We start from the raw sequence: 57,671 nt of genomic DNA, 5'->3' as shown, positions 1-57,671 counted from the left end.
CGATTCGATCAATGCCTACCGCAGCCAGGCCCAGCCCTGTGGTGGCGAGGCATCGCTGGAACTGCCGCCGCTCAACAGCGACACCCGCCTGGACCTGTCGCCGGAAGGTACCCGCGACCTGCAACAGGCCATGACCCGCGCCGCCTACCCGATGGTCAATGTCCAGGCCATCAGCCTGTCCGGCCCCCGCGATGCCCGCGCCGCCATGCATGCCATCGAAGAGAGCTTCTGCCAGGTGGTGCTCGACCCGCAGTTCGTCGATATCGGTGTCAGCCAGGAGGGCCGCGACTGGCGCATCGTCCTCGCCCGCCCGCTGCTCAGCGGGCGCCTGGGCGACTGGCAGGCCGAGGGGCAGAAGCTGCTGCAGGCGATCAACGTTGCGCGCAAGGCGCCGCGCCAATGCGGCGGCCAGCCGTTCGCCGCAGCGCCGGCGCTGAGCTGGAACACCACCCTGGCTGGCGTGGCGGCGACCCATACGCGGGCGATGGCCAACCAGAACTTCTTCGACCATATCGACCGTGACGGGCGCACCCCGGGCGACCGTGCGGAGCTGGCAGGCTACCTGTACCAGCAGATTGGCGAGAACATCGCCGCCGGGCGTGACACCGCGCAGAAGGTGGTGGATGGCTGGCTGGCCAGCCCCGGGCATTGCGCGACGCTGATGAACCCGGACTACCGCGAGCTCGGCGCCGCCTATGCCGTGGACCCGAAAAGCGACGCCGGCATCTATTGGACGGGGCTGTTCGGCACCCCGCAGTGAACAGGCTGTGCTTTATGCTGCGCAAGTGCCTTGATTGTGGGAGCGGGCTTGCCCCGCGAACACGGGCGCAGCCCGTGCCAAGCAACGCAGGTGTATGGGCGTGCCTCTTCGCGGGGCAAGCCCGCTCCCACGAATACCCCACAAGCTCTAGCCTCTGTGCCCTCAAGCGCCCCTGCGCAACGCCAGCGCCGTGCAACCAAAACGCTGGCGCACGCAGCGCCCCAGGTAGCTGGCATCGCCCAGCCCTACCTCGTCGGCAATCTGCCCCAGGCTATGGCTGGAGTTGAGCAACCGCCAGCGCGCCTGCTGCAGGCGCATCTCCTGCCACCAGGCCTTGGCGCTCATGCCATGGCTGGCCTGGAACTGGCGGTCCAGCTGGCGTCGGCTGATGCCCAGATCCAGCGCCAGCTGCTCGATGGAGAAGCGCGCCGCCAGGTGATGACGCATCAGTGCCAGGGCGCGCTGCACCTGGCGCCCCTGGCCTGGGCCGGCCTCCAGCGAGCGCAAGGCATGGCGGCTGTCCCTGGACTCGTCCACCAGCATGTCGGCCAACCCCTTGAGCGCACGCGCGCGCCCACAGCTGCGTGACAACAGCTCGACCGCCAGGTCGATGGCCGCAGTGCCTCCCGCGCAGGTGATGCGCGCCCCGTCGATGCAGTACAACTGCTCGGGCAGCAGCTCCAGGTGGGGGAAGCTGGCGCGAAACTCGGCCTCGTGACGCCAGTGCACCACCACCTTGTGCCCGTCCAGCAAGCCGCAGGCCGCCAGCAGGAACGCCGCATTGTCGATGCCGACCAGCTTCACGCCGGCCCGGGCTGCGCGCTTGAGCAGGCCTTTGTACTGCCCCGCCAACCGCGCCGTTGCCTCGGCATTGCGACCGCCAAACAGCACCAGGTAGTCGTAGTCGGCCAGGCGCTGCTCGACAATGGCCTCGACCTGCAGCACCGCCCCGCTGCTCGACACCACCGGTTCGCCGGCCAAGCCGCCGAGTGTCCAGGCGCAATAGCGCTGTCGGCTGTAGTCCTCATCGTCTGCACTGAAACGCAGCTTGTCGAGAAAGGCGCCAAAGGGCAGCAGGGCAAAGTCCGGCAACGGCAGAACCAGCAAGCGGATATCGGGGGTCATGACCGGCGTGTCCAGATAACACCATGGAATGTCCAGATAATACCTTCGGCATCGCGCGCCGTCCCTTAAACTGGCGGCCATCTCGAACTCAAGGCATTTTCCATGGCACTGGATACCTGGCTCCTCTACCTGCTGGCGAGCATCGGCCTGTCGCTCACCCCCGGCCCCAACAGCTTGCTGGCCCTGACCCACGGTGCGCTGTATGGCGCCCGGCGCACCTTGTTCACCATTGTCGGCGGGGTGTTCGGCTTCAGTGCCCTGATTGCCTTGGCCATGTTCGGTTTGAGCGCCCTGCTGCAAGCCTCGGCTTCGGTGCTGACCGTGCTCAAATGGGTGGGCGGGGCCTATCTGCTGTGGCTCGGCATCCAGCTCTGGCGCAGCCCGGCCTTGCAGCTGGAGGCCAGCCAGCGCACGGCCAGCCTGGGCAATGCAGACCTGTTCCGCCAGGGCCTGCTGTCGGCAGTGGCCAACCCCAAGGTGCTGTTGTTCTATGGCGCATTCCTGCCGCAGTTTCTCGACCCGCAACGCGGGTTGCTGCTGCAGTTCGTGATCATGGCGGCGACTTTCGCCAGCGTGGAGTTCGTGGTCGAGTACCTGCTGGCACGGATGGCATTTCGCGTGCGCCCCTGGCTGGCCAAGGGCGGCAAGGGCTTCAACCGCTGCTGCGGCAGCCTGTTCGCGCTGATTGGCGTGGCCTTGCCGCTCAGCCGATAACGCGCAGGATCGGCAGAAGCTTGTCCATATGTATCCTTTTGCCTAGCGCCTCAGAAAAGTCCTACACGCTGAGTAGGTGCCCATGAGGCGCGCCGATTTTCGATGAAGTCCATAGTGAATGAACTCCTGTAGAGCGAGATTCCCTATGACACCCTCCAACCTCCTGACCCCTCTCCCTTCCTGCAACCCCGCCGCGCCGGAGTGGGTCGACGACCTGCTCAAGCGCCCTGGGTTGCGTATCGAACGCATCGTTTCCAGCGGCCAGTGCAGCCCACCCGGCTTCTGGTACGACCAGCCCGAAAACGAATGGATCCTGCTGCTGAGCGGCAGTGCCGGCCTGCGCCTGGAGCATGAAGCCCACACCCGGCTGCTGGCACCCGGCGATTGCCTGGACATCCCGGCCCACTGCCGGCACCGCGTGGAGTGGACCGCCCAGGGCAGCCATACCGTTTGGCTAGCCGTGTTCTACGGCACCGCAACGCCCTGGCCTGCCAGCTGACCTGATCGCCCCGACTTCTTTTCCTTGAACCCCTGCGCGGCCCTTGGCCATGGCGCAGTGCCCCCGCTCGCCTGTGAAAACCACTCACAGCCCGGCTTCACTCACCCACGCTGGACATTCACGCATGCACCACCTTACAACCGATCGCACCCTTCGCAGCGCGCTGCGCAGTTCCGCCCTTGGCCTGGGCGCCGCCTCCCTGTGTGGCAATGCCCTCGCCGTGCAACCCTTGATCGAGCTTGAAGAGACGCAGGTCAACGCGCCCGCCTCGACCAGCCCCCGTACCGAACGCTCCGCGTCGATCAAGCAACTGGCCCCCTTGCTCGACACCCCGCAGACCATCACCGTGGTCCCGGCCCCGGTGCTTGCCCAGCAGCAGGCGCTGGGCCTGCGCCAGGTGCTGTCGAATGTTTCCGGCATCACCTTCAACGCCGGTGAAGGCGGTGGCGGCTCTGGCGACAACATCAACATCCGCGGCTTTTCGGCGAGCAACAGCATCCAGGTCGACGGCTTGCGCGACAGCGCCCAGACCACGCGCTCCGACACCTTCAACCTCGAACAGGTAGAGGTGATCAAAGGCCCCAGCTCAGTGTTCGGCGGGGCCGGCGCCACCGGCGGCAACATCAACCTCATCAGCAAGCAGCCCGACCACCAGGCCTTCACCCGCCTGGGCGGCAGCCTCGGCAGCGCCGGCTATCAACGCCTGACCCTGGACAGCAACCAGCCGCTGGCCGCTGTCGGCCAAGGCAGCGCGGCACGCCTCAACCTGATGGCGCACCGCAACGAAGTGCCCGGCCGCCCCGGCATCGACCAGCAGCGCTGGGGCATAGCCCCGGCATCGACCAGCAGCGCTGGGGCATAGCCCCGGCCCTGCAACTGGGCCTGAGTGACGCCACCTGGCTGACCCTGAGCGCCTTGCACCAGGTCGACGACAACCTGCCCGACTACGGCGTGCCGGCGCTGGACGGCAAGCGCCTGGCGGGTGTCGAGCGCGACCAGTACTTCGGCTGGAAGAACCTCGACAAGGAGCACATCGAGCAGAACCAGCTGACGCTCGATCTGCAACATGACTTCAACGAACAACTGCAGCTGCAGCAGTTGGCCCGCTACAGCCAGCTCAGGCGTGACACTGTGGTCTCCGCCTCCCACGTCAGCACCCGCGGTTTGCCCCCTGGGCGTTACCTGCCTGCCGGCCCGCAGGGCTACGGCCGCGACGCCACCACGCAGATGTGGATCAGCCAGACCAGCCTGCGTGGCCACCACCGGCTGCTGGGCCTGGAACATGACTGGGTGATGGGCGTGGAGCTGTCACGCGAAACGCTGGCGCTGAAAACCTACAACCATGGCCTGGGCACCCCGCGCTACCCCGCCAACGGCTACGCGCTGGAGAACCCGCCCGGTTACTGGAGCGGCCCCGTGCAAAAGGCAGTTTCGGGCTACACCGAAACCGCGCTGGACAACCAGGCCCTCTACCTGTTCGACAGCATCGCCTTGAACGAGCGCTGGGACCTGCACCTGGGCCTGCGCCACGACCGCTTCGCCGGCAGCGCCAAGGGGTACTCCCCGGCCCACGAGCGCACCTCGGCCTTCGACAGCCTCGACCATACCGTCAGCAGCCGGGCCGGGCTGGTCTACAAACCCACCGAACACGGGCGCGTCTACCTTGCCTGGGGCAACTCCTTCAACCCTTCGGCCGAGTCACTGGCCAGTAACGCGCGGGGCCTGAGCGCAACTACCGAAGGGCTCGCGCCGGAAAGGAATCAGACCTGGGAACTGGGCAGCAAATGGCTGATGCTCGACCAGCGACTGGAGCTGGACGCCGCGCTGTTTCATATCGTCAAGAGCAACGCCCGCGAAACGCTGGCGGACGGTTCCACCGTGCTGTCCGGCAAACAACGCGTACAGGGCCTGGAACTGGGGCTCACGGGCCACCTGAGCGAACGCTGGACGGTATTCGCCAACTACACCTTCCTCGACAGCGAGACCCTCAAGGCGGCCGCAGGTAGCAACGGCTTCGCCAGCAAGGGCCAGGCGCTGGGCAATACCCCGCCGCGTTCGCTGAACCTGTGGACCACCTACCAGCTCACCCCCACGTGGACCTTCGGCTATGGCGCCCGCTATGTCAGCGAACGCAACGTCACCTCCAGCACCAACGCCAAGCTCGATGCCTACTGGCTGCACAACGCCATGGTCGGGTACCGGGTCAACCGCCAGCTCGACCTGCAGTTGAACGTCAACAACCTGTTCGACAAAGCCTACGTGGAGCGCGTGCGTCAACAGAACGGCAACGCCGCACGTTCGTCGGCCGTCGAGTATGGCGCCAGCCGGGCGGCCATCCTCACCGGCACCTATCAGTTCTAGGCAAGAAAAGGGGGCCTGCTTGCGGCAGGCCCTTTGGTGCCTAATACAAAAGTCTGAGCAGCGCTCGGAACACTAACAAACATCTGCTTTTAAAGCATTGTTCACTGCCTGATCTAAACTTTTCGCGACAAACCCGCAAGTTCAAGCCTGCGACAATCAGCCTCACAAGATTATGTACTAACTTGTTAATTAGCTTGCTAAGGGCTTAAACTGCGCGCATTCCACCTGCTGAGATCCCTGGCATGAACGAAACACCGCGCGCCGCTGGCGCCACAAAAATCCTCCTGATCGGCCTGGGCGTGGTCATCGCCCTGCTCGGCCTGCTCCTCGCCGCTGGCGGCGTCAAGCTGGCCGGCCTGGGCGGTTCCTGGTACTTCCTGATCGGCGGCCTGGCGATGGCCATCGCCGGTGTGCTCATCGCCCGCCGCAAGAAGGCCGGCGCCTGGCTGTACGCAGCCTTCCTGCTCGGTACCGCGATCTGGGCAGTGGTCGACACCGGCCTGGTGTTCTGGCCGCTGTTCTCGCGCCTGTTCATGTTCGGCGCGATCGGCATGGTGGTGGCGCTGGTCTACCCGCTGCTGGCACGCGCCAGCGGCGCCAGCGCCGGCCGCGGTGCCTACGGCATCGCCGGCGTGCTGGCCGTGGTGCTGGTGATCGCCGCCGGCAACATGTTCGTTGCCCACCCAAGCGTCGCCCCCAACGGCAAGGGCCCGGGCATGACCCCGGTCGAAGCCGGCAAGGCGCAGAAAGACTGGGCGCACTACGGCAACACCGAAGGTGGCAGCCGCTTCGCCGCGCTCGACCAGATCAACCGCGACAACGTCGACAAGCTCAAGGTGGCCTGGACCTACCACACCGGTGACGTGGCCATCAGCGACGGCAACGGTGCCGAAGACCAGCTGACCCCGCTGCAGATCGGCAACAAGGTGTTCATCTGCACCCCGCACAACAACCTGATCGCGCTGGACGCCGACACCGGCAAGGAGCTGTGGAAGAACGCCATCAACGCCCAGTCCAAGGTCTGGCAGCGTTGCCGCGGCATGGCCTATTTCGACGCCACCGCCGCCATCGCCCAGCCGACCCAGCCGAACAGCTCGCCGATCACCGGTGGCAGCGTGCCGGCCGGCGCCAACTGCCAGCGTCGCCTGCTGACCAATACCATCGACGGCCGCCTGATCGCCGTCGACGCCGACAACGGCGAGTTCTGCCAGGGCTTTGGCAACAACGGCCAGGTCAACCTCAAGGCAGGCTTGGGTGACGTGCCGGACTCCTACTACCAGCTGTCGTCGGCGCCGCTGATGGCCGGTACCACCGTGGTGGTGGGCGGCCGTGTTGCCGACAACGTCCAGACCGACATGCCAGGTGGCGTGATCCGTGGTTTCGACGTGATCACCGGGCAAATGCGCTGGGCCTTCGACCCGGGCAACCCCGAGGATCGCCAGGCACCGCAGGGCGACAGCACCTACGTGCGCAGCACCCCGAACAGCTGGGCGCCGATGTCCTACGACCCGGCGATGAACACCCTGTTCCTGCCGATGGGCTCCTCGTCCACCGACATCTACGGCGTTGAACGCAACACCCTGGACCACACCTACGGCGCTTCGGTGCTGGCCCTGGACGCCACCACCGGCAACCAGAAGTGGGTGTACCAGACCGTGCACAACGACCTGTGGGACTTCGACCTGCCGATGCAGCCGAGCCTGATCGACTTCACCAAGGACGACGGCCAGACCGTGCCTGCGGTGGTGATCGGCACCAAGGCTGGCCAGATCTACGTGCTCGACCGCGCCACCGGCAAGCCGCTGACCCAGGTCGACGAAGTGCCGGTCAAGCCAAGCAACATCCCCAACGAGCCGTACTCCCCAACCCAGCCGAAATCGGTCGGCATGCCGCAGATCGGCGCGCAGACCCTGACCGAGTCGGACATGTGGGGCGCCACCCCGTATGACCAACTGCTGTGCCGCATCGACTTCAAGAAGATGCGCTACGACGGCCTGTACACCGCGCCAGGCACCGACCTGTCGCTGAGCTTCCCGGGTTCGCTGGGCGGCATGAACTGGGGCAGCATCTCCACTGATCCGGTGCATGGCTTCATCTTCGTCAACGACATGCGCCTGGGCCTGTGGATCCAGATGATCCCGTCGCAGAACAAGGCTGCGGCCGCCTCCGGTGGCGAAGCCCTGAACACCGGCATGGGCGCCGTGCCGCTCAAGGGCACCCCGTATGCGGTGAACAAGAACCGCTTCCTGTCGGTCGCCGGCATCCCGTGCCAGGCGCCGCCGTTCGGTACCCTCACCGCCATCGACATGAAGACCCGCAAGGTGGCCTGGCAGGTACCGGTCGGCACCGTGGAAGACACCGGCCCCCTGGGCATCCGCATGCACCTGCCGATCAAGATCGGCCTGCCCACCCTGGGCGGCACCCTGTCGACCCAAGGCGGCCTGATCTTCATCGCCGGCACCCAGGACTTCTACCTGCGCGCCTACGACAGCAGCAACGGCAACGAGATCTGGAAGGCGCGCCTGCCAGTCGGCAGCCAGGGTGGCCCGATGACATACGTTTCGCCCAAGACCGGCAAGCAGTACGTGGTCATCACCGCCGGTGGCGCCCGCCAGTCGACTGACCGTGGCGACTATGTGATTTCTTACGCACTGCCATAAATCGCGTCGTCCTCATCGCCGGCAAGCCGGCTCCCACACCTGTGGGAGCCGGCTTGCCGGCGATGAGACCCTGAAAGATAAAAAGAGACCCCGCAATGCCATCCGCTTTTCGCCTCACGACTCCCCTGCTTCTCGCCCTGGCCAGCACCACCGCCCTGGCCGATGGCGACCTGATGACCCGCAACACCCTGACCGGCGACTGGGGCGGCCTGCGCCACCAGCTCGAGGAAGACGGCGTCAAGCTGACCGGCGACTACAGCGGTGAAACCGCCTACAACGCCCATGGCGGCCTGCACCGCTCGGCCCGCTACTCGCAGAACATCAAGCTGGGGGCGCAGTTCGACCTGTCGAAGCTGTACGGCCTGGACAACGGCGGCAAAATCCAGCTGACCATCAACGACCGCCGCGGCAACAGCGCCTCGGAAGACCTGGTGGGCAACCGCCTGCCGATCCAGGAAAACTACGGTGGCCTGTACACCCGCCTGACCGAGCTGAGTTACGAGCGCACCCTGTTCACCCCCGCGCTCAACGTCAAGCTCGGCTACATGGCCATGGGCAACGACCTCGGCGGCCTGGACAGCGGCATCCTGTGCAACTTCATGAACGCCGGCTTCTGCGGCCATCCGCTGAACATGTCCGGCGGCAGCGGCTGGACCAACTACCCCAACGCCCACCTCGGCGCGCGGGTGAAGTACGACCTGTCGCCGTCCTGGCAACTGCGCGTGGCGGCGTTCAACGTCGACCCGCAAAGCAACGGCAACTCCAGCCGCGCCTGGCACCTGGGGCCCAAGCACACCACTGGCACCGTGCTGCCGGTGGAGCTGGTGTACAAGCTGCAGGGCGAGCTGCCCGGTGAATACAAGCTGGGTTACTACTACGACAGCTCCGACGTGAAGCGCATCGGCAGCGACAAGCAAGTGTCCGGCCGTGGCGGCCATTACCTGCTGGTCGACCAGGCGGTGTGGAACGATGCCGGCTCGCCGGGCCGCAGCCTGCACGCCTTCGGCCAGTACTCGGCGTCGAGCGAGGCGGCGTCGCCGTTCACCAAGTGGTATGGCGCAGGCGTGGTGCTGTACCAGCCGTTCGCCGGCCGCCCACGTGACACCGTGGCGCTGGGCTATGGCCGCGCCGTGCCCAACCCGCGCAGCCGTGACGTGCTGGAAGACGCCGCGGTCAATGCCGGGCAGCCGTTCCCCAACATCGACAACGCCGAGCAGTTGATCGAACTGAGCTATGGCTACCAGGCCACGCCGTGGCTGAACCTGCGGCCCGATGTGCAGTACATCATCGAGCCGGGCGCGTTCTCCGGGAAGGACATCGACAACGCGCTGGTAGTGGGGCTGCAGGTCAAGGCGACCTTCTAAGCCCTGCGGCCCTATCGCCGGCAAGCCGGCTCCCACACCAGTCCTGTGGGAGCCGGCTTGCCGGCGATGGGGCCAGCACTACTCCCCCTGCTTGAGGTAATCCACCAGCCTCATCAGCATCGCATCACACCCCTGCAACTGCTCGACACTGACGAACTCATCCGGCTTGTGCCCCTGGTCCATGCTCCCTGGCCCGCACACCACCGTGGGAATGCCAGCCTGGTCGAACAGCCCACCTTCCGTACCAAACGCCACCGTGCCGAACGCCTCCGAGCCACTGAGCAGCGCTACCAACCGCGCCGCCTCGCTGTCTGCCGGCGTGGCCAGCCCCGGGTAGGCACTCAAGGGCGCCAAACGGATCGCACTGGCGCCATTGACCTTGCGCATGCGCGGCAGCAACTCGGCCTCGGCATAGGTCTGCAACTGGTCGGCCACGGCCTGCGCCTCGAACCCTGGCAAGGCACGCACTTCGAAGTCGAATGCACATTCCTCGGGCACGATGTTCAGTGCCCTGCCGCCGTTGATCACGCCGGTCTGCACCGTCGAAAACGGCGGATCGAAGCGCGCATCATGGTGCTCGGGCAGCGCCAGTGCCTCGCCGATTTCACCCAGCTTGCCGATCAGCTTGGCGGCGTACTCGATGGCATTGACCCCATAAGGCGCATACGCCGAATGGCACGCCGCGCCCTGCACCTGGCAGCGCATGGCCAGCTTGCCCTTGTGCCCGAGCACAGGCTTGAGCTCGGTGGGTTCGCCAATCAGGCACAGCCGCGGCTTGTTCGGCCGCTGTTGCAGCGCCGCCAGCATCGAGCGCACGCCCAGGCAGCCAACCTCTTCGTCATAGGAAAACGCCAGGTGCACCGGCATGCGCAGCGGCTGCGCGAGAAACGCCGGCACCGCCGCCAGCACCGAGGCAATGAAGCCTTTCATGTCAGCGGTGCCACGGCCATACAGGCGGCCATCGCGCTCGGTCAGGCTGAACGGTTCGAGCGTCCAGGCCTGGCCGTCCACCGGCACCACGTCGGTATGCCCCGACAGCACCACGCCGCCCACACCTTCGGGGCCGATGGTGGCGAACAGGTTGGCCTTGGTGCCTTCCGGGTTGAGGAACAGCTCGCTGTGCACGCCAAGCCCGGCCAGGTAGTCGCGCACGAACTCGATCAGTTGCAGGTTGGAATCGCGGCTGACCGTGGCAAAGCCGACCAACCGCGCAAGCAACGCGCGGCTGCTGAACTCACTCATCGCCCGGCACCCCGTAGCTTGGCGCGGTGGTGGGGTCCAGGGCGCGGGTGACGTAGTCCTGCATCTGCGGGCGGTAGGCCTGCCACAGGCCGTCGAGTTCACCGATCGGGTCTTGCTCGGCCCAGTCCACGCGCAGGTCCACCAGCGGCCAGGTCAACTCGCCGGCGATCTTCATCGCCGCCGAATGCACCGGCCCGGCCTCGCCACCGGCGGCCATCGCCGCGTGCATGGCCGCCAGCAGGCGATCGGCCAGGTGCCCACCGGCCTGCTCGAAAGCTTGAACCATGGCCTCGATCACCTGCACCGAAGACAACAGGTTACCGGCCGCCGCGCACTGCTCGCCGGCCACGGCGTTGTGCACGCCCAAGGCTTCTTTACCGGTGAACAGCGCCACCTGGCCGTTGCTGTCGATCACCGTGACCTGGCGGTATTCGCTCCAGCCATTGGCACTGAGCACCCGGTCCAGCGCCGCCGCGGGCGGCAGTTGGCCTTGCTCCAGCGCATCGAGAATCTGTGGGCCCAGTGCAGGCAAGGTGATGTTCTGGGTGGCAACGGCGCCGACACCGGCCCGTACCCACGGGCAACGGGCGCCCACGGCGATGCTCGACGAGCTGATGGCAATGCCGACCTGGCCGGTTTCCTGGCAGCGCCCGATGATGGAAAAGGTCATGTGAATGCTCCTGTTGTTCTGTGCGATTGCAGGCAATCTGAACAGAACCCTCTAGTGCGCGAAACGACCTTTTTCCTGTGCCTTGAAGAGGAAAAAACTAAGGCCGTACAGCGCCCTCGAAAACACTCGAAAAATACCCTGAATCATCGCTGCAAGCCCCGGCTTTCAAGGCCTTCGCCGTTTTATCGGCAAGCACTAGCTAAATACTATTTTCGCGATTTCGGCGGCATCCCTAGTCTGGCCCCAGGTAACGGCGGTCCTCCACAACCGACCTGACAAAAACCGCCTGAACAAGGGCTCGGACATGACACTGAACAATATCGAAATCGACACCCTGGTAGTCGGCGCCGGCCAGGCCGGCGTGGCCATGAGCGAACACCTGAGCAAGCTCGGCGTGCCGCACCTGGTGCTGGAGCGCAAGCGCATCGCCGAGGCCTGGCGCACCGGCCGCTGGGATTCGCTGGTGGCCAACGGCCCGGTCTGGCACGACCGCTTCCCAGGCCTTGAATTCAACCTCGACGCCGATGCCTTCGCCGGCAAGGACCAGGTTGCCGACTACTTCGAGCAGTACGTGCGCAAATACAACCTGCCGGTGCGCACCGGTATCGAAGTGAAGAAGGTGGTGCGCAACGCCGACCGCCCAGGCTTCACCGTCGAAACCAACGAAGGCGTGATCCGCGCCAACCGTATTGTTGCGGCCACCGGCCCGTTCCAGCGCCCGGTCATCCCGGCCATCGCGCCCAAGGATGAGCAGCTGCACCAGATCCACTCCGCGGCCTATTTCAACCCCGAGCAGTTGCCGCAAGGCGCGGTGCTGGTCGTCGGTGCCGGCTCCTCGGGCGTGCAGATCGCCGAAGAACTGATGCGCGCCGGGCGCCAGGTGTACCTCTCGGTCGGCGCCCATGACCGCCCGCCGCGTGCCTACCGCAACCGTGACTTCTGCTGGTGGCTGGGCGTGCTGGGCGAGTGGGATGCAGAAATCGCCAAGCCTGGCCGCGAGCACGTGACCATCGCCGTCAGCGGTGCCCGCGGCGGCCACACCGTGGACTTCCGCGCCCTCGCCCACCAGGGCATGACCCTGGTCGGCCTGACCCAGTCGTTCGACAACGGCGTGGCGCGCTTCCAGGACAACCTGGCCGAAAACATCCAGCGTGGCGACGAAAACTACCTGGCCCTGCTCGATGCCGCCGATGCCTACATCGAGCGCAACGGCCTGGACCTGCCGCTGGAGCCCGAAGCGCGCAAGCGCCTGCCCGACCCGGCGTGCGTCAGCAACCCGCTGCTGGAGCTGGACCTGGCCCAGGCCGGGGTCACCAGCATCATCTGGGCCACCGGCTACGGCGTGGACTTCAGCTGGCTGCAGGTCGACACCTTCGACGCCAACGGCAAGCCCCAGCACCAGCGCGGCGTATCGCGCGAGCCTGGCGTGTACTTCCTCGGCCTGCCTTGGCTGTCGCGCCGTGGCTCGTCGTTCATCTGGGGCGTGTGGCACGACGCCAAGCACGTCGCCGGCCACATCGCCACCCAACGCACCTACCTGGCCTACCGCGACCGCGAACAGCGCGAAGCGCAAGACCAGCACACCCCATCGATCAGCAACGTCAGCACCCTCGGAGCCCACTGATGCCTACTCACACTCGCATCCGCATGTTCAACACCAAGGAAACCTACCCCAACCAGACCCTGGACAACGACCTGTGCCAGGCCGTGCGGGCGGGCAACACCGTCTACGTGCGTGGCCAGGTAGGTACCGACTTCGAAGGGCGCCTGGTAGGCCTGGGTGACCCACGGGCGCAAACCGAGCAGGCGATGAAGAACGTCAAGCAGCTGCTCGAGGAAGCCGGCTCGGACCTGTCGCACATCGTCAAGACCACCACCTACATCACCGACCCGCGCTTCCGCGAGCCGGTGTACAAGGAAGTGGGCAAATGGCTCAAGGGCGTGTACCCGATTTCCACCGGGTTGGTGGTGGCGGGGTTGGCCCAGGCCGAGTGGCTGATGGAAATCGATGTGATTGCCGTGGTGCCGGATCAGCAGTGATTCATTGATGGGCCGGGGGCGCTATGCGCCCCTTCGCCGGCAAGCCGGCTCCCACAGAAGCTTCACAGTCTTAAGGCATGTGGGGTTTGTGTGGGAGCCGGCTTGCCGGCGATGCTGTTTCAGAACTTGGCCAGCTCTTCGCGGCAGAACTCCACGAACAACTGCGCAGGCTTGGTCAGTTGCACCCGCTTCAGCCGCGCCGCGGCCAACCCCGACAGCGCAACCGGCTCGGCAATGTCCAGCGTCACCAGCTTCTGCCCGTCATAGGTGCACTCCGAATGTGGCCGGGTCACCAGCAGCGAGAAGCCAAAACCCTGCCCCACCATCCCGCGCACCATCTCGATCGAGGGCGAGCTGAAGACGATGTTCGGCGTCAGGCCCAGTTCGTTGAACAGGCTCACGAAGTAAGTGCGGCTCGGCGCCACGTCGAGCAGGATCATCGGCTCCGGGCACAGGTCGCGCAGCGACACCTGCGCCTGGCCGGCAAAGCGGTGTTTCTCCGGCAGCAGCACGTAGGGCTTTTGCGGCGGCATCAGCGGTTCGGCCTCGATGGTGCCGTCCAGGTCGTGGTCGTAGAGAAACGCCAGGTCGAAGGTGCCCGCCGTCAGGCCCTGGATCAGGTCTTGCTGCTCGCCATCGCGCAGGCGAATGTCGACGCCTGGGTAGCGCTGGCGAAAACCTGCGATCAGGCGCGGCAGGTACAACGGCGCCACGGTCTCGAAACAGCCGATGTCGATCTGCCCGGCCACGGTGTCGTTGTCGGCCAGGGCGTTCTGCTCGAACTCGTGGGTCATCTGCAGCAGCGTCTTGGTCTTGGCGTAGAAGCGCTTGCCACTGGGGGTCAGCGACACGCCCTGGGCGTGGTGGCGGATGAACAATTGCACGCCAAAGCTCTCTTCCAGGCTCTTGATCGCCGTGGAGATCGAGGGCTGCGCGATGTACAGCTGGCGCGAGGCCTCGGCGACGCTGCCGGCCTCGACGGTGGTGACGAAGTATTTGAGTTGTCGCAAGGTATAGGAAGCCACAGGCACCTCTTTGGCGCCGCCAGGTGGCGCCTTTGGAATTATCCTGCCACTTTACCGCGCCGCCGCAGGCGCGGGCTGCTGGATGATCAAGGATTTGCCTATGCCTTGAGCATATTTTGCTGCGCCAGGCAGGCAGGCCTGTGCGGCATCACAGGCTTGCCTGGAGTTTCAGGGCTCGTCGAGGTCAATCGAACTCGGGGTTGGCAGGTACGCAATCATCGCCGATCTTTTTATAGCTCGGGTCACAACGAAACCCTGTTACCGGCGCCATCCCCCTTTTGTTGCGGGGCAACTTCTCAGGGAGCGCACCCTCGGTTGCGGCGTTCTCGTGGGGCTCGGAACGGGGCAATGCATCCATTTCGCTGTTTTTCATGGCAGACCTCCTCATTGGCGTGGCTAGCCCGCAAAGCCTATTGCCCGGCCCCCTGCGCATCGATCTGGAAATGCAGCAAGCTGGTGAAATGATCCAGAGGGTCTTTACTGATAGCTAACGGCCCACAGGTAGGGAGTTTGCCTATGAAGATCGTTGTCACCAGCATCCTCGTCGACGACCAGGCCAAGGCCCTGGCTTTCTACCACTACGTGCTCGGTTTCGAGCCCAAGGACGACATCCCCATGGGCCAGTACCGCTGGCTCACCCTCACCTCGCCCAACGACCCCAATGGCGTGCAGCTGGTGCTCGAGCCGGACATGCACCCCGCCGCCAAGACCTACAAGGCCGCCCTCAAGCAGGATGGCATCCCCGCCACCTCGTTCGGCGTGCGCGATATCCAGGCCGAGTACACCCGCTTGTGCAAGGCGGGCGTGAAGTTCACCAAAGAGCCCACCCACCTGGGCCCGGTCACCGTGGCGGTGTTCGACGACACCTGCGGCAACCTGATCCAGATCGCCCAGAAGCATTAGCGGCCGGCCCCTGGCAGGCCAACCAGCCTTTCGCTACATTGGCTGCTGTTGCCCGTGCGCCACAACAAGGAAAACAGATGCGCCACGAATTCAGCGAAGTGCTCAACGACCTGGTCGATTACTTTCTGGTCGGTGACATCCAGTTGCTCGAACGCTTCAAGCACCAACACCAGCTGCCCGACGACCTGGCCCGCGAATTCACCCACAACGACAGCGGCGACCGGGCGGTGCAGGAAGGCATCGTGCTGCCGCTGGCCGGGGTCGACAACCTGCCCTACCACATCCTCTTCACCCTCGACGGCCACCCGCCCGCGCTGCTCGAACCGGGCAGCCGCCTCAAGCATCGGCGCAACGGCTACGTGCTGCAGGTCGAGAACCGCGCCGTGATGCTCTACACCTGGCGCATCCTGCAGCATTTCACGCCCAAGACCCTCGGCGACCTGCTGGCCCGCTACCAGGTGCCGGGGCGGCCGATCATCGAGCTGGACAATGGCTGGTACGACGTCGAGGTGCTGGCGGGGGCGCTGGTGCGTGACGGCTTGTACGAGCCGGCCTTCGAGTTCGTCATGAAAAAGCGCTGGAGCCGGGGTGAGGCCAAGGCTGTGGACATTGGCTATGCCTACAGCCTGCGCGGCTATTTTGACTGAATGCACTGGCCTCATCGCCGGCAAGCCGGCTCCCACAAGAGCCGGCTACCGCCAGGCAAACCTCAGGTGTGGTTGATGTCCCGGTCCTTGGTCTCGGGCATGAAGAAGATCCCCAGCACCGCCGTCATCAGCGCGATGACGATCGGGTACCACAGCCCGTAGTAGATATCCCCGGTCGCCGCCACCATGGCGAAGGCCACGGTCGGCAGGAAGCCGCCGAACCAGCCGTTGCCGATGTGGTACGGCAGCGACATCGAGGTGTAGCGGATACGCGCCGGGAACAGCTCCACCAGCCACGCCGCGATCGGCCCGTACACCATGGTCACGTAGATCACCAGGATGGTCAGCAGCAACAGCACCATCGGGTAGTGGATCTTCGCCGGGTCGGCTTTTTCCGGGTAGCCGGCCTCTTTCAAGGCGCCGGTCAGGGTCGCGGTGAAGGCATCGCTCTGGGCCTTGAGGTCTGCCGGGGCCAGGGTGCTGCCGTCGAAGCTTGGGATCACCCGCTCACCGATGCGGATATGCGCCACGCTGCCCGGCTCGGCCTTCTGGTTCTCGTAGGGGATCGCGCGCTTGGCCAGCAGGCTCTTGGCGATGTCGCAGGAGCTGATGAATTTGGCCTTGCCCACCGGGTCGAACTGGAAGGCGCACTGGCCAGGGTCGGCCACCACCACCACCGGGTTCTGCTCCTGGGCGACGAACACGTCCGGGTTGCCGTACTCGGTCAGTGCCTTGAAGATCGGGAAATAGGTCAGCGCGGCGATGATGCAGCCCGCCATGATGATCTTCTTGCGGCCGATGCGGTCGGACAGGCTGCCGAACACGATGAAGAACGGCGTGCCGATCAGCAACGAGCCTGCAATCAGCAGGTTGGCAGTCTGTGGGTCGATCTTCAGGGTCTGCAACAGGAAGAACAACGCATAGAACTGCCCGGTGTACCACACCACCGCCTGGCCGGCAGTGCCGCCGAGCAGCGACATGATCACCACCTTGAGGTTTTCCCAGCGGGCGAACGACTCGGTCAGCGGCGCCTTCGACGCCTTGCCCTCGGCCTTCATCTTCATGAACACCGGCGACTCGTTGAGCTGCAGGCGGATGTACACCGAAATCGCCAGCAGCAGGATCGACAGCAGGAAGGGAATGCGCCAGCCCCAGGCCTCGAAGGCTTCGGTACCCATCGCCGTGCGGCAAGCCAGGATCACCAGCAGCGACAGGAACAGGCCGAGCGTTGCGGTGGTCTGGATCCATGCGGTGAAGAAGCCTCTGCGCCCTTTCGGCGCATGCTCCGCGACGTAGGTTGCCGCCCCGCCGTACTCGCCACCCAGCGCCAGGCCCTGCAGCAGGCGCAGGCTGATCAGGATGACCGGCGCCGCCACGCCAATGCTGGCATAGCTGGGCAGCAGCCCGACGATCGCGGTGGACAGGCCCATGATGATGATGGTGATCAGGAAGGTATGCTTGCGCCCGATCATGTCGCCCAGGCGGCCGAACACGATGGCGCCGAACGGCCGCACGGCAAAACCTGCGGCAAAGGCCAGCAAGGCGAAGATGAACGCGGTGGTTTCGTTGACACCGGCAAAGAAGTGCTTGGCGATGATCGCCGCCAGTGAGCCATAGAGGTAGAAGTCGTACCATTCGAACACGGTGCCCAGGGAGGAGGCGAAGATGACCTTGCGTTCCTCCTTGGTGATGCCACGTTGGGGCGCGCTACTGCCCGTGGATGCGCTGTCGAGAACCGCCATGGGTTGCCTCCGTCTTGTCGTGATCGCAGGCCGGAGTACCTCACACCCATTTCACCGTCGCACCCAGGCCCTAGGGCTTGCTTTGGTTGCGCGAAGCACGACGAGGCGGGCCGCCTCGATTCGCAGCAAGGTATCTGAAGCATAATCGGCTTTGCCGGGATATCCACTTGCCAGCATCGGCGGATGCCATCACCCCAGAAACCGGTGCACCCTGGCAAGGCGTCTCGCCGTCAAACCGGCACCGGCCCCTTGAGCTCGACCTGATTGCCGTCGGGGTCGTAGCAATACAGCGACAGCCCCTCGCCTTCTGCCCCATAGCGTTTTTCCGCAGGCTCCACCGCCACACCGGCTGCCTGCAGGTAGGCTCTAATGGCCTGCTCGTCGAACGGCTCGATGCGCAGGCAGAAATGGTGCAGGTTGCGCCCCTCGGCCCCCGGCGCCGCGCCGCCTGGGCGCCCCAGCGGGCCATCGAGGGTCACCAGATCGATCATTGCCGTGCCAGTCGCCAGGTGGACCATGCCTAAATCCGCGCGCTCGCGGCTGACCGTGCAGCCCAGCAGGTCGCGGTAGAACGCCACGCTGCGGGGCAGGTCACTGACGCGCAACACCAGGTGGTCGATGTGCTTGAGGGTGAACGGTCGCATGCCAGGTCTCCTTGTGGCGGTTGCTCGGCGGCGTCAGCCACCATAGCCCAGCCAGCGGCTGGCTGGCCATTTTGCTCACTCGTTGACCAGGCGTTGCAACAGCCCGCCTTCATGGCGGCTGAGGATACGCAGGATCTGCTCGGCCAGGGCACGCTCCGGCGCCTCCAGGTGCAGATGGTGCCCACCCGGGTGCCAGGAAACCCGGGCGTGGTCAGGCAAGGCCGGCTGCCGCTGCTCGAAGGCAGCACCGGTGAACGCACCCTGGCGGCCCAGCAGCAGGTACAGCGGGCAGCGGATTTCGCGCAGCAGGTCGCAAGCCTCGCGCTCGGTCAGCGGCATCGGCTCGGGCAGTACCAGGCGCGGGTCATGCCGCCAGCAATAACCCTCGCCCACTTGCAGCAGGTCGCGCAGCGCCAAAAGCCGCGCCGCCTCTTCCGACAGCTCGCCATCCAGGCGCTTGCGCCGCTGCTCCAGGGCCGCTTCGAGGTTGTCGAAACGGCTGCCATCGGCCTCGGCAAAACCCTGCAGCTGGCTGCGCTGCACCATGCGCTTGAGCCGGTAGGCGCGGGCCAGGTGCTGCACGCGGTCGCTCTCGGCCACGGTGAACGGCGCGCCCATGCCGTCGAGGAAGATCATGCTGGCGATGCCACTGCTCATGGCCGCAAGCAGCGAGGCGATGCCGGTGCCCATGCCATGGGCCAGCACATGGAACTGGCCCAGGCCCAGGCTTTCGGCCACCGCCAGCATGTCCTCGGCGTGTTCCCACAGGTAATAGCCGCTGTCGTGGCGGCGATGGTCGGAGCGGCCGTGGCCGACCAGGTCCGGGGCCACCACGAAGCAGCCTTCGAGCATCGGTGCCAGGTGCTCGAACGAGGCGGCGTTGTCGAGCCAGCCGTGCAAGGCCAGCACCGGCATGCCGTCTTGCGGGCCCCAACAGCGCACGGCAATTTCTATTCCGTCGAGGTCCAGCAGATGGTCCTTGGGACTGAACGGCGAACGCATGCTCTCTCTCCCTGGCTGGTGCCTGGCGCGTACTCGTCAGGCCGGCACCCTACCATGGCGCAGCCGGCCGGCCGCCGCTGGCCCCTCGCCGACAGCCGCATGTGCGTGACCGACGCCCCTCACGCAACTAAATACCGCACGGCAAACGCTCTGCTGCGGCCCCATGGCGCCTCCTTCGACTGGAGAAACGCCATGACTTACACGCCGTACCACCACGCCCAGATCCTGCGTACCCTGCCTGGCTGGAGCAAGGCCCTGCACCCGGATCATGCCAGCCGCATCGTGCAGAGCCTGCGCAAGGACTACCTGGATGCCGACGGTGTCGCCTATCCCTGGTACGAGGCTGCGGACATGCCCACCCGCCAGGCACTGCAGCGTGCCATCGCCCAGCGTGACGCCAGCCACCAGGCGTTGCAGGCGGCCTTGGGTGCCCTGCAGAACCTCGCCACGTTCTGCACGCCGCTGCTGCAACAGCAACTGAACCTGAACATCCCGGTTGACCAGGCGCAGTACGTGTACCAGCCCACCGAGGTGAAACTTCCCTTTGGCGTGCCCCCTGGGTCTCGCCCCCCATCGGAGCTCAACGAAATCGTGCCTAAGGGCCCTGCGCAGTATCGCAGCCTGCTGGAAGCCGCCCTGCACAACTTCGAAGGGCCCGCCGACACCACCTCGTTCAGCCGCCTGCAGCGCAGCCGCCAGGACATCCTGCCAATCGAGGGCCTGAGCCTCGGCGACTTCATCGAACAGACCCGTGCGCTGGACCTGGGCCAGCGTTATCAAGCGCATCTGGACGCCATCTTCGAAGGCCCCGAAAAAAGCCGGCTGCATGAGCTGGCCGTAGCCGCACGGCGCGATGCGTTTCGGGTACAGGTGCACATCGCCGCCTGCAAGGGCCAGCTTGGCGCCACCGCCTCGGCCGCACTGCACCAACTGTGTGCCGGCGAAGCCGAGCCCACTTATGAAGGCCGCCCCTTGCGCTGCTGGCAGGTGCAGCTGCTTGGCACGCCCATCCATGAAATGCTGTTCATCGCACCTGAAGAAAACCGCAGCCATGACCCGGTGTTCCTCTTTAACCCTGCAGATGAAGACTCGGTCAATGGTTTCGCCTCCCTGGGCCAGGCCTACCAGCATCTGCGTACCCAGCTGCTGAACAGCGACTACCGCCGACGCTTCGTGGCATTGGCCCTGCAGGCGCAGCAACCCGACCTGAACACGCGCCTGCAGCAGGCACTGTTCAGCAACGCCGACAAATTGCCCGATGAACCGCCGCAAGTGCGCGACTCCATCCACCTTGAAACCCAGGAGCACCCCCTGCCCACCCGCCCCTGGTCGGCCCTGGAGGCAAGCCACCTGGTCCGGCTCAGGGCAGATGCCCGCAACATCGCCGTACCCACTGCCGATGTCGACGCCCAGGTACGCCTGCGCAACCTGGAGTACTGGTTCGACATCGGCCTGAACGTGGTCAACGTCGCGGCCATGTTCGTGCCCTGCCTGAACCCGATCATGCTCACCCTCGGTGCCTCGCAGATCCTGCAGAGCGTGTTCGAGGGCGTCTCGGCCTGGGAGGACGGCGACAATGCCCAGGCCCTGGCGCAGCTGGAGTCGGTGTTGCTGAACGTCGCCGTGGTCGGTGCGATAGGCGCGGGGGGCGTGGCGCTGAAAGCCTCCGGTTTCGTCGACGGCCTGCAGAGCATCGTCAAGGGCGGCAAGGACCAGCTCTGGAGCGGTACCTTGAAAGGCTATGCCAACGCCCAGTCGATTCCAGGGCACCTCGAACCTGATGCCCAAGGCCGCTACACGCTCGATGGCCGCCACTATGTGCGAATGGAGGGCGAGCTGTTCGAACAGGTGCAACAGGACGGCCGCTGGCAAGTGAACCACCCGCAAGATCCACAGGCCTATCGGCCAGCGCTGCTGGGCAACGGCGAAGGCGCCTGGCGCACCGTTCATGAAAACCCGGCCGAATGGGACCAACGCCGCCTGCTGCGGCGCCTGGGGCCGATCAGCGAAGGCCTGGATGACAGCGAGCTGAACGCCGCGATGCAATGCGCCGGGGAACACGCCGACACCCTGCGCCACGCCCAAGTTGGCGCACAACCCACCCCCGCCCTGCTCGCCGATATCCTCGACCGACTCAGGTCCACCCGCCAGGTGGACGACATCATCGACCGTGTGCGCCATGACAAGCCGCTTGCTGCCTACAAGAACTTCGCGCTGCCCAGCCTCACCGAGCTCGAAGACTGGCCTCAGCAGCACGTGATCAAAGCCTACAGCGGGCCGGAAAGCTGGGGAGACTACACGCGCTACGGCACAGCGGATGAAGCCTACCCGGTGCAGATCGAGATCAACCGCAGCGAACTGGAGAACGGCCAGCTCAGCGCGCGGATCGTGGCGCAACTGGATGAGCAAGCCATCAACGGGCTTGGGCTGGAAGGTAGCGACACGGCCGCCCAGGCCAAGGCGTTGAGCGATAAACTCGCCCGCCACCTTAAAGGCAATCGCCAAGCGCTGTTCGAGCGCCTTTACAGCCGTCATACAAGCGCCCTGCCCCAGGAGGCCCAGGCCATTGCCGGGCAGTTTCCCGGCGTGCCCCACCGGGCCCTGCAGCAGGTCATGGCCAGGATCAGCGCCGGCGAGCGTCAGCAGCTGGGCAATGGCCGGGTGCCCCTGCGCGTTGCCGAGGAAGCGCGTGCGCTCCAAGCTCACGCCCGGTTGAACAAGGCACTGCTGGGGCTGTACCGGCCAGAACTGGCCAATGCCGACAGCGCAACGCTCGATGCGGCCCTGAAGGCCGAGCATCCCGACGCCGATGCCCAGCAACGCTTCGACCGCGCTGCCGCCGACCGCGCCCATGCGGCCAAGCTGATCGGCCAGCAACCGATCCGGCCAGGCTACCGTTCGCCCATGCGCCTGGCGGATGGCCGCGCGGGTTATCCGCTCAGTGGCCGGCGGCCCTTCGCCAGCCCGGCGCAGCGGCAGCTACGCGCACTGTATCCGGGCCTGCCCGAGCCTGAGCTCAGCGCATTGCTGCGCCAGCTGCGCCAACGCGGCAATCTCGCCGAGCAAATTCGTGCACTGCAATTCGAGCGAGACACACTCGCCGATGCCTTGCGCCAATGGCAGGAACAAGCGCCCGAGCCCCAGCGCGCCAGGCGCGGCTCGGCGAGTGATCTGTTCAACCGCGCCTGGCGCCGGGACGACCCTGACAGCCTGACCCTGGAAACCCTGGAGATCGGGGGCCTGCCCTCGCTGCCGGCGCGCTTCGACCACATCACCTCGGTGAATATCCGCGACATCGGCATCCGCACCCTGCCCGTGGACTTCTTCCAGAGTTTCCCCTCGCTGCGCACGCTTCGCGTCGCGCAAAGCCCGGAGCTGAACTTCGAACACCTGTTCGCGGCACTCGCCTACACCCCGCAGCTGGAAGTGCTGGAGCTGGGCAGCAACCAGCTCGATGCCCTCACCGCGAACATGCGCCAGCGCCTGGCCGGGCTGACCCGCTTGCGCCGATTGAACTTGCGCCTCAACCAGATACGGCTGACAGATGCAGACCTGCAGACCTTTTCCCAACTGCCCATCGAATACCTTGATCTGGAAAACAACCAGATCGCCCTGACACCAGACCTGGCCGCGCGCTTCTCCAGCCTGGCCCACCTGCGCGAGCTGCGCCTGACCAACAACCCCCTGCAGCACGCACCGGATGTGACCGGCTTGGCCCAGCTGGCCAACCTGCAACTGCGCAACTGCCTGTTGCACAGCTGGCCAAACGGGCTCACGGCGCTGATGACTCGGGCCGACCTGCAACTGCGCACGCTCGGCCTGAGCTACAACCCGATCGCCGCGCTGCCAGACCTCGAGCCAATTCTCGCCAGCCCGTTCGCCCAGGCCCTGCGCACTGCTCGCGAAGATGGCGGGTGGGACTTCAATACCAATGAACTGGACGAGCAAAGCAATCGCAGGTTGCGTGCCGCGGGTGTGGAAATCGACAGCGACAGCGAACTGTCGGACGCCAGCGAAGACTTCTGGCCGCAGCACGCCAGCCCGGATCGGCGCGCGCTCTGGGACGATCTGTTCGCGGACAATGCCAACCCTCATCTGCGCGACGTCGTGGAACGTGTCGCAGGTTCGGCGCAGGCCCGGGACAACCTGCCGGAGATGACCACCCAGCTCTGGCAGTTGCTGGAACAGGCCGGCAGGGATCAAGCGCTGCGCAGCCACCTGGAGACGGTCGCGCAAGAATACCCACCGACCTGCGGTGATGCCGGTGCCGATGGCTTCAGCGCCCTCGAGCTCGAAGTGCTGGCCTTCAGGGAGCTTGCCCAGGAGGCCGACCGCCCCTACTACCTGTTCAATTTCTTCAGAAGGCTCTATCGCCGCGAAATGGTCAACGCACTGGCCGAGCGGATCCAGCTCGCCCGCCTGGCGCGCCAGGCACGCTTGCTGGAACTGGAGCGCCTGCCGCCCGAAGCGCCGCTTGAAGACCTGGCCCTGCCTGCCCTGGATGAACTCGATCGGCTGGCTGACGATCACCTGTTGCTCGGCGGCACGGACCTGATCGAAATCCGCCTGGCATTGCGCCAATCGTTGGCATTCACGCTGGATTTCCCGGAAACCAGCCAAGGCATGCTCTACCGCGCCGAGGCGATGGTTTCAGGGCACGTGACAAGAGCCGTCGAAGATGCGGTGCTCGCGCTCGACCAGACAGCCGCCGAGCGCCGGGCCTGGGTGGCACGCCTGCCCACCTGGCAACGCTACCTCAGCCAGCACTTCGCCGCACAGTTCGCGGCCTTCGACGAACGCTGGTACCAGGGCCTGCAGTACCTGGACTACTGCCTGGACGCTGAAAACGAAGCGGTGGCCTCGCTGGATCAGGCGGTGTTGCAGGCGATCACCGACGTGATGCCCCAGCCGCCGCTGGATGAAACCGGCCAATTGCGCAGGATGGACCTCGACAGCCAAGCCTACGACCAGGCCAGCCGGCGCCTGAACGCCGGCCGCGACCTGGCTCGCCAGGCCTTGTTCGAGCAACTGACCGGCGAGCAGGACCCCAACAACTGAGGCCCGCTACTGGCCGCGCAGGTCTTCGAAGTACACCTGCCGGCCATCCACCTGGCTCGACGCTCGCGGCGCCGCCGCCACTTCGCCGTTGGCCGCCTCCACATGCCAGTAGCAGTGCCTGACCGCGCGGGTAACCGCCACATAGGCCAGGCGCTGCACCTCCTCCTTCTGCGCCGTGTCGAACGGCTGGGCATCGCCGGCACGCCCCAGGCCGGCCTGGCGATACACCTGGTTCTTGTAGGGCGAGCTGGTCAGGTACTGGCAGTCGCCCAGCATGAACACGGCATCGGCCTGCAGGCCCTTGGCGCTGTGGTAGGTGAGCTGGCGCAGGCGGCGCTGCTCAGGCGCAAGCGCAGCCTCGGCCTGCAGCACCGGCTGCAGGTGCTCGCCCATCAGGGCTTTGTCGCTGCCTTTGCGGTACAGCATCATCACCGATTCGCCGCGCTGGTAATGCTCGATCAGCGTTTGCCCCAACGCCGCCTCGTCGCGCTCGAACACTTTCACCGGCGAGCCTGCAAGCTGTGCCGCAGGCCCGGCAGCGCGGGCTTTCTTGCCTGCGATGGCCGGCGTGCCCTTGACCAGGTGCTCGGCGGCGTCGATCACCTGCTGCTGGCAGCGGTAGTTGTCGACCAGCATCACCCGGGTGTTGGCCGGCGACGGGAAGGCCTTGGCGAACTCCATGAAATACTTCGGCGAACTGCCGCGCCAGCCATAGATCGACTGCCAGTCATCGCCCACGCACATCAGCGAGGAATGCTGGGCGTGGCGCCCGGTGTGCATGGCCGGGCCGCGCCGGCGGATTTCGGCGAGGCTGGCGCGCAGCCAGCTGACGATCTGCGGCGATACGTCCTGGAACTCGTCGATCATCAGGTGCGCCAGCGGGCGCAGCAGCGGGTCTGGCAGCAGTTGCAGGTTTTCCGGGTTGTTCTCGCCGAACAGGGCGAACATGCGGTTGTAGCTCATCACCGGCGGCGACTGGCTCAGCAGGTGGGCTTCCAGCGCTTTCCAGTACAGCGCCAGGGCCTCGAAGAACAGCGCGTCGGGGTCGCCGGTGGGGAAGCTCATCGCGGCCACCGCGCTGTTCACCTCCAGGCCCAGGTTCTCGATGAAGTTGGCGGCGCCGACGAAGGCGTCCAGCAACGGCGCCGGGGCCAGTTCGCCCTTGACCTTGTACTCGAAGCCAGGTCCGGCCACTGCATCGCCGGCCAAGGAGGCCGCCAGGCGCCGCGCCATGGCGTAGTTATCCAGCCAGATCAACGGCTTATCGCAGAAAGCTTGAAGCAACGTGCGCTTTACCGCCCACTCCGCGCGCACCGCAAGCTTGGCGCCAGGGCGCTGGTACTGCGCGCTTTCGGAGGGGTCGAAGCCCAGCACCACCCAGGCATCGAGCCCTTCCAGGCGGCCATGGACGTGGAAGCGACTGCCGCGGATTTCGAGCGTTTCGCGGCACGGCTCGATGCCCTTGATCGGCCAGGCGCCGGCGGCGAACCACAGATCCTCGATCACATCGCACAGTTCTTCGTCGCGCTGGGCCGCCAGCTGCGTCACCTGCACGCGCTTCTGCACGTCGGGGTGGTCCGGATCCAGCGGCTTGAGCTGCAAGGCTTCACGGCGCAGGGTGGCGATGATCTGGGCAAAGCGCGGGCTTTCGCCGAGCAGGTCGCGGTAGCACAGGTTGAGCTGCTGGCGCTGGGCGTCGTTCAGGCGCAGGTCGAACGGGTTGCTGTCGGCTTCGGCCTCCTGCCCGGCCGGCATCTCGTTGCCCAGGGTCTCGAACGCACGCAGCTGGCCGAAGCCCGGCAGGCTGCGCACCAGCGGCAGGATGCGCGAGTGGAAGGTGCGCACCAGTTCGCGAGCGCGGGCCGCTGGCAGGTCGAGCTGCCACAGGGCGAACACCTGCACCAGGCGCTTGATGAAGTCCTTGCGCGACTCGCGGGTGAAGGTGACCACGGTCATGGCGTCCAGCTCGTAGCCCAGGTAGTGGCGCAGCAGCAGGATGCGCAGCACCAGCGAGGTGGACTTGCCCGCGCCCGCCCCTGCGACCACGCACGTGGAGGGCGTGTCGCTGAAGATCAGCTTCCACTGCGCGGCGCTGGGCTGGGCCTCGGCGGGCAGGCGCTGGGCCACGTCGGCCTTGAAGCGCTTCTTCAGCTCGGCGGTCAGCGGCAGGCGCCAGTCGTCGAACAGCTTGTCGTCCTGGCCGGGCACGGCGGCGATGTCGGGGCGCGAATCGCGGATCACCAGCACCTGGCGGCCAGCTTCGTAACCCTCCACCCGCCCCTGCTCGAAGCCTTCGCGCACGCCGTCGGCATGGCCGCTGCGCTGGCCACTGGCGTGGCCGTGAAACCAGGAGTCGCGGTGTTGCGCCTGCAGGCCGGTCAGGCCACGGCCCAACAGGCGCGCCAGCAGGCGACGGAACCAGGGCAGCTGGGCGGGCGGGGTCAGTTCGGCGAGGGCCTGGGGTTGCTCGTGGGCCACGGTCACTCCGTTGAAATTCCAATCAGCGGGCATGTTCGCCCCATCTGCCAAAAATCGCCAGCGAATGCTTGCAGATCAGTGGATTAGGCGACGAACCGGAGAATGGATCGCGGATAAAAATATCGATTTAAGCGATGATAATAAGCCGATATTTACGCTTATTTTCGATCTTTCTTTGGCGCATCATGGCTCCATTCCACCGATTCAAGGAGCACGACCATGCTGCAACTGCGACCCTTCGAAAGCCTGGGCCATGCCAACCACGGCTGGCTCGACGCCCACCACCACTTCTCGTTCGCCGAGTACCACGACCCGGCGCGCATGCACTGGGGCAACCTGCGGGTCTGGAACGACGACCTGATCGCCGCGGGCAGCGGTTTCCCGCCGCACCCGCACCGCGACATGGAAATCATCACCTATGTGCGCGAAGGGGCCATCACCCACCAGGACAACCTGGGCAACAAAGGCCGCACCGAGGCCGGTGACGTGCAGGTGATGAGCGCCGGCAGCGGCATCGTGCACAGCGAGTACAACCTGGAGAAGGTCGACACGCGGATCTTCCAGATCTGGATCATCCCGGAGCGCGTGGGCGATGCACCCTCGTGGGGCACGCGGCCATTCCCCAAAGGTGAACGTGGCGAAGGCTTCGTGACCCTGGCCAGCGGCCGCGCCGGCGATGAGGACAGCCTGCAGATTCGCACCGATGCACGGCTGCTGGCGGCGACGCTGAAAGCGGGCGAAACGGCCGAATACCGCTTCGATGCCGGGCGCCGGGGTTACCTGGTGCCGGCCAAGGGGCTGGTGGAGGTCAACGGGGTGCAGGCCAAGGCCCGGGATGGGCTGGCCATCGAGGATGAAGCAGTGCTGCGGGTGACCGCAGTGCAAGACAGCGAGATCGTGCTGGTCGATGTCGCTTGAGTGACCGGGGCTGCTTAGCGGCCTCATCGCCGGCAAGCCGGCGATTGGGCTGCAAAGCAGCCCCCGGCTCACCGCTCAATCAGGCAATCGCGGCATCCACCAACACCTGCGCTTCTGCCACCAGGCGCTGCAGGTGCGCCTCGTCGATGAAGCTCTCGGCGTAGATCTTGTAGATATCTTCGGTGCCCGAGGGCCGCGCGGCGAACCAGCCGTTGGCGGTCATCACCTTCAGGCCACCAATCGCCTGGCCGTTGCCCGGCGCATGGCTGAGGATCTGCACGATCGGCTCGCCGGCAAGCTCGGTGGACTTCACCTGCTCCGGCGCCAGTTTGCTCAGCAGTGCTTTCTGCCGAGGGTCAGCCTTGGCCTCGACCCGCGTGGCGAACGGCTTGCCCAGCGCCGCGGTGAGGTCGGCATAGGCCTGGCTCGGGTTGCGCCCGGTACGTGCGGTCATCTCGGCCGCCAGCAGCGCCGGAATCAGGCCGTCCTTGTCGGTCGCCCAGACCGAACCGTTCCTGCGCAGGAACGAAGCACCCGCGCTCTCCTCGCCGCCAAAGCCCAACGACCCGTCGAACAGGCCCTGGGCGAAGAACTTGAAGCCCACTGGCACTTCATACAGCTCGCGCCCCAGGCGCTCGGTCACCCGGTCGATCAGGCCGCTGGACACCACGGTCTTGCCCACGGCCGCGTCGCTGCGCCATTGCGGGCGGTTGCGATACAGGTAGTCGATGGCCACGGCCAGGTAGTTGTTCGGCTGCAGCAGGCCATCGGCGGTGACGATGCCGTGGCGGTCGTGGTCCGGATCGCAGGCGAAGGCCACGTCGAACCGCTCGCGCAAGCCGATCAGGCCCTGCATGGCGTAAGGCGAGGATGGGTCCATGCGGATCTGGCCGTCCCAGTCCACGGTCATGAAGCGGAAGGTCGGGTCGACCTCGGTGTTGACCACTTCCAGGTTCAGTTGATAGCGCTCGGCGATCGCCGACCAGTAGCGCACCCCTGCCCCGCCCAGCGGGTCGACGCCCAGGCGCAGGTTGGCGGCGCGGATCACGTCGAAATCGATGACGTTTTCCAGGTCGGCCACGTAATGCGTGACGTAGTCATGGCGCTGGGTGGTCGCGGCCTGCAGCGCCTGGGCGTAGGCCATGCGCTTGACCCCGGCCAGGTCCGCCGCCAGCAGTTCGTTGGCCTTGGCCTCGATCCACTTGGTCACGTCGCTGTCGGCCGGGCCGCCATTGGGCGGGTTGTACTTGAAGCCGCCGCTTTGCGGCGGGTTGTGCGAGGGGGTGATGACGATGCCATCGGCCAGGCCCTGGGCACGGCCACGGTTGTAGCAGAGGATGGCGTGGGACACCGCCGGCGTCGGGGTGTACTCGTCGTCCTTGGACAGCATCACCTGCACGCCATTGGCCGCCAGCACTTCCAGGGCACTGGCGGCAGCCGGGGCGGACAGCGCGTGGGTGTCGGCGCCGATGAACAGCGGGCCATCGATGCCCTTTTCCTGGCGGTACAGGCAGATGGCCTGGGTGATCGCCAGCACGTGGTTTTCGTTGAAGCTCAAGTCGAACGAACTGCCACGGTGCCCCGATGTGCCGAAGGCCACGCGCTGGGCCGCCACGGCGGCGTCGGGGCGGCCGGTGTAGTAAGCGGTGAGCAGGCGGGGGATATCGACCAGCACGCTGGCCGGAGCCGGCTTGCCTGCCAAAGGACTGAGCGTCATGCAAAAACCTCGAGTTCAACGGATGTTGGAGTTGGAACACGCAGTGTACTGGGAGTTGCAAAGCCGCGCGACGGCCCGTCGGGGATTATTCGCTGGCCGTTCGCCACCAGCTGGGAAACATCTGCTGCACCCGGGCTTCGGCGAAGCGCTGGTCGATCAGCACCAGCACGCCGCGGTCCTGGTCGCCGCGAATTACGCGGCCTGCCGCCTGGATCACCTTGCGCACGCCGGGGTACAGGTAGGCATAGTCGAAGCCTGCGCCAAACTGGCGGCCCAGGCGCTGCTTGAACTGCTCGTTGACCGGGTTGACCTGGGGCAGCCCGAGGGTGGCGACGAAGGCGCCGATCAGGCGCGTGCCGGGCAGGTCCACGCCTTCGCCGAAAGCGCCACCGAGCACGGCAAAACCGACCCCCTGGCCATCGGCCACGAAGCGCTCGAGAAACGCCTGGCGCGCGGCTTCATCCATGCCGGGCGCCTGGGCCCACAGCGTGATGCCCGGGTGCTGCTCGGCCAGCAGGCCGGCGACCTGCTGCAGGTATTCGAAGCTGCTGAAGAACGCCAGGTAGTTGCCTGGCTGGCGTTGGTACTGCTCGGCGATCAGCGCGACGATCGGCGCCAGCGAGGCCTGGCGCTCGTGGTAACGGGTCGACACCTGGCTGGCGATGCGCACTTCGAGCTGCTCGGCACGAAATGGCGCGGCCACCTCCAGCCAGGCGGTATCGGCCGGCATGCCCAGCAGGTCAGTGTAGAAATGCCGCGGGCTGAGGGTGGCGGAAAACAGCGTCACGCTGCGCGCCGCCTGCATGCGCGGGCCAAGCAGCCGGGCCGGGTTGACGTTGCGCAGGCACAAGGTGGCCAGGCGGCGCTTGCGCGGGCCCTCGCGCTGGGTGATGTCGAACAGGAAATGCTCGTCGAACAGCTCGGCAACCCGGCTGAACTGCAGGGCCTGGTAGAAAAACTGCAGCACCTGTGGGTCCAGCTCGGTGGGCTGCTGGTTGAGCCGCTCCTGGATCAGCCCGATGCATTGCTGCAACGCGCTCAACAACCCCTCGGGCAAGCGCTCGCTGGCTTCATACGGCGCCCGCTGCGCCTTGTACAGGGCATTCCATTGGCGGTTCAGGCGGTCCAGCGCGCTGGTCAGGCCCGGCGGCTTGCTCTGGCGCAAAGCGAGCAACTGGCCCTGGTCGAGGCTGGCGCTGTACATGCCACGGCCGCGCTCGACCAGGTTGTGCGCCTCGTCCACCAAAACCGCGACCCGCCACTGGTTGGCTTGGGCCAGGCCGAAGAGCAAGGCGTGGGCATCGAAGTAGTAGTTGTAGTCGGCGACCAGCACATCGACCCAGCGGGCCATCTCCTGGCCCAGGTAATACGGGCACACCTGGTGCGCCAGGGCCACCTCGCGCAGGGTGTCGCGATCGAGCAAGGGTTGCTGCGCCGCTGCCTCGCGTGCCGCCGGCAGGCGGTCGTAGAAGCCCAGGGCCAGCGGGCAGGACTCGCCGTGGCAGGCCTTGCCCGGGTATTCGCAGGCCTTGTCCCGGGCGATCAGCTCCAGGGTGCGCAGGGCCGGCTGGGGCGACGCCGCGTGCACCTGGCGCAGGGCATCCAGCGCCAACGCCCGGCCCGGGGTCTTGGCGGTCAGGAAGTACAGCTTGTCGAGCTGCTGCGGGACCATGGCCTTGAGCAGCGGAAACAGCGTCCCCAAGGTCTTGCCGATGCCGGTGCTGGCCTGGGCCATCAGACAGCGCCCGGTGCTGACGGCCTTGTACAGGGTCTCGGCGAGCTGGCGCTGGCCCTGGCGAAACTGCGGGTAAGGGAACGCCAGGGCCTGCAAGCCCCGGTCGCGCTCGGCCAGGCGCTGCTCCTGGCCCTGGGCCCAGGCCAGAAAACGCCTGCACTGGGTTTCGAAGAATTCGCGCAGCACTTCGGCGCGGTAGGGCTCGCTGATCAGCGTCTGGCCGTCGTTGTCCACGTCCAGGTACACCAGCGCCACCTCGATGGCGGGCAACTGCCGCGCCTGGCACATCAGCCAGGCATAGACCTTGGCCTGGGCCCAGTGCAGCTGGCGATGGTTGGCGGGCTGGCGGGCGAGGTCGCCGCGGTAGGTCTTGATCTCTTCCAGGCGGTTGGCGACGGGGTCGTAGCCATCGGCGCGGCCGCGCACCTGCAGGCCTTGGTACTGGCCTTCGAGGGCCACTTCCGCCTCATAGCCCGCGGCACGCCGCGCCACGACCCGGCGGTGGCCTTCGATGCCCTCCTGGGCGGTGGGCGACGGCGTGAAGCGCAGGTCCAGGTCACCGACCTTGGCACTGAATTCGCACAAGGCGCGCACCGCCACCTTGTAACTCACGCCGGCTCGCTCCAGCGCACATGGCAGACCGCCACCTGCAGGCCGTGTTCGGCGCAGAAGGCCAGCCAGCGCAGTTGGTTGTCCTGCAGGCGATCGCCCGGCCCCTTCACTTCGACCATGCGGTAGGCCCCCTGCTCGGGCCAGAACTGGATCAGGTCGGGCATGCCGGCGCGGTTGTTGCGGATGTCCTGCAGCAGGCGCAGGAAGCACTGCTTCAGGTGCGCCGGCGGCAGGCAGGCCAGGGCCTGTTCGAGCAAGGCCTGATCGAGCATCGGCCAGAACACGAACGGTGATTGCAAACCGTGCTTGGCGGCAAAGCAGTCGAGGATGGCCTGGCGGTGGCTGCCATCGTCGAGCCGCCCCAGGCAGGCGTCGAACAGCGCGGCGCGGCGCAGCTGGAAGTCGCTGTCGTGCAAGTCCTGCGGCGCGGCCTGGAACGGGTGGAAGAAGGCGCCGGGGATCGGCGCGAAAATCGCCTCCCAGCACAACAGCCCGAACAGGCTATTGAGCAAGGTGTTTTCCACGTAGTGCACCTGCCCACCGGCTTCGGCGAGGTGCTGGCGCACGGCCTCCTCGACACCCAGCGCAGCGAGCTCACGCGGCAGTTCCAGCTCAATGAGGTGCGGCGCCATGCTGCGCTGGCGCGGCTGTACAGGGCCGCCGAGCTTGCGCGCCAGGCGCGGCAACATGCGCTGCAGGGCCTGCACTTCGAGGGCGTTGGCGGGTGCAGCGGCCAATTGCACGGCCAAATCGTGGGCCTGGGGCCAGCGCTCGCAGCGTTCCAGCACGCGCACCTGGCGGATGCGAGCTTGCGCATGGTTGCTGCGGGCATAGACCGCCAGGGCCAGGTCCCAGTCGCCCAAGCGTTCGCACTGCTGGCCCAGGGCGAACAGCAGCCGCCCGTGGCGCCGCGCCAGCCAGGGGTTGTCGCTGTGCCAGTGGGCCAGGCCCTCGAGGATCACCGCCGGCGCCTCGCCCTGCTCCAAGCGCTCGGTGCAGTGGTGCAGGGCCATTGCCAGGTCGATTTCGCTGCGCTGCTGCAAGGCTCGGGAACCGGGGCTGAACGGCACCTGCTCGTAGCGCAGCAGGCCCAGATCGGCCAGCACGAAGTCCGACCAGTCCTGGTACAGGTTGCCGAAGAACAGCAAGCGCATGCGGTCGCACAGCGGCTGCAGGCACCACTGCAAGATGCCCACCGGCGCTTCGGCGAACCAGTGCGCCAGCGGCCGGGGTGGCAAGGCCAGGGCTTGCAGCTGGGCGAACAGCTCGCTCTTGGCAGCGCGCGGCCGGCTCAGTTGCCGGGCAAAGCCGTGGGCGAGTTCGTCCTTGCGCAGCAGCGCGAACAGCTGCTCCAGGCTCAATTGTTCAGGCTCGCGCACCCAGCCCAACGCCTGCAGGGGCTGCAGTGCTTGCAGGGTATCGCCAATCTCGGCGTAGTCGAGCCGGTCACTGCGAAACAGCTCGCCCTTGCGCATCACCATGCGCACCATCAGCGCCTGGGCCGGCTGCCCCAGGGCGGCGAAGGCCTGCAGAAAAGCCAGCTCCTGGGCGTCGAGCAGGTCGGCGTAGCGCTGTTCGACCCACTGCAATACCTGGCGAAAGTTGTGCAGGTAATACAAAGGGTCTTCGACGGAATGGGCGATCACGGGCAAGGTCGGGCAGCAGGAATGGACACTGTTTATACATACAGATAACGCGCACTGGCAAGCGCCATGGATCGCATTCCCCCACGGCCGCGCATCGGCCGACGAAAGGTGCCTGCTGGCCCTTCTTCAGCCGCCTGGCATCGCCAGCGCTTCGCCCAACCTGCCCAAGGCCTCGGGCAGCGCACCCAACTGCTCCCCGGTCCAGGTCAGCAACAGGTAGTGCTGGTAGCGCCCCTGCAGGCTGAACTGCGACCCCGCCAGAACCAGCAACGCGGTGCCCGCCATCGCCGACTCCAGGCGCTGCGCCGGCACCGGCTGCAGCATGCGCACCCACACGCCATGGCCGCCTTCCGGCAAGTTGAAGGCCAATTGCCCACCCAGCTGTGTGTGCAATAGCTGGCAAAGCTGCCGCATCCCTTGGCCCAGCGCCACACGCCGGCGGCTGAGGTGCTGGTCGATCTCGCCCTTCCCTAGCATCTGCGCCAGCGCCTGCTGGCGCAGCGGCGGCAACTGGTAGGCACGCCGGGCAAACGCTTCGCCCAGCACCGGGTGACGCCCCAGCACATAAGCGTAAGGCGCCTCGGCACCCACCGTGGCCTCCAGCGAACCCAGCACCAGCAACCAGCGCTGATCGACGCGATCGCGCAGGCGCATGGCAGGTAACGCGGAAAAACAGCGTTCGCTGTCCAGGTCGTTTTCCAGCAGCCACACCGGGTGCCCTGCCAGCATCCGGGCAACCTGCTGCTGATCCTGCACCGAGATCATCTGCCCGCCCGGCAGGCTCAGGCACGACGGCATGATCAGCATGCGCACCGAACCTTGCCCAAGCATCTGCGCAAGGCTTGCCAGGTCCAGGCCGCCCTGGCTGTCCCAGGGCACTTCCAGCACTTGCATGCCAAGGCGCTGCAACACCTGCAGCAGGCGCCAGCAGCAGGGTGACGCCACCACCACCGTGCCGCCCTGCAGCGCCAACGCCGTCAGCAGCGTTTCCAGCACGGCCTGCACGTCGGGGCCCAGGTGCACGTGGTCGGCCTTCCAAGGCGGGTGGGCCGCGCGGTTATAGCGGTGGGCCAAGGCCTCGCGCAGGCGCACGCCTGCGCCGCCCGGCGCTACCGGCAAGGCTTGCGCACGTTGGCGCGCCAGGCGCCGTTCATGGGCGAACAGCGTGCGCTCCAGGCCCGACTGCAGCGGCTCGGTACTGCGCTGCACACGCGCCTGGGTGGTGTTCACGACAAGCTGGGCGAAGTAGCCAGATTTGGCCACCGAACGCACACGGCCCTCATTTTCCAGCAGGCCATACGCGGCCTGCACAGTGGCCAGCGACACCCGCAGGCGCCGGGCCAGGGTGCGCAACGACGGCAGGCGCTGCTCGCCGCCGCGTTGCGCCTGATCGACCAGCGCCTGCAAGTAGCGATATACCTTGTGGTAGGCGAACTCTCGCCCCATCAGCGGGCTGCCTCGCGAGCCAGCCAGCGCAGCTGCACATCACGCCGCGCCAGGCCCGTCAGCAGACCCCGGGTGGCGCTGTGCAGGCGCCCGCCATAGATGGCGCGCAAGTGCCCAAGGGCAAGGCCACTGGTGTTGACCAGCCAGTGCTTGACCGCATCCGGGCAGGTTTTGCCCTGCAGGGCGCGGTGCAGGTAAGGCAAGGCCACCAGCATGTCCGGGTGGCGACAGCGCAAGAAGCGCTCAAGGCCCCGCCCGCGCTCGGCGAACGGGCCATACAGCATGCAGATGAGCTGGGCCTGGTCGAGGCCGTAAGCCTGGGTGAAACGCGCCTGCTGCGGCCCTGGCGGACTGCCCGGCGCCCGCTGCCCGACCAGGCGCAGGGCCTCGCGCCGCGGCGAAGGCGCCAGGCAGCGGGCGTGCAGCTCCTGCAACTGGGTCAGTGCCAGCGGGTCGAGGTAGGCCGCCAGCGGCGTGGCATCGTGGGCGGGCTCGGTACGGTGGCCTATCATGCGGTCGAGTTCGCCTTCGTTCACCAACTGGGGCAACAGGTCGTCGATCGCCAGCAGCCTCAGCGGTGCCTGTTCGGGTTGCTCATGGCCGGGCATTTGCGGCTCACCCACCGGCAGGCTGGCCAGCCCATGCAATTGGCCCAGCCGCTCGGCCAGGGCTGCCAGGCAGGGCTGCTCGATGACCAGGCCGTTGTCCCCCGCCAGCCGCAGGCTCCTGCGCGCCCAGGCCAGGTAGCGGCGCCGCTGGCGCAAGGGCATGGCAGTCACCAGCGCGTCCGCACACGGTTGGCCTTCGCACGCCAGGCCCACCGCCGCCGCCAGTTCCAGGTGCAGCCGGCTGCCCAGCAGCGCCTCGGGCCGCGCGTCGGCCAGGTGGCCGAACAGCAGCAAGGCATCGCGGGCCAGCGGCCAGGGCTCGCCGACCCGGGGCTGGCGGTTGAAGGGTTCGACCATGCCGGTGTTGACCATCTGCAAGTCAACGCGCGGGTCGTCATGCATGAACAGCGCATCGAAATTGCGCTCGTGGTGCTGCAGCAAGGCGCCGCTGGCTGCCGGCAGGCCCACCACCCGCACCTGCAGCTGGAAGGTCACCGGCGCGCGCAGGGCGATGCTCAACTGCGCCGCGCGCAAGATGGCCAGCAGGCGCGTGCTGCGGGTATCGGCGCCCTGCACCACCAGCAACCTGAAGGTGCCGATGTAATCCGGCCCTCCGGCCGCCAACAGCAGGCGCTGGATCAGCAGCTGCAAGGAAGCGCGCTGGGGTTGCGACATGTGGGCCAGCAAGCGTTCCAGAACTTGTTGGTAGATATAGTGCATTGCCTGATCGTGAATATTGCTCACGGCTTACCTCACTGCTTCAGTCATGCACCGCACAGCTAGTGTCTGCACGAACAATTGCGCGGTGAAATTAATCTGGGAAATTTCCTGTTTGAAGTCAGGAAAACTGAAGTAGCTAAACGCTGTCGCCAAGCCATGGAGAAAAAGCACCCCCTTCGCCCACCCACCGCCTGGCGCCCAGAGCCGCCGCGGGGCCTCGCCCTCTCCATCGCACGCTCCTTGCGTAAACTGTCATTGCGCCATTATCAAGTGTTGCCGAATGAATAAAAGATACAGACAGCGGTAAAAAAACCATGCAGGTTCAAGGACAAAACCAACCCACAGAATCTCTTTATCTATAGGCGGCAGACGTTTGAAGGCAATAACATTGCGCAGCAATTTTCACTCGGAATGGATATAGGAAGATTGAACTTTAAATGTAGGAATTTTCTGTTTAACAGGCAGAAAAAACCCGGGACTCAGCCCGGGTCATTTTCAGCATGACAGCGCGTTCAGGGTTGCCCCATGTCCAGCACCACGCGCCCGCCACAAGGGCACTCGTCCATGCAGCGATGCGCCTCGACCACCTGGCTGAACGGAAACACCTTGATGATCTGCGGCGTCAGCAGCTGGTCGGCGGTGAACTGGTTGATGTCGCGCAAGGCCCGCTGCAAGGCCACCTGGTCCTGGCTGATGCCCAGCTCCGGCTTGCCGGTGAAGTTACCGATGCAATGCACGTAGAACTGGATGTTCTTCTGGAACGCCGCACAGGCCGGGAACGGCGTCTGGTTGCCGCCCTGCAGGCCATACAGCACCAGGCTGCCGCGCGGTGCCAGCACATCGCCGAGCAACGACATCTGCGGCCCGCCCATGCCATCGAGCACCATGTCCACGCCACGCCCGTCGGTGTACTTGCCCACCTGCATCAGCAAGTCCTGCTCTTCGGTGACGATCACCTTGTCGGCGCCCAGCCCCAGCAGGTATTCACGCTGCTCGGGCTCCTTGGTGGCGGCGAACACCTTCAGCCCCAGCGCCTTGCCCAGCTGCACGAAGGCAGGCCCGGCGCAGTGGCTGGCATCGGTCACCAGGGCGGTCTGCCCGGCCTTGGCCCGGGCCAGGTCGACGTAGGCGAAGTAGGCGATGAGCAACGGCGTGTAGTGCACGCTGGCCTCGATCGGCGTGAGCACGTCGGGGTAACGGGTGATGGCCGTGCGCGGCAGCACGATCACATCGCCATACACCGGGTGCTCGTTGGCGCTGGCGGCCGGGAAGCTGGCCACCCGATCGCCCACCGCGATATCGTCGACACCCTCGCCGACCGCCGTCACCACGCCCGCCATCTCACTGCCGATCCCGGCTGGCAGGCGGGCCTGGGTCGGTGCCAGGTTCTGCCGCCAGAGCACGTCGTACCAGCTCACGCCGATCGCCTCGACGCGGATCTGCACCTCGCCGACGGCTGGAGACGGTTCGGCCTGCTCCTCGCAACGGAGCACATCGGCAGCGCCGAACTTGTGGAAACGGATCATGCGGGACATCGCATACCTCGCCTTTGTGAATCTCGTATTACCACGGACTTTATCCGGGCTTTAGCCGTTAGACCATCAGTGGCCGTTAATAGTCGACATGCCTGTCATCGATTGGGCACCTGACTTTGCTGTGCATTGGCCCCCGGAAATCGGTGCAGGGTAACAGCCTTTGGCCTTAAGATTCACCCCTGCCCCACTTTAGGCGAAGCACACCGATGAATCGAAACGACCTGCGTCGCGTAGACCTCAACTTGCTGATCGTGTTCGAAACCCTGATGCACGAGCGCAGCGTGACCCGCGCCGCCGAGAAACTGTTCCTCGGCCAGCCGGCGATCAGCGCGGCGCTGTCGCGCCTGCGCAACCTGTTCGACGACCCGCTGTTCGTGCGCACCGGCCGCAGCATGGAGCCTTCGGCGCGCGCCCACGAGATCTTCGCCCTGCTGTCGCCGGCGCTGGACTCGATCTCCACCGCGGTCAGCCGCGCCGCCGAGTTCGACCCGGCCACCAGCAACGCGGTGTTTCGCATCGGCCTGTCGGACGACGCCGAATTCGCCCTGCTGCCGCAACTGCTCAAGCGCATCCGCGCCGAGGCGCCCGGTATCGTCCTGGTGGTGCGCCGGGTCAACTACCTGTTGATGCCGACCTTGCTGGCCTCGGGCGAAATCTCGGTGGGCGTGAGCTACACCAGCGACCTGCCGGCCAACGCCAAGCGCAAGGTGCTGCGCCGTAGCATGCCCAAGCTGCTGCGCGCCGACAGCGTGCCCGGCAGCATCACCCTCGACGACTTCTGCGCCCGCCCCCATGCGCTGGTGTCGTTCGCCGGCGACCTGTCCGGGTTCATCGACGAAGCGCTGGAAGAAATCGGCCGCAAGCGCCATGTGGTGCTGGCGGTGCCGCAGTTCAACGGCCTGGGCAGCCTGCTGGCCGGCACCGATATCGTCGCCACGGTGCCGGACTACACCGCCGATGCGCTGACCGCCGCCGGCGGCCTGCGCGCCGAAGACCTGCCAATCGAGGTGCGCAGCTTCGAGCTGCACATGGCCTGGCGCGGGGCGCAGGACAACGACCCGGCGGAGCGCTGGCTGCGCTCGCGCATCCAGATGTTCTTCGGCGACCCCGACAGCCTGTGACAGGCCCGCCATCACGCCAACTGGATATAAACCGCGTAAATCCCCAGCAAGATCCAGAAGCCGAGAAAGATCCAAGGCGTGCGCAGCGAGAACAGCAGCGATTTGCGGTGCCCTTCCCGTGAAGTCTCAGCCTCGCAGAACAGCGGCGATTCGTCATACGCCAGGCCCATCATCGGCTCGCTGCGCAAAAGGTGGCTCTGCTTGAGCTGCCAGTGCTCGATGATCCGGTAGGCGGCGCGGATGCCCGGCCAGGCATTCAATGAGCTGAGCACGCCGAGCGATGCCAGAAACACCGGCATGAACAAGGTGAACATCTCGCCCCAGCTGGGGTTGAGGTTGTTCATCGATGCCACGAAGGCAATGACCAGGAACGACTGAGCGGCCAGGTAGGCGTCGGTGCGGTTGGCCAGGATCGTGGTTTCGTACTGGATTTCGCGCCGGTAGAAATCCAGGCGCTCCTTGGGCGTGCCGAACATCCGCGCACTTTTCTGCTCGATCTCATGTTCAGGTGTGGCGGGCGTGATGATGCGAGGCACTCGGACACTCCAGGAAGTCGTTGGGCGTCGCCTGACCTGCGGATCTGGCCTGCACGCCGCCATTCCCTACAGTGATGCCAGGCCGGGCTGCTAAGTTCAGGCCAAATTGCTGGCTGGGCAGGATTTCCATCGGCGGGGTAAATGTAAAAAAAAATTTCAACGCTCCGCCGTGGTCAGAATTTCAGACCGAGTTGGAGATTGACCATGAAATTTGCCCAGTTCTGCCAATGGCTTGCCAACAATGCCGGCAAGCCCAGTACGTTTCTGATTGCCGTCATCCTGATCGCCATGTGGGCAGCTTCCGGCCCGTGGTTCCATTACAACGATACCTGGCAGCTGATCATCAACACCTCCACGACCATCATCACCTTCCTGATGGTCTTCTTGATCCAGAACACGCAGAACAGGGACAACGACATCATTCATGTGAAGCTGGACGAGCTGATCCGCGCCACGAAATCGGCAGAGCGCTCGGTGCTGGACCTGGAAGCCCTGGACAACAAGGACATCCGCAAACTGCGCAAGGAGTACCGCGCCATGGGCAGCGCCTGCGCGCCCTGCCCGCGGCCAGTGGCAGAGCCGTCGGCGGATGGCATGCGCGATAACCTGCAGCGCTAGCCAGCCGCTGCTCACGTGCAACGTTGTAGAAGCGCTGCTTGCCCCGCGAACACCGGCAAAGCCGGTGCCATGCACCGCACTGCCCGCTCACGCACCGCGCCGGAACTTTGCCGCCTTGTCGCCGCCCCCTATTGCAGGCCCATCAAAAAGGAGACACCCCCATGAGTGCACAACTGAACGGCAAGCGCGTGGCCATTCTGGTTACCGACGGCTTCGAACAGGTCGAGCTCACCGGCCCCCGTGACGCCTTGAAGCAGAGCGGCGCGGTGGTCGATATCCTCAGTGACAAGGCAGGCTCGGTACGCGGCTGGCATCACGACAAGCCCGCCGACGCGTTCGCCGTGGACGCAACCTTCGACGACGCCCAGCGTGACCTCTATGACGCCCTCGTGCTGCCCGGCGGCGTACAGAATTCCGACACCATTCGCCTGATTACCGGGGCGCAGCAATTGGTGAAATCCCACGATGCGGCCGGCAAGCCGCTGGCGGTCATCTGCCACGGCGCATGGTTGCTGGTGTCGAGCGGCCTGGCCAAGGGCAAGCGCATGACCAGCTACAAGACCCTGCAGGACGATATCCGCAACGCCGGTGGCAACTGGGTGGATGAGAAGGTGGTGGTGGATGGCAACCTGATCACCAGCCGCCAGCCAGACGACATTCCGGCCTTCAACGAGCAACTCCTCAAGGCCCTGGCGGGCTGAGGTCCAGTTAACCACTGGTCGTCGCGAAAACACCCGCCAACGGTGTGATCTAGTCTTCAGGCATCCTGCCTGGAGGCTGATCCATGCCACCTGACCCTGCGCAAAAAAGCCAGCGCGGCAAGGAAACCCGCCTGTTCCTGTTCCTTGTCGCCTGCCTCTTCCCCTTGCTGTCGGTAGTCATCGTCGGCGGCTACGGGTTCATCGTCTGGTTCTCGCAACTGCTGCTCGGCCCACCCGGGCCGCCCAACTGATGGCCAAGCCCATGGATGAGCCCGTGCACATCGCCAGCCTGCTGGTGCACGCCCGCCCCGAGCTGTTTGCCGCGGTCAAGGCCAACCTGCGCCTGCTGCCAGGCCTGGAGCTGCACCAGGAAAGCCCCCTGGGCAAGCTGGTGGTGGTGCTCGAGGCCGCGCACGAAAGCCAGATTCTTCGCTGCATCGAACAGATCGGCAGCATGCCCGGTGTACTCAATGCCGCGCTGGTCTACCACGAACTGCTCGACCCCGCAGGAGGCCTGGAATGAGCCTGACTCGCCGACAATTCGCCAAGCTGCACGCCGCCGCCATCGCCGCGACCGCCGCCGGCCTGCCGGTCTTCAGCAGCGCCAGCAACCTGGTGACCGAAGCCGACCTGGTCACCCTGGACTGGAACAAGGCGCCCTGCCGCTTCTGCGGTACCGGGTGCAGCGTGATGGTGGCCACCCGCGACAACCGCGTGGTCGCCACCCACGGCGACATCAAGGCCGAGGTCAACCGCGGCCTCAACTGCGTCAAGGGCTACTTCCTGTCCAAGATCATGTACGGCGTCGACCGCCTGACCCAGCCGCTGCTGCGCATGCGCAACGGCCAGTACGACAAGCAGGGCGAGTTCCAGCCGATCAGCTGGGACCAGGCCTTCGACATCATGGCGCAGAAGTACAAGCAAGCCTTGAAAAGCAAAGGCCCCGAGGCCATCGGCATGTTCGGCTCGGGGCAATGGACGGTGTGGGAAGGCTACGCCGCCAACAAACTGATGAAGGCCGGCTTTCGCAGCAACAACATCGACCCCAACGCCCGCCACTGCATGGCATCGGCGGTGATGGGCTTCATGCGCACCTTCGGCGCCGACGAGCCGATGGGCTGCTACGACGACATCGAAGCCACCGATGCCTTCGTGCTCTGGGGCTCGAACATGGCCGAGATGCACCCGATCCTCTGGACCCGGGTCACCGACCGGCGCCTGAGCCAGCCCCAGGTCAAGGTGGCGGTGCTGTCGACCTTCGAGCACCGCAGCTTCGAGCTGGCCGACATCCCCATGGTGTTCAAGCCGCAGACCGACCTTCTGATCCTCAACTACATCGCCAACCACATCATCGAAAGCGGCGCGGTCAACCAGGATTTCGTCACCAGGCACACCCGCTTCGCCCAGGGCGCCGACGACATCGGCTACGGCCTGCGCCCCGACAACCCCCTGGAAACCCGCGCCAGGAATGCCGACAAGGCCAACACCTGGAGCGATATCTCCTTCGAGCAGTTCGCAGCGTTCGTCAAACCCTACACCCTGGAGCGTACCGCCAGGGAGTCCGGGGTGCCGGCCGAGCGGCTCAAGGCCCTGGCCGAGCTGTATGCCGACCCCAAGCGCAAGGTCGTGTCGTTCTGGACCATGGGTTTCAACCAGCACACCCGTGGGGTGTGGGCCAACAACCTGATCTACAACATCCACCTGCTCACCGGCAAGATCAGCCAGCCCGGCAACAGCCCGTTCTCGCTGACCGGGCAACCTTCGGCCTGCGGGACCGCCCGTGAAGTGGGGACCTTCTCGCACCGCCTGCCAGCCGACCTGGTGGTCACCAACCCCAAGCACCGGGCCACCGCCGAGCAGATCTGGAAGCTGCCGGCCGGCACCATTCAGGAGAAAGTCGGCTTCCATGCCGTACAGCAGAGCCGCATGCTCAAGGACGGCGTGCTCAACGTGTACTGGACCCAGGCCAGCAACAACATGCACGCCGGCCCCAACGTCATGCAGGAGGTGCTGCCGGGCTGGCGCAAACCCGAGAACTTCGTGATCGTTTCCGATGTGTACCCCACCGTTTCCGCCCAGGCCGCCGACCTCATCCTGCCAAGCGCCATGTGGGTGGAAAAGGAAGGCGCCTACGGCAATGCCGAGCGCCGCACCCAGTTCTGGCATCAGCTGGTGACTGCGCCGGGGGATGCCAAGTCGGACTTGTGGCAGTTGCTGGAATTCTCCAAACGCTTCACCACTGACGAAGTCTGGCCTGCCGAGCTGTTGGCCAAGGCGCCCGAGTATCAGGGCAAGACGCTGTACGAGGTGCTGTTCAGGAACGGCCAGGTCGACCAGTTCCCCGTCGAGCAGATGCAAGCGGGTTACAAGAATGACGAAGCCCAGGCCTTTGGCTACTACGTGCAGAAGGGCCTGTTCGAGGAATACGCCCGCTTTGGCCGTGGCCACGGCCACGACCTCGCCGATTTCGACCTGTACCACCAGGAGCGCGGCCTGCGCTGGCCGGTGGTCGACGGCAAGGAAACCCGCTGGCGCTACCGCGAAGGGCTCGACCCCTATGTGGAAAAAGGCAGCGAGGTGCAGTTCTACGGCTACCCCGACAAGAAGGCGATCATCTTCGCCCTGCCCTACGAGCCGCCCGCCGAAGCCCCGGATGCCGACTACCCGTTCTGGCTGAGCACCGGCCGGGTGCTGGAGCACTGGCACACCGGCAGCATGACCCAGCGCGTCGAAGAGCTGTACAAGGCCGTGCCCGACGCCCTGGTGTACATGCACCCCGAGGATGCCAAGGCGCTGCAGGCGCGCCGTGGCAGTGAAGTGAAGCTGGTCAGCCGGCGCGGTGAAATCCGTGCGCGCATCGAAACCCGGGGGCGCAACAAGCCGCCGCGGGGCCTGGTGTTCGTGCCTTTTTTCGACGCCAACAAGCTGATCAACAAAGTCACCCTCGACGCCACCGACCCGATCTCCAAGCAGACCGACTACAAGAAATGCGCGATCCGCATCGAGTTGATCAGCCTGGCCTGAGGAGGCCCGCCATGCCTTTTCGAATGCTGCCCCTGTTGCTGCTGGCCACCCTCGGCCTGGCGCTGGCCGCCGAGGTCGACTACCCCCTCGATGCGCCGGGGCCCGACGGCCGCCGGCCAGGCGGCACGCTGACCCAGAGCATGCCCGCCGCGCCCATCGCCAACGACGACAACCGCGACCTCAAGCGCGAACGCAACTACCCCGACCAGCCGCCGACCATCCCCCACGCCATCCGCGGATACCAGATCGACATCAACGGCAACAAGTGCCTGAGCTGCCACAGCCGCGCCAACAGCGCCAAGAGCCAGGCCACGGCGATCAGCATCACCCACTACATGGACCGCGACGGCCAGGCCCTGGCCGCGGTGTCGCCACGGCGCTACTTCTGCAACCAGTGCCATGTGGTGCAAAAGGACGTGCAGCCGCTGGTGGGCAACAGCTTCGAGACTATCGACCAGCTGCTGCAAGACGACGCCAACGCCGCGAAAAAACCCTGAGGAGGCGCCATGAAAGCACTGCTCGCCCTGCTCAAGGACTACTGGGGCGTCCTGCGTCGCCCCAGCGTGTACTACAGCCTGGGCTTTCTGACGCTGGGCGGGTTCATTGCCGGGATCATCTTCTGGGGCGGCTTCAACACCGCGCTGGAGCTGACCAACACCGAGAAGTTCTGCACCTCGTGCCACGAGATGCGCGACAACGTGTTCGTCGAGCTGCAGGACACCATCCACTACACCAACCGCTCCGGTGTGCGCGCCAGTTGCCCCGACTGCCACGTGCCGCATGAGTGGACGCACAAGATCGCGCGCAAGATGCAGGCGTCCAAGGAGGTCTGGGGCAAGCTGTTCGGCACCATCGACACCCGCGAGAAATTCCTCGACCACCGCCGCGAGCTGGCCGAACACGAATGGGCCCGGCTCAAGGCCAACGACTCGCGCGAGTGCCGCAACTGCCACAACTTCCAGTTCATGGACTTCACCCGCCAGAGCAAGCGCGCCGCCGCCATGCACTCGACCTCGCTGGCCAGCGGCGAAGCCACCTGCATCGATTGCCACAAGGGCATCGCGCACAAGCTGCCGGACATGAGTGGGGTGAAGGGTTGGTGATTTAAGAATACATTCGAGCAAACACGGCTAGGCGCCCTGGCTGCCCCAAAAGAGATGCTACCGCTCACCGCACCCCAGGAGGTTCCCCTCGGTGACTGACCTACCCAGCCGTCACGCCTACGCAAAACGTTTCGAAGCCGTGCTTGCCCACATCGACAGCCACCTCGACGCTGACCTGTCGGTAAACACCTTGAGCCGGATCGCCCACTTCTCGGCGTTCCATTTTCATCGGCAGTTCTCGGCCTACGTGGGCGTTCCGGTTTCCCAGTACGTGCAGTTGATGAGGCTTCGACGTGCAGCGCACCGGCTGGTCGCCGAGCCGGCAACGGCTGTGCTCGACGTGGCACTCGATGCCGGCTTCGAGAGCCCCGAGGCGTTTTCCAGGGCGTTCAAGCGTGCCTTCGCCATGGCGCCGAGCATGTTCGCCAAGGCCCCGAACTGGCAGGCCTGGAGTGCGGTATTCGTTGTCCCCCACTTTTCCAGGAGTATCACCATGCAGATTCGTATCGTTGAGTTCCCCGAAACCCACCTGGCTGCACTCGAACACCACGGCGCGCCCGGCCTGCTGGGTGAAAGCGTCGAGCGCTTTCGCCAATGGCGCATGCAAAGCGGCCAGTCGCCGGTGGCCAGCAGCCGCACGTTCGGCATCCCCTATGGCAACCCCGACACCACGCCCAGCGAGGATTTTCGCTTCGCCATTTGCGGCGAGCTGGAAGAAGCGCTGCGGCCCAATGCGTTCGGCGTGCAGGAAAAGATCATCCCGGCCGGGCGCTGCGCGGTGGTGCGCCATGTGGGCTCGCCTGACTACATCGGCGAATCCATCTACCCGCTCTACCGTGACTGGCTGCCTTCGAGCGGCGAGGAGCTGCGCGACCATCCGCTGTTCTTCCACTACCTGAGCGTGCACCCCGAGACGCCGCTGGATCAGTGGCAGACGGATATCTACGTGCCGCTCAAACCCGCCGCAGCCAACCAATGAACTGGGCAAACAACTCCGACTGCGAGTTGATCTCAAGCTTCAGGTAGAGGTTCTTGCGGTGCATGCGCACGGTCTCCGGCGAAATCCCCAGCTCATGGGCCGTGGATTTCACCGAGTGCCCCTGCAGCACCATCTGCGCCACTTCCCGCTCGCGCTGGGTCAGCACCCCGCAGCCAAAGCTGTCGAAGGCCGCCTGCACGCTGCCCTTGGCTTGCGGCGCCTGTACCAGGCCGTGCTTGGCAAAGCGCGTGAGCAGCTCGCGGACCATCGGCTCCACGGCCTGCAGCAGGTGCAGCTGCTCGATGCCCAGGCGCGCCCCGCTGCAGCCCTGGAACAGGCTCAGGGAAATCTTGCTGTCGTTGCCCAGGTCGACGATGAAGTAGCTGTCCTCGCTGCACCCGGTGCCCAAGTAGTAGGACTTGTAGTACTCGCTGTCGAAGAAGTCGTCCGGGGCGATGTCTTCCAGGTGATAGAAACCCTGCGCCAGGCCCTTTTCCACCGCCAGGCAGAACGGGTCGAGCAGGTAGCCCGCGGCGAAATAGCGCTCCAGCACCGCCTCGTGGTAGCGGTCCGGGATGCCCTGCTGGTACAGCAGCTGCGGCGGTTGGCCCTTGCGTTCGAGGCTGATCAGCATCGACTCGGCGCCCACCAGCTGGCTGATCGCCGCTGCCAGCCAGGCCAGCGCGTCGGCGCCCTCGCTGTGGGCGAAGGCCTGTTGCAGGGCGCTGTGCCATTGCTGCAGGGCATGAAACGGCAGGTTTATTGTGGTGTTTTCGTGTGCTCGGCTCATGCCCCGCAGTCTACCGGCCGGGGCATGCGCGCGCACCTTTGCGTGCAGGTGGGTCATTGGCCGTGGTACAGGCCCTGCTCGGTCAGCTCGCGGGCGGCATCGAGGATGCAGCTGCGCAGGGTGTCGACGATCTGGTCGACCTGGGCATGGGTGATGATCAGCGGCGGCGACATCACGTTCAGGTGCATGATCGGCCGCACCAGCAAGCCCTTGGCCTGGGCCCGCAGGTGGATGCGCTCGCCGATGTTCACCTCGTCGGCGAACAGCGCCTTGGTCTTCTTGTCGGCCACGAACTCGACGCAGGCCATCAGCTTCATGCAGCGCACCTCGCCCACCAGCGGCAGGCTTGCCAGCGTCTGCAGGCGCTGCTCCAGGTAGCTGCCGACATCGTTGACATGGGCCAGCAGGTTTTCCCGCTCGATGATCTCGATGTTCTTCAGCGCCGCCACGCAGCACACCGGGTGGCCGCTGTAGGTGAAGCCGTGGGTGAAGCAGCGGCCCTTGCCGGGTTCGGCGATCACCTTCCAGATACCCTCGGAGAAGATGCACGCCCCCAGCGGCAGGTAGGCCGAGGTCAGGCCCTTGGCGGTGGTGATGATGTCGGGGGTGACGCCGAACAGCGCCTCGGAGGCGAAGAAGGTGCCCAGGCGGCCGAACGAGGTCACCACCTCGTCGGCGACGAAGAGGATGTCGTAGGTCTGGCACACCTGCCACATGCGCTGGAAGTAGCCCTTGGGCGGGATGATCACCCCGCCCGAACCCATGATCGGCTCGGCGAAGAAGGCGGCGACGTTGTCTGCGCCCAGGGAAAGGATCTTGTCCTCGAACTCGGCCACCAGGAAGTCGAGGAACTCGGCCTCGTCCATGTCCTCGCCGGCCCGGTAGAAGTTGGGGTTGGAGACGTGGTGGATCAGCTCGTGGGCGTAGTCGAACTCCGGCACCCGGTCGGCGGCCTTGTTGCCGATCGACATGGTCAGGCAGGTGGAGCCGTGGTAGGCGTTGTAGCGGGCGATCACGTGCTTCTTGTGCGGCTTGCCGCGGCAGTTCTGGTAGTACTGGATCAGCCGGTAGGCGGTGTCCACGGCGGTGGAGCCGCCGGTGGTGAGGAACACGTGGTTGAGGTCACCCGGCGCCAGGCTTGCGAGCTTTTCGCAGAGCTCGATGGCCTTGGGGTTGGCCATGTCGGAGAACGGGTTGGAATAGGCCAGCTGGCGCACCTGGTCGGCGATGGCCAGGGCCATTTCCTCGCGGCCCAGGCCGATGTTGGTGCACCACATGCCGCCCACGGCATCGAGGAAGCGGTTGCCGTCGGTGTCGTAGATGTAGGCGCCTTCGCCGGCTTCGATGTTCAGTGCGCCTTGCTCGGCGTGCTCGTCGAACATGTGGTAGCCGTGCATGTAGTGGGCCTTGTCGGCCTCGACCAGCAGCGCGTTGAGGGGGGCGGCGGCCAGTTTGCGAGTCGGGGTAGCCATGAGCGGTTCCTTGTCGGATCGGTACGGTAGAAGGTGTCAGATGCCGGTCTTGACCGTGCTCCAGACCCGGGTGATGGCGCGCATGGCCTGCGGGTCCTGGGATTTCTGGGTGAACAGGCGTTCGCGGGTCTGGTCGTCCGGGTAGATCGCCGGGTCGTTGCGGATGTCGGCCTGCACCAGGGGCGTGGCGGCGGCGTTGCTGTTGGCGTAGTGGATGTAGTTGGTCACATCGGCCATGGTCCGGGGCTGCAGCAGGTATTCGATGAAGCGGTGGGCGTTGGCCACGTGCGGGGCGTCGTTGGGCAGGTAGAGGCTGTCGAACCAGATCAGCGAGCCTTCCTTGGGAATGAAGAACGCCAGGTTGATGTCCTTTTTCGCCTCCACCGCGCGGGCCTGGGCGGTGGCGTAGTCCCCGGACCAGGTCAGGGCCATGCACACGTCGCCGTTGGGCAGGCTGGTGAGGTAGTTCACCGAGTCGAACTTCTTGATGTAGGGGCGCACGCCCATGAGCACGTCCTGGGCGGCCTTGAGGTCGGCAGGCTTGGCGCTCTGCGGGTCCTTGCCAAGGTACTTGAGGGCCAGCGGGATGACTTCGCTGGGGGCGTCCATGATGGTCACGCCGCAGTCGGCGAAGCGCGAGACGATCTTCGGGTCGAACAGCATCGCCAGCGAGCCGATGGGCGCATCGGGCATGCGCTGCTTGATCTTGTCGACGTTGTAGGTGATGCCGGAGCTGCCCCAGGTGTACGGCGCCGAGTACACCATGCCGGGGTCGAAGGCCTGCATGTGCTGCACCACCTGCGGGTCGAGGTTGGCCCAGCTGGGCAGCTTGGACTTGTCCAGCGGCTGGAACACCTTGGCCTTGATCAGCGGCGGCACCAGGGAGGCGTTGAGCATCACCAGGTCGTAGCCGGAGCGGCCGGTGAGCAGTTTGGTCTGCACCGTCTCGTAGCCGTCGAAGGTGTCGTAGATCACCTTGATGCCGGTCTGCTTTTCGAAATCGGCGAGGGTGTTTTCGCCGATGTAGTCAGTCCAGTTGTACAACCTGAGCGTGTTGCTGGTGTCTGCCTCGCCGGCCAGGGCGGCCGTGGCGGTACAACACATCAACCAGCTGGAAATCACCTTCAATGCCTTGCGCATAGCAACTCCATCGTGTGATCAGGATCGGCTCGGGCGAGCTGATGGAGCCACTATCCGGTGGAATCTGCCAGGGGGCCATAACCCGAATGGGTGGGGTCGCTCAGCGATCGCCTTGCAGCGTCTGGCGCACCACGTCGAAGAAGGTGGCCAGGATGCGCCGCGAGCTCTGCGCGCGCAGGCACACCAGAGTTTCGCTGAAGCGGTGCTGGCTGTCGGTGATCGGCAGGCCGCGGATGCGCGAGTCCGACCCCAGCTCGGCCGCCGACACCACGCCTACCCCCATGCCGATCGCCACCGCCTCGCGCGCCGCCTCACGCCCCTCGACCTCGATGGCCTTGCGCATGGGCAAGCCGGCCGCCGCCATTTCCTCCTGCACCGCCAGCCGGGTCACCGAGCCCTGCTCGCGCAGCACCAGCGGCACCGTGGCCAGGTCGGCCAGGCTGACCGACGCGCGCTGCGCCCAGGGGTGGTCATGGGCGACGAACGCCAGCATCGGGTCACTGCGAAGGGGCAGGCACATCAGCCGCTCGTCTTCGATGTTGCGGCCCAGCAGCGCGATGTCGGTCTTGTAGCCGAACAGGCGTTCCAGCACCTCATCGGTGTTGCCGGTTTCGACCTTCACATCGACCCCGGGGTAGCGTGCGCAGAAGCGCGCCACATAGGGCAGCACATGCACCGGCGCGTCCACGGCCAGGTTCAGCGCGCCGGTCGAGAGCGTGCGGTAGTCCATCAGCATGTCATGGGCATCGACGCTGATGTCGAACAGGCGCTGGGTCATGCCGAACAGGCGCTCGCCCACCTCGGTGAGGCGCACCTGGCGCTTTTCGCGAAGAAACAGCAGCACCCCGTAGCAGTCCTCGAGCTTGCGTACCTGGTCGGACACCGACGGTTGAGACAGGCACAGCTGCTCTGCCGCGCGGGTAAAGCTCGCGTGCAGGGCCACCGCATGAAAAGCCTTGAGCTGGGTGTGTGAAATCGCCATGGGTTTCCCTCCATAGGGCTGGCCTATGCGTGCATACGTTTAATCGATTTTATTTATGCACAGTGCACTGCGAGGATGCTTTTCGCAAGGCACCACCCTGCATGGCGCCCCCTTTTTTCGGAGACACCCGATGCGACCTTTCTGGCTCGAACAAGCGCTGAAAACCCAGCAAGATGCCCCCTGCCCGCCCCTTGAGCAGCACATCCAGGCCGATGTCTGCATCGTCGGCGGCGGCTATACCGGCTTGTGGACCGCCATCATGCTCAAGGAGCAGAACCCCGCACTCGAAGTGGTGATCGTCGAAGCCGACATCTGCGGCGCGGGGGCCAGTGGGCGCAATGGCGGCTGTGCGCTGTCCTGGTCGGCGAAGTTCTTCACCCTGGAGCGCCTGTTCGGGCTGGAAGAGGCCGTGCGCCTGGTCAAGGCGTCGGAACAGAGCATCTACGCGATCGGCGACTTCTGCAAAAAATACGCGGTGGATGCCGATTACCGCCTCGACGGCACGCTGTACACCTCCACCAGCCAGGCGCAGGTCGGCTCGACGGATGCGGTGGTCGCCGCGCTGCAGCGCCATGGCATCAACACCTTCGCCAAGCGCCCGCTGGCCGAGGTGCAGCGCATGGCAGGCTCGGCCCAGCACCTGGAGGGCTGGTACTCGCCCGCTGCGGCCAGCGTACAGCCGGGCAAGCTGGTACGCGGCCTGCGCCGCGTTGCCCTGGGGCTGGGCGTGCGGATTCACGAGGGCACGCCGATGGTCAGCCTGGATGAAGGGTTGCCGGCCACGGTCACCACCCCCCGTGGCAAGGTCACCTGCAAAAACGTGGTGCTGGCGATCAATGCCTGGATGGCCCGGGCGTTCCCGCAGTTCCAGCGTTCGGTGGCAATCGTCTCCAGCGACATGATCATCACCGAACCGCGCCCCGACCTGCTCGAGCGCATCGGCCTGACCAGCGGGGTGACCGTGCTCGACTCGCGCATCTTCGTGCACTACTACCACAACACCCCCGACGGGCGAATCATGCTGGGCAAAGGCGGCAACACCTTCGCCTTCGGCGGGCGCATGCTGCCGGTGTTCGACCAGCCGTCGCCGTATGCGGGCCTGCTGCGCGACTCGCTGGAAAAGTTCTTCCCCGCCTTCACCGGCGTCGACATCGCAGCGACCTGGAACGGCCCTTCGGATCGCTCGGTCACAGGCTTGCCGTTCTTCGGCCGCTTGGGCGCCAAGCGCAACATCTTCTATGGCTTCGGCTATTCCGGCAGTGGTGTGGGCCCCTGCCACATGGGCGGGCAGATCCTCTCATCGCTGGTGCTGGGGCTGGACAACGCCTGGACGCGCTCGCCGTTGCTCAACGGCCCTCTGGGCTATTTCCCACCCGAGCCGATCCGCTACCTGGGTTCGTTGATGGTGCGCAATGCCATACGCCGCAAGGAGCACGCCGAGGACCACGACCGCCGCCCGCGCCGGCTGGATGTGCGCCTGGCCAAGTTCGCCGCCGCCGCTGGCAAGGCGGACAAGGCCTGAATCAACGCCTGCAAGGCCAGTAATAAGCTCAGCTTATTTGTGAAATGTGATAAATCGATTTTCTTTATTTCAACGCCAATGTTCTGATCACGCCATGCATCACTCCTTACAAAAACAACATGCCGGAGAAGATCATGACCAAAGCCGAGTTCCCCGTCTCCCACCCGCTGGCAGCGCCCGCCCTGGGCGAACCCTACCTGCTGACGCCAGGCCCGCTGACCACCTCCAAGGCCACCAAAGAAGCCATGCTCCGCGACTGGGGTTCATGGGACAAGGCGTTCAACGAGGTGACGGCAGAGGTGCGCAAGCGCCTGCTGGCCATGGCCGGCGTGGCCGATGACAGCTTCGCCTGCGTGCCGCTGCAAGGCAGTGGCAGCTACTCGGTGGAGGCCGCGCTGGCCACCGCCATCCCCCGTGATGGCAAGGCCCTGGTGCTGATGAATGGCGCCTACGGCCAACGCGCCACCAAGACCCTGGAGTACCTGGGCCGCGCCTTCGTCACCCTGGACAAGGGCGATTACCTGCCGCCGCAGCCCGAAGAAGTGGACGCCCTGCTCAAGGCCAACCCCGACGTCACCAACGTGTTCCTGGTGCACTGCGAAACCAGCTCGGGCATCCTCAACCCGCTGCGCGAAATCGCCGAGGTGGTGAAGGCCCATGGCAAGAGCCTGATCATCGACGCCATGAGCTCCTTCGGCGCGGTGCCGTTGACCGTGCAGGACATCGCGTTCGACGTGGTGGTGTCTTCGGCCAACAAATGCATCGAGGGCATCCCGGGCTTTGGCTTCGTCATCATCCGCCGCAGCGTGCTGGAAGCCGCCAAAGGCCGCGCCAACTCGCTGAGCCTGGATCTGTACGAGCAATGGCTGTACATGGAAAAGACCGGCCAGTGGCGCTTCACCCCACCGACCCACAGCGTGGTGGCCTTCCACAAGGCGCTGGAGCAACACGACGCCGAAGGTGGCGTGCACGGGCGCCTGGCGCGCTATACGCGCAACCGTGACGTGCTGGTGGCCGGCATGCGCGAGCTGGGTTTCAAGACCCTGCTCGAAGACCGCTGGCTGTCGCCAATCATCACCACCTTCTTCAGCCCCGAGCACCCCAACTTCGAGTTCAAGCGTTTCTACGACGAGCTGAAGTCGCGCAACTTCATCATCTACCCCGGCAAGCTGACCGTCGCCGAAAGCTTTCGCATCGGCTGCATCGGCCAGATCGACGAACACGTCGTCCACCAGCTGCTGCGCGCCATCGCCGACAGCCTGCTGGCGATGAACGTCGAAATGCAGCACGCCACTGCCTGATCACACCGTTTAAAGGCCCTTGCCAGATCGAGCAGGGGGGCGAGTGGATCGCCCCCTTGGGCAAGGGCCTTTTCTTGACCCTGCAACCCCTGACTGGTCGCAACACATGACCGGCTGATGCCCGCGCGCGGGCACGGCTGGCGGGGTACGCATGGAGGCCTCGTGCAGTCTCGAAAACAACCACAAAAAACCATGACCTTGCGCTGTCTGGCACCCCACCACGGGATCAGAACACCATGAACAATCCTGCAAGCCCTCTCGCCACAGGCTGGAAATCGCTGCAACGTTGGCGCGTGCAAGTCTTTCTCATCACCTGGGTGGCCTATGCCGCCTTCTACTTCACCCGCAAGGCGTTTTCCGTCGCCAAGCTAGGGATCGGCGAAGACCCGGATTTCGTCCTGGAAAAGGCCATGATGGCCAACCTCGATGCCCTGTACCTGACGGCCTATGCCGTCGGCCAGTTCCTCTGGGGCAACTTCTCCGACCGCTTCGGCCCGCGGGTCGTGGTGCTCAGCGGCCTGGTGGTCTCGGCGCTGGCGGCCCTGCTCATGGGCACCTACGCCACCCTGCCGATCTTCGCCACCTGCATGCTGGTGCAGGGCCTGGCGCAGTCCACCGGCTGGTCGGGTCTGTGCAAGAACGTGGGCAGTTTCTTCAGCACCCGTGAACGTGGCCGCGTGCTCGGCTACTGGAGTACCTCCTACGCCTTCGGCGGGCTGGTGGCCACGCCCTTCGCCGGCTGGTGGGCGTATGACGCCTACCACGACTGGCGCATCGCGTTCTTCAGCAGCGCCGCGGTGGTGCTGGTGGTGGCCGTGCTGTTCTTCCTGATGCAGCGCAACCGCCCTGAAGACGTGGGGCTGCCACCGGTGGAGATCGAGCTGGAACCGGTCAGCCAGCTGGCGGTGCCGCGCGAAAGCATGTGGGCCGGCCTGCGCACGGTGATGAAGAACCGCACCGTGCTGTTCCTGGGCCTTGCCTATTTCATGCTCAAGCCCGCCCGCTACGCGATCCTGCTGTGGGGCCCGGTGATCATCTACGAGCGCATGCCGGAGATCGGCAAGGTGGCGTCGGCCATCGTGCCGACCTCCTTCGAGCTGGCCGGGCTGATCGGGCCCATCCTCATCGGCATTGCCTCGGACAAGTACTTCGGCGCCCGGCGCATCCCCGCCTGCGTGCTCAGCCTGGTGGTGCTGACCGTGTGCCTTGCGCTGTTCGTGCCGGCCATGCAGAGCGGCAGCCTGTATGTGGTGGTGGGCCTGCTGTTCATGATGGGGCTGACCCTGTACGGGCCGGACTCGATGATCAGCGGCTCGGCCGCCATCGATTTCGGCAGCAAGGATGGCGCGGCCTCCGCCGCCGGTTTCGTCAATGGCTGTGGTTCGGTCGGTGCGGTGCTCGGCGGCCTGCTGCCGGGGTACTTCGACACCATCACGGTGTTCCTGGTGTTCACCGGTGCCGCACTGCTGGCCAGCGCAATGCTCATCCCGTTCTGGAACAGCCGCCCGAAAACCGTGGAAACCACGGTGCTGGAGCCGGCGCCCCTGCAGCCTGCCGTTGTTGGCAGCACCTCTTGAACCGCCTGACCTTTCCCTGGAGCACCTGCCATGCATTATGAAAAACCTTCGCAACTGCAAGCCGTCGTCCTCGACTGGGCCGGTACCGTCGTCGATTTCGGCTCGTTCGCGCCGACGCAGATTTTCGTCGAAGCCTTCGCCGAATTCGGGGTTTCGGTGTCGCTGGAAGAAGCCCGCGGCCCGATGGGCATGGGCAAGTGGGACCACATTCGCACCCTGTGCGACCTGCCGGAAATCGCCGAGCGGTATCGCAAGGTGTTCGGCCGCACGCCCACCGATGACGATGTGACCGCGCTGTACAAGCGCTTCATGCCGCTGCAGATCGACAAGATCGCCGTCCACTCGGCGCTGATCCCGGGGGCGCTGGAGGCCATCGCCGACGTTCGCCGGCGGGGCATGAAGGTCGGTTCCTGCTCCGGCTACCCGAAGGTGGTGATGGACAAGGTGGTGGAGCTGGCCCGGCACAACGGCTATGTCGCCGACCACGTCGTGGCCACCGACGAAACCCCCAATGGGCGGCCGTGGCCGTCGCAGGCACTGGCCAACGTCATCGCCCTGGGCATCGACGATGTGGCGGCCTGCGTCAAGGTCGACGACACCTGGCCGGGCATCCTCGAAGGGCGCAAGGCGGGCATGTGGACGGTCGCCCTGACCTGTTCGGGCAACGCGCTAGGGCTGCCTTACCAGCTGTACCAGGCGCTGCCGTCGGACAAGCTGGCCGAAGAGCGCGCACGCATCGTCAAGCTGTTCGAACCCTCCCGCCCGCATTACCTGATCGACACCATCGTCGAGTTGCCGGCAGTCATCGATGACATCAACCGGCGCCTGGCCCGCGGCGAAACCCCGCAGGCCTGCTGAGCCGCCCTGCCCTTACCCGAACGACAACACGCACTCGTGACACCCAGGAGAATCCCCATGCGTTATGCACACCCCGGCACGCCAGGCGCCAAGGTCAATTTCAAGCCCCGCTACGGCAACTTCATCGGCGGTGAATTCGTGGCCCCGGTCAAAGGCCAGTACTTCGAAACCACCTCCCCGGTGAACGGCAAGTTGATCGCCGAATTCCCCCGCTCCACCGCCGAAGACATCGACAAGGCCCTCGACGCCGCCCACGCCGCCGCCGACGCCTGGGGCCGCACCTCGGTACAGGACCGCTCCAACGTGCTGCTGAAGATCGCCGACCGCATCGAGCAGAACCTCGAAGTGCTGGCCATCACCGAAACCTGGGACAACGGCAAGCCGGTGCGCGAAACCCTCAACGCCGACATCCCACTGGCCGTCGACCACTTCCGCTACTTCGCCGGCTGCATCCGCGCCCAGGAAGGCGGCGCCGCCGAAATCAACGAAAACACCGTGGCCTACCACATCCACGAACCGCTGGGCGTGGTCGGGCAGATCATCCCGTGGAACTTCCCGATCCTGATGGCCGCCTGGAAGCTCGCCCCGGCCCTGGCCGCCGGCAACTGCGTGGTGCTCAAGCCCGCCGAGCAGACCCCGCTGGGCATCACCGTGCTGGTCGAGCTGATCGGCGACCTGCTGCCCGCTGGCGTGCTCAACGTGGTGCAAGGCTATGGCCGCGAGGCCGGTGAAGCGCTGGCCACCAGCAAGCGCATCGCCAAGATCGCCTTCACCGGCTCCACCCCGGTCGGCTCGCACATCATGAAATGCGCCGCCGAAAACATCATCCCGTCCACCGTCGAGCTGGGCGGCAAGTCGCCGAACGTGTACTTCGAAGACATCATGCAGGCCGAGCCGAGCTTCATCGACAAGGCCGCCGAAGGCATGGTGCTGGCCTTCTTCAACCAGGGCGAGGTGTGCACCTGCCCATCGCGCGCGCTGGTGCAGGAGTCGATCTACCCGCAGTTCATGGAAGTGGTGATGAAGAAGGTGCTGCAGATCAAGCGCGGCGACCCGCTGGACACCGACACCATGGTCGGCGCCCAGGCCTCGCAGCAGCAGTTCGAGAAGATCCTCTCGTACCTGCAGATCGCCCAGGACGAAGGCGCCGAGCTGCTCACCGGCGGCAAGGTGGAGAAGCTCGAAGGCTCGCTGGCCACCGGCTACTACATCCAGCCGACGCTGCTCAAGGGCAACAACAAGATGCGCGTGTTCCAGGAAGAAATCTTCGGCCCGGTGGTCAGCGTCACCACCTTCAAGGACGAAGCCGAAGCCCTGGCCATCGCCAACGACACCGAGTTCGGCCTCGGCGCCGGGGTGTGGACCCGCGACATCAACCGCGCCTACCGCATGGGCCGCGGCATCAAGGCCGGCCGCGTGTGGACCAACTGCTACCACCTGTACCCGGCGCATGCCGCGTTCGGTGGCTACAAGAAGTCCGGCGTGGGGCGTGAAACCCACAAGATGATGCTCGACCACTACCAGCAGACCAAGAACCTGCTGGTGAGCTACGACATCAACCCGCTGGGCTTCTTCTAAACCGGGCCGGCTCCTACAGGCACCCCAAGATCCTGTGGGAGCCGGCTTGCCGGCGATAGGGCCGGTACTTTTCCCATCATCGGAACCGCCAATGAAAATCCGTTACAAGGTCAGCCTCGCGGCTGCCTGTGTGCTGTGCGTCACCACCAGCCTGCTGTCCCTGGCCCAGGTCAGCCAGGTGCGCACCCTGCTGCGCGACCAGGTGCAGGCGAGCATCGTCGAAACCAGCACTGCCGTGGCCCGGCAGATCGAAAACTGGCTCAACGGCAAACTCCACCTGATGGACCTGGCCGCCCAGGCGATCGACAGCCAGTACAGCCCGCAAACCACCCAGCGCATTTTCGACTCGCCCCTGCTCAAGGATGAGTTCAAGCTGGTGTTCGGCGCCCTCGACGCCGATGGCAAACCCATCAAGAACACCTCCTCGTGGAACCCCAAGCCCGATTACGACGCCCGCACCCGCCCCTGGTACGCCAGCGGCAAGGGCGCAGCCCAGGC

Annotated in this window: 45 protein-coding genes and 2 pseudogenes (2 of these 47 running past the window's edge); 27 read left to right on the top strand and 20 right to left on the bottom strand. The window is 65.6% G+C overall.

What is annotated here, in order from left to right:
- Positions 1 to 760 carry the 3' portion of a CAP domain-containing protein gene (locus tag ACIPG5_RS14560; protein ID WP_176515195.1) on the top strand. 92 nt of this gene lie to the left of the window's left edge, so the window shows 760 of its 852 coding nt (coding positions 93-852); the start codon falls outside the window, past its left edge; its stop codon occupies positions 758 to 760.
- Between the two features lie 162 nt (positions 761 to 922).
- Here the strand turns inward: ACIPG5_RS14560 and ACIPG5_RS14555 are convergent, their stop codons facing one another.
- Entirely contained in the window at positions 923 to 1,885 is a 963-nt protein-coding gene (locus ACIPG5_RS14555; protein ID WP_401375901.1) for a GlxA family transcriptional regulator, read from the bottom strand.
- 102 nt (positions 1,886 to 1,987) lie between these two features.
- On the opposite strand from ACIPG5_RS14555, the gene ACIPG5_RS14550 reads away from it, so the two are divergent.
- From ACIPG5_RS14550 to ACIPG5_RS14530, 5 genes and pseudogenes are all read left to right on the top strand, one after another.
- The gene (locus tag ACIPG5_RS14550) at positions 1,988 to 2,599 is read left to right on the top strand and encodes a LysE family translocator (protein ID WP_236236508.1); all 612 of its coding nucleotides are present in this window, start codon (positions 1,988 to 1,990) and stop codon (positions 2,597 to 2,599) included.
- Between the two features lie 145 nt (positions 2,600 to 2,744).
- Positions 2,745 to 3,098 (top strand): cupin, encoded by a 354-nt coding sequence (locus ACIPG5_RS14545; protein WP_236236509.1) that lies wholly within the window; start codon positions 2,745 to 2,747, stop codon positions 3,096 to 3,098.
- 124 nt (positions 3,099 to 3,222) lie between these two features.
- Positions 3,223 to 5,459: pseudogene (locus tag ACIPG5_RS14540) on the top strand (TonB-dependent receptor).
- Between the two features lie 242 nt (positions 5,460 to 5,701).
- Complete coding sequence (locus tag ACIPG5_RS14535; protein WP_401375898.1) at positions 5,702 to 8,119, top strand: glucose/quinate/shikimate family membrane-bound PQQ-dependent dehydrogenase; 2,418 nt, start codon at positions 5,702 to 5,704, stop codon at positions 8,117 to 8,119.
- 95 nt (positions 8,120 to 8,214) lie between these two features.
- Positions 8,215 to 9,483 carry a carbohydrate porin gene (locus tag ACIPG5_RS14530; RefSeq protein WP_401375895.1) on the top strand — a complete coding sequence of 423 codons (1,269 nt, stop codon included), beginning with the start codon at positions 8,215 to 8,217 and terminating at the stop codon, positions 9,481 to 9,483.
- A 78-nt stretch (positions 9,484 to 9,561) separates the two neighbouring features.
- Here ACIPG5_RS14530 and argE read toward each other — a convergent pair whose 3' ends face one another.
- Both argE and ACIPG5_RS14520 read right to left on the bottom strand, forming a co-directional pair.
- Positions 9,562 to 10,725 (bottom strand): acetylornithine deacetylase, encoded by a 1,164-nt coding sequence (gene argE / locus ACIPG5_RS14525; RefSeq protein ID WP_401375892.1) that lies wholly within the window; start codon positions 10,723 to 10,725, stop codon positions 9,562 to 9,564.
- Positions 10,718 to 11,395, bottom strand: coding sequence for a DUF1028 domain-containing protein (locus ACIPG5_RS14520; RefSeq protein WP_401375889.1), 678 nt, complete (start codon positions 11,393 to 11,395; stop codon positions 10,718 to 10,720). Before ACIPG5_RS14520 ends, argE begins: the two co-directional genes overlap by 8 nt.
- A gap of 304 nt (positions 11,396 to 11,699) precedes the next feature.
- Between ACIPG5_RS14520 and ACIPG5_RS14515 the strand changes: the two genes are divergently transcribed.
- Together ACIPG5_RS14515 and ACIPG5_RS14510 are read left to right on the top strand one after the other, a co-directional pair.
- Complete coding sequence (locus ACIPG5_RS14515; protein WP_176515213.1) at positions 11,700 to 13,019, top strand: NAD(P)/FAD-dependent oxidoreductase; 1,320 nt, start codon at positions 11,700 to 11,702, stop codon at positions 13,017 to 13,019.
- Entirely contained in the window at positions 13,019 to 13,435 is a 417-nt protein-coding gene (locus ACIPG5_RS14510) for a RidA family protein (protein ID WP_176515215.1), read from the top strand. The genes ACIPG5_RS14515 and ACIPG5_RS14510 overlap by 1 nt, the downstream gene beginning before the upstream one ends.
- Before the next feature lie 119 nt (positions 13,436 to 13,554).
- Here the strand turns inward: ACIPG5_RS14510 and ACIPG5_RS14505 are convergent, their stop codons facing one another.
- Together ACIPG5_RS14505 and ACIPG5_RS14500 are read right to left on the bottom strand one after the other, a co-directional pair.
- Complete coding sequence (locus ACIPG5_RS14505) at positions 13,555 to 14,460, bottom strand: LysR family transcriptional regulator (RefSeq protein ID WP_176515217.1); 906 nt, start codon at positions 14,458 to 14,460, stop codon at positions 13,555 to 13,557.
- 184 nt (positions 14,461 to 14,644) lie between these two features.
- Positions 14,645 to 14,833: a hypothetical protein gene (locus ACIPG5_RS14500; RefSeq protein ID WP_401375885.1), complete on the bottom strand. Its 189-nt coding sequence runs from the start codon at positions 14,831 to 14,833 to the stop codon at positions 14,645 to 14,647.
- A 143-nt stretch (positions 14,834 to 14,976) separates the two neighbouring features.
- On the opposite strand from ACIPG5_RS14500, the gene ACIPG5_RS14495 reads away from it, so the two are divergent.
- Positions 14,977 to 15,363: a VOC family protein gene (locus tag ACIPG5_RS14495; RefSeq protein ID WP_176515221.1), complete on the top strand. Its 387-nt coding sequence runs from the start codon at positions 14,977 to 14,979 to the stop codon at positions 15,361 to 15,363.
- A 77-nt stretch (positions 15,364 to 15,440) separates the two neighbouring features.
- The gene (locus ACIPG5_RS14490; protein WP_401375882.1) at positions 15,441 to 16,010 is read left to right on the top strand and encodes a hypothetical protein; all 570 of its coding nucleotides are present in this window, start codon (positions 15,441 to 15,443) and stop codon (positions 16,008 to 16,010) included.
- A 62-nt stretch (positions 16,011 to 16,072) separates the two neighbouring features.
- Here ACIPG5_RS14490 and ACIPG5_RS14485 read toward each other — a convergent pair whose 3' ends face one another.
- The 3 genes from ACIPG5_RS14485 to ACIPG5_RS14475 all read right to left on the bottom strand — a co-directional run bounded on the left by ACIPG5_RS14485 (position 16,073) and on the right by ACIPG5_RS14475 (position 19,398).
- The gene (locus ACIPG5_RS14485; RefSeq protein WP_401375879.1) at positions 16,073 to 17,752 is read right to left on the bottom strand and encodes an MFS transporter; all 1,680 of its coding nucleotides are present in this window, start codon (positions 17,750 to 17,752) and stop codon (positions 16,073 to 16,075) included.
- Between the two features lie 230 nt (positions 17,753 to 17,982).
- Positions 17,983 to 18,396 carry a VOC family protein gene (locus tag ACIPG5_RS14480; RefSeq protein WP_401375877.1) on the bottom strand — a complete coding sequence of 138 codons (414 nt, stop codon included), beginning with the start codon at positions 18,394 to 18,396 and terminating at the stop codon, positions 17,983 to 17,985.
- A 75-nt stretch (positions 18,397 to 18,471) separates the two neighbouring features.
- Positions 18,472 to 19,398: an alpha/beta fold hydrolase gene (locus tag ACIPG5_RS14475; protein ID WP_401375874.1), complete on the bottom strand. Its 927-nt coding sequence runs from the start codon at positions 19,396 to 19,398 to the stop codon at positions 18,472 to 18,474.
- Between the two features lie 192 nt (positions 19,399 to 19,590).
- Here ACIPG5_RS14475 and ACIPG5_RS14470 point away from each other — a divergent pair, with 192 nt between their 5' ends.
- Entirely contained in the window at positions 19,591 to 24,456 is a 4,866-nt protein-coding gene (locus ACIPG5_RS14470) for a dermonecrotic toxin domain-containing protein (protein WP_401375871.1), read from the top strand.
- A 6-nt stretch (positions 24,457 to 24,462) separates the two neighbouring features.
- On the opposite strand, the gene ACIPG5_RS14465 is transcribed toward ACIPG5_RS14470, so the two are convergent.
- Positions 24,463 to 26,967 carry a UvrD-helicase domain-containing protein gene (locus ACIPG5_RS14465; protein ID WP_401375868.1) on the bottom strand — a complete coding sequence of 835 codons (2,505 nt, stop codon included), beginning with the start codon at positions 26,965 to 26,967 and terminating at the stop codon, positions 24,463 to 24,465.
- A gap of 186 nt (positions 26,968 to 27,153) precedes the next feature.
- On the opposite strand from ACIPG5_RS14465, the gene ACIPG5_RS14460 reads away from it, so the two are divergent.
- Entirely contained in the window at positions 27,154 to 27,852 is a 699-nt protein-coding gene (locus ACIPG5_RS14460; protein WP_236193795.1) for a pirin family protein, read from the top strand.
- Positions 27,853 to 27,931: 79 nt separating this feature from the next.
- Here ACIPG5_RS14460 and pgm read toward each other — a convergent pair whose 3' ends face one another.
- The 6 genes from pgm to ACIPG5_RS14430 form a co-directional block, all read right to left on the bottom strand.
- Positions 27,932 to 29,569, bottom strand: a complete 1,638-nt coding sequence (gene pgm, locus ACIPG5_RS14455) for a phosphoglucomutase (alpha-D-glucose-1,6-bisphosphate-dependent) (RefSeq protein ID WP_401375865.1) — start codon at positions 29,567 to 29,569, stop codon at positions 27,932 to 27,934.
- 85 nt (positions 29,570 to 29,654) lie between these two features.
- Positions 29,655 to 31,916 (bottom strand): ATP-dependent DNA helicase, encoded by a 2,262-nt coding sequence (locus tag ACIPG5_RS14450; protein ID WP_401375862.1) that lies wholly within the window; start codon positions 31,914 to 31,916, stop codon positions 29,655 to 29,657.
- On the bottom strand, positions 31,913 to 33,562 hold the full coding sequence (locus tag ACIPG5_RS14445) for a VRR-NUC domain-containing protein (protein ID WP_401375860.1): 1,650 nt from the start codon (positions 33,560 to 33,562) through the stop codon (positions 31,913 to 31,915). Before ACIPG5_RS14445 ends, ACIPG5_RS14450 begins: the two co-directional genes overlap by 4 nt.
- Positions 33,563 to 33,688: 126 nt before the next feature.
- The gene (locus tag ACIPG5_RS14440) at positions 33,689 to 35,008 is read right to left on the bottom strand and encodes an aminotransferase class I/II-fold pyridoxal phosphate-dependent enzyme (protein ID WP_401375857.1); all 1,320 of its coding nucleotides are present in this window, start codon (positions 35,006 to 35,008) and stop codon (positions 33,689 to 33,691) included.
- Positions 35,008 to 36,360, bottom strand: coding sequence for a hypothetical protein (locus tag ACIPG5_RS14435; protein WP_401375854.1), 1,353 nt, complete (start codon positions 36,358 to 36,360; stop codon positions 35,008 to 35,010). The genes ACIPG5_RS14440 and ACIPG5_RS14435 overlap by 1 nt, the downstream gene beginning before the upstream one ends.
- 488 nt (positions 36,361 to 36,848) lie before the next feature.
- Positions 36,849 to 37,871, bottom strand: coding sequence for a zinc-dependent alcohol dehydrogenase family protein (locus ACIPG5_RS14430; protein WP_176517866.1), 1,023 nt, complete (start codon positions 37,869 to 37,871; stop codon positions 36,849 to 36,851).
- 206 nt (positions 37,872 to 38,077) lie between these two features.
- Between ACIPG5_RS14430 and ACIPG5_RS14425 the strand changes: the two genes are divergently transcribed.
- Positions 38,078 to 38,992 carry a LysR family transcriptional regulator gene (locus ACIPG5_RS14425; RefSeq protein ID WP_236193791.1) on the top strand — a complete coding sequence of 305 codons (915 nt, stop codon included), beginning with the start codon at positions 38,078 to 38,080 and terminating at the stop codon, positions 38,990 to 38,992.
- Between the two features lie 11 nt (positions 38,993 to 39,003).
- Here ACIPG5_RS14425 and ACIPG5_RS14420 read toward each other — a convergent pair whose 3' ends face one another.
- The gene (locus ACIPG5_RS14420) at positions 39,004 to 39,528 is read right to left on the bottom strand and encodes a hypothetical protein (protein WP_176517867.1); all 525 of its coding nucleotides are present in this window, start codon (positions 39,526 to 39,528) and stop codon (positions 39,004 to 39,006) included.
- A 204-nt stretch (positions 39,529 to 39,732) separates the two neighbouring features.
- On the opposite strand from ACIPG5_RS14420, the gene ACIPG5_RS14415 reads away from it, so the two are divergent.
- The 8 genes from ACIPG5_RS14415 to ACIPG5_RS14380 all read left to right on the top strand — a co-directional run bounded on the left by ACIPG5_RS14415 (position 39,733) and on the right by ACIPG5_RS14380 (position 45,953).
- On the top strand, positions 39,733 to 40,146 hold the full coding sequence (locus tag ACIPG5_RS14415) for a low affinity iron permease family protein (protein ID WP_401375850.1): 414 nt from the start codon (positions 39,733 to 39,735) through the stop codon (positions 40,144 to 40,146).
- A gap of 161 nt (positions 40,147 to 40,307) precedes the next feature.
- Entirely contained in the window at positions 40,308 to 40,847 is a 540-nt protein-coding gene (locus ACIPG5_RS14410) for a type 1 glutamine amidotransferase domain-containing protein (RefSeq protein WP_401375847.1), read from the top strand.
- 83 nt (positions 40,848 to 40,930) lie between these two features.
- Positions 40,931 to 41,098: a periplasmic nitrate reductase, NapE protein gene (napE, locus tag ACIPG5_RS14405; RefSeq protein ID WP_176517870.1), complete on the top strand. Its 168-nt coding sequence runs from the start codon at positions 40,931 to 40,933 to the stop codon at positions 41,096 to 41,098.
- Between the two features lie 11 nt (positions 41,099 to 41,109).
- Positions 41,110 to 41,370: a chaperone NapD gene (locus ACIPG5_RS14400; RefSeq protein WP_176517871.1), complete on the top strand. Its 261-nt coding sequence runs from the start codon at positions 41,110 to 41,112 to the stop codon at positions 41,368 to 41,370.
- On the top strand, positions 41,367 to 43,871 hold the full coding sequence (gene napA / locus ACIPG5_RS14395; RefSeq protein ID WP_401375843.1) for a nitrate reductase catalytic subunit NapA: 2,505 nt from the start codon (positions 41,367 to 41,369) through the stop codon (positions 43,869 to 43,871). The genes ACIPG5_RS14400 and napA overlap by 4 nt, the downstream gene beginning before the upstream one ends.
- Before the next feature lie 11 nt (positions 43,872 to 43,882).
- A complete protein-coding gene (locus ACIPG5_RS14390) occupies positions 43,883 to 44,368 on the top strand; it encodes a nitrate reductase cytochrome c-type subunit (protein WP_236236538.1) in 486 nt (161 codons plus the stop codon).
- 9 nt (positions 44,369 to 44,377) lie between these two features.
- Positions 44,378 to 44,974 (top strand): cytochrome c3 family protein, encoded by a 597-nt coding sequence (locus ACIPG5_RS14385; protein ID WP_286912638.1) that lies wholly within the window; start codon positions 44,378 to 44,380, stop codon positions 44,972 to 44,974.
- A 91-nt stretch (positions 44,975 to 45,065) separates the two neighbouring features.
- Positions 45,066 to 45,953, top strand: coding sequence for a GyrI-like domain-containing protein (locus ACIPG5_RS14380; protein ID WP_401375840.1), 888 nt, complete (start codon positions 45,066 to 45,068; stop codon positions 45,951 to 45,953).
- Here ACIPG5_RS14380 and ACIPG5_RS14375 read toward each other — a convergent pair.
- The 4 genes from ACIPG5_RS14375 to ACIPG5_RS14360 all read right to left on the bottom strand — a co-directional run bounded on the left by ACIPG5_RS14375 (position 45,928) and on the right by ACIPG5_RS14360 (position 50,337).
- Complete coding sequence (locus ACIPG5_RS14375; RefSeq protein ID WP_401375837.1) at positions 45,928 to 46,800, bottom strand: response regulator transcription factor; 873 nt, start codon at positions 46,798 to 46,800, stop codon at positions 45,928 to 45,930. The genes ACIPG5_RS14380 and ACIPG5_RS14375 overlap by 26 nt on opposite strands.
- Positions 46,797 to 48,215 (bottom strand): aminotransferase, encoded by a 1,419-nt coding sequence (locus ACIPG5_RS14370; RefSeq protein WP_401375834.1) that lies wholly within the window; start codon positions 48,213 to 48,215, stop codon positions 46,797 to 46,799. The genes ACIPG5_RS14375 and ACIPG5_RS14370 overlap by 4 nt, the downstream gene beginning before the upstream one ends.
- Before the next feature lie 36 nt (positions 48,216 to 48,251).
- A complete protein-coding gene (locus tag ACIPG5_RS14365; RefSeq protein ID WP_176517878.1) occupies positions 48,252 to 49,355 on the bottom strand; it encodes a polyamine ABC transporter substrate-binding protein in 1,104 nt (367 codons plus the stop codon).
- Positions 49,356 to 49,455: 100 nt separating this feature from the next.
- Positions 49,456 to 50,337, bottom strand: a complete 882-nt coding sequence (locus ACIPG5_RS14360; RefSeq protein WP_176517879.1) for a LysR substrate-binding domain-containing protein — start codon at positions 50,335 to 50,337, stop codon at positions 49,456 to 49,458.
- Between the two features lie 130 nt (positions 50,338 to 50,467).
- Here ACIPG5_RS14360 and ACIPG5_RS14355 point away from each other — a divergent pair, with 130 nt between their 5' ends.
- From ACIPG5_RS14355 to ACIPG5_RS14330, 6 genes and pseudogenes are all read left to right on the top strand, one after another.
- Complete coding sequence (locus ACIPG5_RS14355; protein WP_401375831.1) at positions 50,468 to 51,859, top strand: FAD-dependent oxidoreductase; 1,392 nt, start codon at positions 50,468 to 50,470, stop codon at positions 51,857 to 51,859.
- Between the two features lie 134 nt (positions 51,860 to 51,993).
- On the top strand, positions 51,994 to 53,160 hold the full coding sequence (locus ACIPG5_RS14350; protein WP_236236544.1) for a 2-aminoethylphosphonate--pyruvate transaminase: 1,167 nt from the start codon (positions 51,994 to 51,996) through the stop codon (positions 53,158 to 53,160).
- A gap of 236 nt (positions 53,161 to 53,396) precedes the next feature.
- Positions 53,397 to 54,737, top strand: a complete 1,341-nt coding sequence (locus tag ACIPG5_RS14345) for an MFS transporter (protein WP_401375828.1) — start codon at positions 53,397 to 53,399, stop codon at positions 54,735 to 54,737.
- A gap of 30 nt (positions 54,738 to 54,767) precedes the next feature.
- Positions 54,768 to 55,595: a phosphonoacetaldehyde hydrolase gene (gene phnX / locus ACIPG5_RS14340; RefSeq protein ID WP_176517883.1), complete on the top strand. Its 828-nt coding sequence runs from the start codon at positions 54,768 to 54,770 to the stop codon at positions 55,593 to 55,595.
- Positions 55,596 to 55,652: 57 nt separating this feature from the next.
- Entirely contained in the window at positions 55,653 to 57,173 is a 1,521-nt protein-coding gene (locus tag ACIPG5_RS14335; protein WP_236193786.1) for an aldehyde dehydrogenase family protein, read from the top strand.
- A 91-nt stretch (positions 57,174 to 57,264) separates the two neighbouring features.
- Positions 57,265 to 57,671, top strand: a pseudogene (locus tag ACIPG5_RS14330) (cache domain-containing protein) (its annotated part continues 619 nt past the right edge of the window); the annotation flags it as partial.

Origin of the sequence: Pseudomonas sp. NPDC087029 (genome assembly GCF_044745345.1) — a bacterium.
Lineage (GTDB): Bacteria > Pseudomonadota > Gammaproteobacteria > Pseudomonadales > Pseudomonadaceae > Aquipseudomonas > Aquipseudomonas faucium.
Note: the sequence above shows the minus strand (reverse complement) of the source record. Positions and strands in the feature narration are given on the sequence as shown.

Bases quoted from the DNA above. Each gene is read 5' to 3' on its own strand.
- ACIPG5_RS14555 (WP_401375901.1), bottom strand. From the start codon at position 1,885: ATGACCCCCGATATCCGCTTGCTGGTTCTGCCGTTGCCGGACTTTGCC.
- ACIPG5_RS14550 (WP_236236508.1), top strand. From the start codon at position 1,988: ATGGCACTGGATACCTGGCTCCTCTACCTGCTGGCGAGCATCGGCCTG.
- ACIPG5_RS14545 (WP_236236509.1), top strand. From the start codon at position 2,745: ATGACACCCTCCAACCTCCTGACCCCTCTCCCTTCCTGCAACCCCGCC.
- ACIPG5_RS14535 (WP_401375898.1), top strand. From the start codon at position 5,702: ATGAACGAAACACCGCGCGCCGCTGGCGCCACAAAAATCCTCCTGATC.
- ACIPG5_RS14530 (WP_401375895.1), top strand. From the start codon at position 8,215: ATGCCATCCGCTTTTCGCCTCACGACTCCCCTGCTTCTCGCCCTGGCC.
- argE (WP_401375892.1), bottom strand. From the start codon at position 10,725: ATGAGTGAGTTCAGCAGCCGCGCGTTGCTTGCGCGGTTGGTCGGCTTT.
- ACIPG5_RS14520 (WP_401375889.1), bottom strand. From the start codon at position 11,395: ATGACCTTTTCCATCATCGGGCGCTGCCAGGAAACCGGCCAGGTCGGC.
- ACIPG5_RS14515 (WP_176515213.1), top strand. From the start codon at position 11,700: ATGACACTGAACAATATCGAAATCGACACCCTGGTAGTCGGCGCCGGC.
- ACIPG5_RS14510 (WP_176515215.1), top strand. From the start codon at position 13,019: ATGCCTACTCACACTCGCATCCGCATGTTCAACACCAAGGAAACCTAC.
- ACIPG5_RS14500 (WP_401375885.1), bottom strand. From the start codon at position 14,833: ATGAAAAACAGCGAAATGGATGCATTGCCCCGTTCCGAGCCCCACGAG.
- ACIPG5_RS14495 (WP_176515221.1), top strand. From the start codon at position 14,977: ATGAAGATCGTTGTCACCAGCATCCTCGTCGACGACCAGGCCAAGGCC.
- ACIPG5_RS14490 (WP_401375882.1), top strand. From the start codon at position 15,441: ATGCGCCACGAATTCAGCGAAGTGCTCAACGACCTGGTCGATTACTTT.
- ACIPG5_RS14485 (WP_401375879.1), bottom strand. From the start codon at position 17,752: ATGGCGGTTCTCGACAGCGCATCCACGGGCAGTAGCGCGCCCCAACGT.
- ACIPG5_RS14480 (WP_401375877.1), bottom strand. From the start codon at position 18,396: ATGCGACCGTTCACCCTCAAGCACATCGACCACCTGGTGTTGCGCGTC.
- ACIPG5_RS14475 (WP_401375874.1), bottom strand. From the start codon at position 19,398: ATGCGTTCGCCGTTCAGTCCCAAGGACCATCTGCTGGACCTCGACGGA.
- ACIPG5_RS14470 (WP_401375871.1), top strand. From the start codon at position 19,591: ATGACTTACACGCCGTACCACCACGCCCAGATCCTGCGTACCCTGCCT.
- ACIPG5_RS14465 (WP_401375868.1), bottom strand. From the start codon at position 26,967: ATGCCCGCTGATTGGAATTTCAACGGAGTGACCGTGGCCCACGAGCAA.
- ACIPG5_RS14460 (WP_236193795.1), top strand. From the start codon at position 27,154: ATGCTGCAACTGCGACCCTTCGAAAGCCTGGGCCATGCCAACCACGGC.
- pgm (WP_401375865.1), bottom strand. From the start codon at position 29,569: ATGACGCTCAGTCCTTTGGCAGGCAAGCCGGCTCCGGCCAGCGTGCTG.
- ACIPG5_RS14440 (WP_401375857.1), bottom strand. From the start codon at position 35,008: ATGGGGCGAGAGTTCGCCTACCACAAGGTATATCGCTACTTGCAGGCG.
- ACIPG5_RS14430 (WP_176517866.1), bottom strand. From the start codon at position 37,871: ATGTCCCGCATGATCCGTTTCCACAAGTTCGGCGCTGCCGATGTGCTC.
- ACIPG5_RS14425 (WP_236193791.1), top strand. From the start codon at position 38,078: ATGAATCGAAACGACCTGCGTCGCGTAGACCTCAACTTGCTGATCGTG.
- ACIPG5_RS14415 (WP_401375850.1), top strand. From the start codon at position 39,733: ATGAAATTTGCCCAGTTCTGCCAATGGCTTGCCAACAATGCCGGCAAG.
- ACIPG5_RS14410 (WP_401375847.1), top strand. From the start codon at position 40,308: ATGAGTGCACAACTGAACGGCAAGCGCGTGGCCATTCTGGTTACCGAC.
- napE (WP_176517870.1), top strand. From the start codon at position 40,931: ATGCCACCTGACCCTGCGCAAAAAAGCCAGCGCGGCAAGGAAACCCGC.
- ACIPG5_RS14400 (WP_176517871.1), top strand. From the start codon at position 41,110: ATGGATGAGCCCGTGCACATCGCCAGCCTGCTGGTGCACGCCCGCCCC.
- napA (WP_401375843.1), top strand. From the start codon at position 41,367: ATGAGCCTGACTCGCCGACAATTCGCCAAGCTGCACGCCGCCGCCATC.
- ACIPG5_RS14390 (WP_236236538.1), top strand. From the start codon at position 43,883: ATGCCTTTTCGAATGCTGCCCCTGTTGCTGCTGGCCACCCTCGGCCTG.
- ACIPG5_RS14385 (WP_286912638.1), top strand. From the start codon at position 44,378: ATGAAAGCACTGCTCGCCCTGCTCAAGGACTACTGGGGCGTCCTGCGT.
- ACIPG5_RS14375 (WP_401375837.1), bottom strand. From the start codon at position 46,800: ATGACCCACCTGCACGCAAAGGTGCGCGCGCATGCCCCGGCCGGTAGA.
- ACIPG5_RS14370 (WP_401375834.1), bottom strand. From the start codon at position 48,215: ATGGCTACCCCGACTCGCAAACTGGCCGCCGCCCCCCTCAACGCGCTG.
- ACIPG5_RS14365 (WP_176517878.1), bottom strand. From the start codon at position 49,355: ATGCGCAAGGCATTGAAGGTGATTTCCAGCTGGTTGATGTGTTGTACC.
- ACIPG5_RS14360 (WP_176517879.1), bottom strand. From the start codon at position 50,337: ATGGCGATTTCACACACCCAGCTCAAGGCTTTTCATGCGGTGGCCCTG.
- ACIPG5_RS14355 (WP_401375831.1), top strand. From the start codon at position 50,468: ATGCGACCTTTCTGGCTCGAACAAGCGCTGAAAACCCAGCAAGATGCC.
- ACIPG5_RS14350 (WP_236236544.1), top strand. From the start codon at position 51,994: ATGACCAAAGCCGAGTTCCCCGTCTCCCACCCGCTGGCAGCGCCCGCC.
- ACIPG5_RS14345 (WP_401375828.1), top strand. From the start codon at position 53,397: ATGAACAATCCTGCAAGCCCTCTCGCCACAGGCTGGAAATCGCTGCAA.
- phnX (WP_176517883.1), top strand. From the start codon at position 54,768: ATGCATTATGAAAAACCTTCGCAACTGCAAGCCGTCGTCCTCGACTGG.
- ACIPG5_RS14335 (WP_236193786.1), top strand. From the start codon at position 55,653: ATGCGTTATGCACACCCCGGCACGCCAGGCGCCAAGGTCAATTTCAAG.